The organism is Candidatus Methanoperedens sp., assembly GCA_012026795.1.
GTDB lineage: Archaea > Halobacteriota > Methanosarcinia > Methanosarcinales > Methanoperedenaceae > Methanoperedens.
Genome location: VEPM01000006.1, coordinates 115,344 through 173,014, shown reverse-complemented (window position 1 = coordinate 173,014; position 57,671 = coordinate 115,344). Strand labels below are relative to the sequence as shown.

General features: G+C 40.8%; 58 protein-coding genes and 1 pseudogene (2 of these 59 cut by a window edge). 35 read left to right on the top strand and 24 right to left on the bottom strand.

Annotated elements, in window-relative coordinates; genetic code table 11:
- Positions 1 to 881, bottom strand: partial view of a TldD/PmbA family protein gene (locus FIB07_02715; GenBank protein ID NJD51759.1) — the 5' portion only. 433 nt of this gene lie to the left of the window's left edge; only the first 881 of its 1,314 coding nucleotides appear in the window; the start codon lies at positions 879 to 881; the stop codon falls past the left edge of the window.
- Between the two features lie 118 nt (positions 882 to 999).
- On the opposite strand from FIB07_02715, the gene FIB07_02710 reads away from it, so the two are divergent.
- From FIB07_02710 to FIB07_02680, 7 genes are all read left to right on the top strand, one after another.
- The gene (locus FIB07_02710; GenBank protein ID NJD51758.1) at positions 1,000 to 1,704 is read left to right on the top strand and encodes a phosphoribosyltransferase; all 705 of its coding nucleotides are present in this window, start codon (positions 1,000 to 1,002) and stop codon (positions 1,702 to 1,704) included.
- Between the two features lie 5 nt (positions 1,705 to 1,709).
- A complete protein-coding gene (mtnP, locus tag FIB07_02705; GenBank protein NJD51757.1) occupies positions 1,710 to 2,561 on the top strand; it encodes an S-methyl-5'-thioadenosine phosphorylase in 852 nt (283 codons plus the stop codon).
- Positions 2,558 to 3,073, top strand: a complete 516-nt coding sequence (locus FIB07_02700) for a hypothetical protein (GenBank protein ID NJD51756.1) — start codon at positions 2,558 to 2,560, stop codon at positions 3,071 to 3,073. The genes mtnP and FIB07_02700 overlap by 4 nt, the downstream gene beginning before the upstream one ends.
- Positions 3,070 to 3,678, top strand: coding sequence for a 6-phospho-3-hexuloisomerase (gene hxlB, locus FIB07_02695; protein ID NJD51755.1), 609 nt, complete (start codon positions 3,070 to 3,072; stop codon positions 3,676 to 3,678). The genes FIB07_02700 and hxlB overlap by 4 nt, the downstream gene beginning before the upstream one ends.
- A gap of 1 nt (position 3,679) precedes the next feature.
- Positions 3,680 to 4,789: a pyridoxal phosphate-dependent aminotransferase gene (locus FIB07_02690; protein NJD51754.1), complete on the top strand. Its 1,110-nt coding sequence runs from the start codon at positions 3,680 to 3,682 to the stop codon at positions 4,787 to 4,789.
- A gap of 288 nt (positions 4,790 to 5,077) precedes the next feature.
- Entirely contained in the window at positions 5,078 to 5,431 is a 354-nt protein-coding gene (locus tag FIB07_02685; protein NJD51753.1) for a hypothetical protein, read from the top strand.
- Positions 5,432 to 5,441: 10 nt separating this feature from the next.
- Complete coding sequence (locus FIB07_02680; GenBank protein NJD51752.1) at positions 5,442 to 5,897, top strand: hypothetical protein; 456 nt, start codon at positions 5,442 to 5,444, stop codon at positions 5,895 to 5,897.
- 577 nt (positions 5,898 to 6,474) lie between these two features.
- Here FIB07_02680 and FIB07_02675 read toward each other — a convergent pair.
- A complete protein-coding gene (locus FIB07_02675; GenBank protein NJD51751.1) occupies positions 6,475 to 7,632 on the bottom strand; it encodes an ATP-binding protein in 1,158 nt (385 codons plus the stop codon).
- Between the two features lie 795 nt (positions 7,633 to 8,427).
- Between FIB07_02675 and FIB07_02670 the strand changes: the two genes are divergently transcribed.
- Positions 8,428 to 8,961, top strand: a complete 534-nt coding sequence (locus FIB07_02670; protein NJD51750.1) for a MogA/MoaB family molybdenum cofactor biosynthesis protein — start codon at positions 8,428 to 8,430, stop codon at positions 8,959 to 8,961.
- Positions 8,962 to 10,332, top strand: coding sequence for an MFS transporter (locus FIB07_02665; GenBank protein ID NJD51749.1), 1,371 nt, complete (start codon positions 8,962 to 8,964; stop codon positions 10,330 to 10,332).
- Positions 10,333 to 10,352: 20 nt separating this feature from the next.
- On the opposite strand, the gene FIB07_02660 is transcribed toward FIB07_02665, so the two are convergent.
- Positions 10,353 to 10,541: a hypothetical protein gene (locus tag FIB07_02660; GenBank protein ID NJD51748.1), complete on the bottom strand. Its 189-nt coding sequence runs from the start codon at positions 10,539 to 10,541 to the stop codon at positions 10,353 to 10,355.
- A 328-nt stretch (positions 10,542 to 10,869) separates the two neighbouring features.
- Between FIB07_02660 and FIB07_02655 the strand changes: the two genes are divergently transcribed.
- Together FIB07_02655 and FIB07_02650 are read left to right on the top strand one after the other, a co-directional pair.
- Positions 10,870 to 11,910 (top strand): hypothetical protein, encoded by a 1,041-nt coding sequence (locus FIB07_02655; GenBank protein ID NJD51747.1) that lies wholly within the window; start codon positions 10,870 to 10,872, stop codon positions 11,908 to 11,910.
- An 86-nt stretch (positions 11,911 to 11,996) separates the two neighbouring features.
- Complete coding sequence (locus FIB07_02650) at positions 11,997 to 12,335, top strand: hypothetical protein (protein ID NJD51746.1); 339 nt, start codon at positions 11,997 to 11,999, stop codon at positions 12,333 to 12,335.
- Between the two features lie 3 nt (positions 12,336 to 12,338).
- Here FIB07_02650 and FIB07_02645 read toward each other — a convergent pair whose 3' ends face one another.
- Positions 12,339 to 12,956: an MBL fold metallo-hydrolase gene (locus FIB07_02645; protein NJD51745.1), complete on the bottom strand. Its 618-nt coding sequence runs from the start codon at positions 12,954 to 12,956 to the stop codon at positions 12,339 to 12,341.
- On the opposite strand from FIB07_02645, the gene FIB07_02640 reads away from it, so the two are divergent.
- Positions 12,837 to 13,388: a YkgJ family cysteine cluster protein gene (locus tag FIB07_02640; protein ID NJD51744.1), complete on the top strand. Its 552-nt coding sequence runs from the start codon at positions 12,837 to 12,839 to the stop codon at positions 13,386 to 13,388. The two genes, FIB07_02645 and FIB07_02640, sit on opposite strands and share 120 nt — an antisense overlap.
- Before the next feature lie 81 nt (positions 13,389 to 13,469).
- Complete coding sequence (locus FIB07_02635; GenBank protein ID NJD51743.1) at positions 13,470 to 14,669, top strand: FprA family A-type flavoprotein; 1,200 nt, start codon at positions 13,470 to 13,472, stop codon at positions 14,667 to 14,669.
- Positions 14,670 to 14,917: 248 nt separating this feature from the next.
- On the opposite strand, the gene FIB07_02630 is transcribed toward FIB07_02635, so the two are convergent.
- On the bottom strand, positions 14,918 to 15,766 hold the full coding sequence (locus FIB07_02630) for a DUF1638 domain-containing protein (protein ID NJD51742.1): 849 nt from the start codon (positions 15,764 to 15,766) through the stop codon (positions 14,918 to 14,920).
- 24 nt (positions 15,767 to 15,790) lie between these two features.
- On the bottom strand, positions 15,791 to 16,261 hold the full coding sequence (locus FIB07_02625) for a hypothetical protein (protein ID NJD51741.1): 471 nt from the start codon (positions 16,259 to 16,261) through the stop codon (positions 15,791 to 15,793).
- Positions 16,262 to 16,625: 364 nt separating this feature from the next.
- Between FIB07_02625 and FIB07_02620 the strand changes: the two genes are divergently transcribed.
- Complete coding sequence (locus FIB07_02620; protein NJD51740.1) at positions 16,626 to 17,018, top strand: hypothetical protein; 393 nt, start codon at positions 16,626 to 16,628, stop codon at positions 17,016 to 17,018.
- 53 nt (positions 17,019 to 17,071) lie between these two features.
- Here the strand turns inward: FIB07_02620 and FIB07_02615 are convergent, their stop codons facing one another.
- The 3 genes from FIB07_02615 to FIB07_02605 all read right to left on the bottom strand — a co-directional run bounded on the left by FIB07_02615 (position 17,072) and on the right by FIB07_02605 (position 19,635).
- Complete coding sequence (locus FIB07_02615) at positions 17,072 to 17,287, bottom strand: hypothetical protein (GenBank protein ID NJD51739.1); 216 nt, start codon at positions 17,285 to 17,287, stop codon at positions 17,072 to 17,074.
- A 167-nt stretch (positions 17,288 to 17,454) separates the two neighbouring features.
- A complete protein-coding gene (locus tag FIB07_02610; protein ID NJD51738.1) occupies positions 17,455 to 18,120 on the bottom strand; it encodes a hypothetical protein in 666 nt (221 codons plus the stop codon).
- A gap of 48 nt (positions 18,121 to 18,168) precedes the next feature.
- The gene (locus FIB07_02605) at positions 18,169 to 19,635 is read right to left on the bottom strand and encodes a phenylalanine--tRNA ligase subunit alpha (protein NJD51737.1); all 1,467 of its coding nucleotides are present in this window, start codon (positions 19,633 to 19,635) and stop codon (positions 18,169 to 18,171) included.
- A gap of 151 nt (positions 19,636 to 19,786) precedes the next feature.
- On the opposite strand from FIB07_02605, the gene FIB07_02600 reads away from it, so the two are divergent.
- From FIB07_02600 to uppS, 4 genes are all read left to right on the top strand, one after another.
- A complete protein-coding gene (locus FIB07_02600) occupies positions 19,787 to 20,434 on the top strand; it encodes a hypothetical protein (protein NJD51736.1) in 648 nt (215 codons plus the stop codon).
- Between the two features lie 2 nt (positions 20,435 to 20,436).
- On the top strand, positions 20,437 to 20,805 hold the full coding sequence (locus FIB07_02595; protein NJD51735.1) for a hypothetical protein: 369 nt from the start codon (positions 20,437 to 20,439) through the stop codon (positions 20,803 to 20,805).
- 39 nt (positions 20,806 to 20,844) lie between these two features.
- Positions 20,845 to 24,015: an ATP-dependent DNA helicase gene (locus FIB07_02590; protein ID NJD51734.1), complete on the top strand. Its 3,171-nt coding sequence runs from the start codon at positions 20,845 to 20,847 to the stop codon at positions 24,013 to 24,015.
- A 134-nt stretch (positions 24,016 to 24,149) separates the two neighbouring features.
- The gene (gene uppS / locus FIB07_02585; protein ID NJD51733.1) at positions 24,150 to 25,001 is read left to right on the top strand and encodes a di-trans,poly-cis-decaprenylcistransferase; all 852 of its coding nucleotides are present in this window, start codon (positions 24,150 to 24,152) and stop codon (positions 24,999 to 25,001) included.
- Positions 25,002 to 25,013: 12 nt separating this feature from the next.
- On the opposite strand, the gene FIB07_02580 is transcribed toward uppS, so the two are convergent.
- On the bottom strand, positions 25,014 to 25,667 hold the full coding sequence (locus FIB07_02580; GenBank protein ID NJD51732.1) for an undecaprenyl diphosphate synthase family protein: 654 nt from the start codon (positions 25,665 to 25,667) through the stop codon (positions 25,014 to 25,016).
- A 60-nt stretch (positions 25,668 to 25,727) separates the two neighbouring features.
- Between FIB07_02580 and FIB07_02575 the strand changes: the two genes are divergently transcribed.
- A complete protein-coding gene (locus FIB07_02575) occupies positions 25,728 to 27,107 on the top strand; it encodes a TIGR00297 family protein (protein NJD51731.1) in 1,380 nt (459 codons plus the stop codon).
- Positions 27,108 to 27,116: 9 nt separating this feature from the next.
- Here FIB07_02575 and FIB07_02570 read toward each other — a convergent pair whose 3' ends face one another.
- On the bottom strand, positions 27,117 to 29,483 hold the full coding sequence (locus tag FIB07_02570) for a U32 family peptidase (GenBank protein ID NJD51730.1): 2,367 nt from the start codon (positions 29,481 to 29,483) through the stop codon (positions 27,117 to 27,119).
- 123 nt (positions 29,484 to 29,606) lie between these two features.
- On the opposite strand from FIB07_02570, the gene FIB07_02565 reads away from it, so the two are divergent.
- Positions 29,607 to 29,927 carry a hypothetical protein gene (locus FIB07_02565; protein NJD51729.1) on the top strand — a complete coding sequence of 107 codons (321 nt, stop codon included), beginning with the start codon at positions 29,607 to 29,609 and terminating at the stop codon, positions 29,925 to 29,927.
- Here FIB07_02565 and FIB07_02560 read toward each other — a convergent pair.
- Positions 29,924 to 30,211 (bottom strand): hypothetical protein, encoded by a 288-nt coding sequence (locus FIB07_02560; GenBank protein NJD51728.1) that lies wholly within the window; start codon positions 30,209 to 30,211, stop codon positions 29,924 to 29,926. The two genes, FIB07_02565 and FIB07_02560, sit on opposite strands and share 4 nt — an antisense overlap.
- 266 nt (positions 30,212 to 30,477) lie before the next feature.
- Between FIB07_02560 and FIB07_02555 the strand changes: the two genes are divergently transcribed.
- The gene (locus FIB07_02555; GenBank protein NJD51727.1) at positions 30,478 to 31,302 is read left to right on the top strand and encodes a Ku protein; all 825 of its coding nucleotides are present in this window, start codon (positions 30,478 to 30,480) and stop codon (positions 31,300 to 31,302) included.
- 286 nt (positions 31,303 to 31,588) lie between these two features.
- Positions 31,589 to 31,873 (top strand): PadR family transcriptional regulator, encoded by a 285-nt coding sequence (locus tag FIB07_02550; GenBank protein NJD51726.1) that lies wholly within the window; start codon positions 31,589 to 31,591, stop codon positions 31,871 to 31,873.
- Between the two features lie 71 nt (positions 31,874 to 31,944).
- Here the strand turns inward: FIB07_02550 and FIB07_02545 are convergent, their stop codons facing one another.
- Positions 31,945 to 33,534, bottom strand: coding sequence for an FMN-binding glutamate synthase family protein (locus tag FIB07_02545; protein NJD51725.1), 1,590 nt, complete (start codon positions 33,532 to 33,534; stop codon positions 31,945 to 31,947).
- Positions 33,535 to 33,788: 254 nt separating this feature from the next.
- On the opposite strand from FIB07_02545, the gene FIB07_02540 reads away from it, so the two are divergent.
- Positions 33,789 to 34,091 carry a carboxymuconolactone decarboxylase family protein gene (locus FIB07_02540; protein NJD51724.1) on the top strand — a complete coding sequence of 101 codons (303 nt, stop codon included), beginning with the start codon at positions 33,789 to 33,791 and terminating at the stop codon, positions 34,089 to 34,091.
- Positions 34,092 to 34,517: 426 nt separating this feature from the next.
- Here the strand turns inward: FIB07_02540 and FIB07_02535 are convergent.
- Positions 34,518 to 34,722: pseudogene (locus FIB07_02535) on the bottom strand (nucleotidyltransferase).
- 215 nt (positions 34,723 to 34,937) lie between these two features.
- On the opposite strand from FIB07_02535, the gene FIB07_02530 reads away from it, so the two are divergent.
- The 4 genes from FIB07_02530 (at position 34,938) to FIB07_02515 (ending at position 39,888) form a co-directional block, all read left to right on the top strand.
- On the top strand, positions 34,938 to 36,287 hold the full coding sequence (locus FIB07_02530; protein ID NJD51723.1) for a glutamate-5-semialdehyde dehydrogenase: 1,350 nt from the start codon (positions 34,938 to 34,940) through the stop codon (positions 36,285 to 36,287).
- Positions 36,288 to 36,292: 5 nt separating this feature from the next.
- Positions 36,293 to 37,432, top strand: coding sequence for a glutamate 5-kinase (gene proB, locus FIB07_02525; GenBank protein ID NJD51722.1), 1,140 nt, complete (start codon positions 36,293 to 36,295; stop codon positions 37,430 to 37,432).
- 209 nt (positions 37,433 to 37,641) lie between these two features.
- Complete coding sequence (locus tag FIB07_02520) at positions 37,642 to 39,075, top strand: HAMP domain-containing protein (GenBank protein ID NJD51721.1); 1,434 nt, start codon at positions 37,642 to 37,644, stop codon at positions 39,073 to 39,075.
- Between the two features lie 6 nt (positions 39,076 to 39,081).
- Positions 39,082 to 39,888 carry a response regulator gene (locus FIB07_02515; protein ID NJD51720.1) on the top strand — a complete coding sequence of 269 codons (807 nt, stop codon included), beginning with the start codon at positions 39,082 to 39,084 and terminating at the stop codon, positions 39,886 to 39,888.
- A gap of 15 nt (positions 39,889 to 39,903) precedes the next feature.
- Here the strand turns inward: FIB07_02515 and FIB07_02510 are convergent, their stop codons facing one another.
- The 5 genes from FIB07_02510 to cdhA form a co-directional block, all read right to left on the bottom strand.
- Complete coding sequence (locus FIB07_02510) at positions 39,904 to 40,653, bottom strand: ATP-binding protein (GenBank protein NJD51719.1); 750 nt, start codon at positions 40,651 to 40,653, stop codon at positions 39,904 to 39,906.
- 38 nt (positions 40,654 to 40,691) lie between these two features.
- Complete coding sequence (locus tag FIB07_02505; GenBank protein NJD51718.1) at positions 40,692 to 40,904, bottom strand: DUF2283 domain-containing protein; 213 nt, start codon at positions 40,902 to 40,904, stop codon at positions 40,692 to 40,694.
- A gap of 207 nt (positions 40,905 to 41,111) precedes the next feature.
- On the bottom strand, positions 41,112 to 42,530 hold the full coding sequence (gene cdhC, locus FIB07_02500) for a CO dehydrogenase/CO-methylating acetyl-CoA synthase complex subunit beta (GenBank protein ID NJD51717.1): 1,419 nt from the start codon (positions 42,528 to 42,530) through the stop codon (positions 41,112 to 41,114).
- Positions 42,531 to 42,570: 40 nt separating this feature from the next.
- Positions 42,571 to 43,122, bottom strand: a complete 552-nt coding sequence (gene cdhB, locus FIB07_02495) for a CO dehydrogenase/acetyl-CoA synthase complex subunit epsilon (protein NJD51716.1) — start codon at positions 43,120 to 43,122, stop codon at positions 42,571 to 42,573.
- Positions 43,119 to 45,491 carry a CO dehydrogenase/acetyl-CoA synthase complex subunit epsilon gene (gene cdhA, locus FIB07_02490; GenBank protein NJD51715.1) on the bottom strand — a complete coding sequence of 791 codons (2,373 nt, stop codon included), beginning with the start codon at positions 45,489 to 45,491 and terminating at the stop codon, positions 43,119 to 43,121. Before cdhA ends, cdhB begins: the two co-directional genes overlap by 4 nt.
- Positions 45,492 to 45,725: 234 nt before the next feature.
- Here cdhA and FIB07_02485 point away from each other — a divergent pair, with 234 nt between their 5' ends.
- Positions 45,726 to 46,325: a methyltransferase gene (locus FIB07_02485; protein ID NJD51714.1), complete on the top strand. Its 600-nt coding sequence runs from the start codon at positions 45,726 to 45,728 to the stop codon at positions 46,323 to 46,325.
- A gap of 46 nt (positions 46,326 to 46,371) precedes the next feature.
- Here FIB07_02485 and FIB07_02480 read toward each other — a convergent pair whose 3' ends face one another.
- Positions 46,372 to 46,653 (bottom strand): DUF1699 family protein, encoded by a 282-nt coding sequence (locus FIB07_02480; GenBank protein ID NJD51713.1) that lies wholly within the window; start codon positions 46,651 to 46,653, stop codon positions 46,372 to 46,374.
- A gap of 111 nt (positions 46,654 to 46,764) precedes the next feature.
- Entirely contained in the window at positions 46,765 to 47,415 is a 651-nt protein-coding gene (locus tag FIB07_02475) for a PHP domain-containing protein (GenBank protein ID NJD51712.1), read from the bottom strand.
- A 232-nt stretch (positions 47,416 to 47,647) separates the two neighbouring features.
- Here FIB07_02475 and FIB07_02470 point away from each other — a divergent pair, with 232 nt between their 5' ends.
- Positions 47,648 to 49,837 carry a copper amine oxidase gene (locus FIB07_02470; GenBank protein NJD51711.1) on the top strand — a complete coding sequence of 730 codons (2,190 nt, stop codon included), beginning with the start codon at positions 47,648 to 47,650 and terminating at the stop codon, positions 49,835 to 49,837.
- Between the two features lie 134 nt (positions 49,838 to 49,971).
- On the opposite strand, the gene FIB07_02465 is transcribed toward FIB07_02470, so the two are convergent.
- Positions 49,972 to 51,246, bottom strand: a complete 1,275-nt coding sequence (locus tag FIB07_02465) for a hydroxymethylglutaryl-CoA reductase, degradative (GenBank protein ID NJD51710.1) — start codon at positions 51,244 to 51,246, stop codon at positions 49,972 to 49,974.
- 118 nt (positions 51,247 to 51,364) lie between these two features.
- Here FIB07_02465 and FIB07_02460 point away from each other — a divergent pair, with 118 nt between their 5' ends.
- The 5 genes from FIB07_02460 to larE all read left to right on the top strand — a co-directional run bounded on the left by FIB07_02460 (position 51,365) and on the right by larE (position 54,803).
- Positions 51,365 to 51,517 carry a 50S ribosomal protein L39e gene (locus tag FIB07_02460; GenBank protein NJD51709.1) on the top strand — a complete coding sequence of 51 codons (153 nt, stop codon included), beginning with the start codon at positions 51,365 to 51,367 and terminating at the stop codon, positions 51,515 to 51,517.
- A gap of 10 nt (positions 51,518 to 51,527) precedes the next feature.
- On the top strand, positions 51,528 to 51,791 hold the full coding sequence (locus tag FIB07_02455; GenBank protein ID NJD51708.1) for a 50S ribosomal protein L31e: 264 nt from the start codon (positions 51,528 to 51,530) through the stop codon (positions 51,789 to 51,791).
- Positions 51,792 to 51,809: 18 nt separating this feature from the next.
- Positions 51,810 to 52,469, top strand: coding sequence for a translation initiation factor IF-6 (locus FIB07_02450; protein ID NJD51707.1), 660 nt, complete (start codon positions 51,810 to 51,812; stop codon positions 52,467 to 52,469).
- A gap of 225 nt (positions 52,470 to 52,694) precedes the next feature.
- On the top strand, positions 52,695 to 53,687 hold the full coding sequence (locus FIB07_02445) for a phosphoribosylformylglycinamidine cyclo-ligase (protein NJD51706.1): 993 nt from the start codon (positions 52,695 to 52,697) through the stop codon (positions 53,685 to 53,687).
- Between the two features lie 318 nt (positions 53,688 to 54,005).
- Positions 54,006 to 54,803 carry an ATP-dependent sacrificial sulfur transferase LarE gene (gene larE, locus FIB07_02440; GenBank protein ID NJD51705.1) on the top strand — a complete coding sequence of 266 codons (798 nt, stop codon included), beginning with the start codon at positions 54,006 to 54,008 and terminating at the stop codon, positions 54,801 to 54,803.
- 57 nt (positions 54,804 to 54,860) lie between these two features.
- Here the strand turns inward: larE and FIB07_02435 are convergent, their stop codons facing one another.
- Positions 54,861 to 55,106: a hypothetical protein gene (locus FIB07_02435; protein ID NJD51704.1), complete on the bottom strand. Its 246-nt coding sequence runs from the start codon at positions 55,104 to 55,106 to the stop codon at positions 54,861 to 54,863.
- Positions 55,107 to 55,134: 28 nt separating this feature from the next.
- Positions 55,135 to 56,379: a hypothetical protein gene (locus FIB07_02430; GenBank protein NJD51703.1), complete on the bottom strand. Its 1,245-nt coding sequence runs from the start codon at positions 56,377 to 56,379 to the stop codon at positions 55,135 to 55,137.
- Between the two features lie 581 nt (positions 56,380 to 56,960).
- Between FIB07_02430 and hisD the strand changes: the two genes are divergently transcribed.
- Positions 56,961 to 57,671, top strand: the 5' portion of a protein-coding gene (gene hisD, locus FIB07_02425) for a histidinol dehydrogenase (GenBank protein ID NJD51702.1). The gene runs 549 nt beyond the window's last position; the window shows 711 of its 1,260 coding nt (coding positions 1-711); its start codon is at positions 56,961 to 56,963; its stop codon lies off the right edge, out of view.

Sequence of the window (57,671 nt, the reverse complement as noted above, 5' to 3'; positions counted from 1 at the left end):
GTTACCCGGGATGGCGTCCCTTCTTCATCGCATGAAGATGTACCAAGACCACCGGAAAAAATCCCGTCATCGCTAATAGATAGTTGATCCGAAGCGATCAAAGTATCCATTTTCCCTCTCAAGGATGACCTGCCTTTCTGGACATTATCCGCATTTACCGAGGTCACGATCGTATTTTCAAGGAGGTCTGCAATAGCCATGGGTTCCAGAAGTACAGTGCAATCCCGCGTCCTGGTGCTTATTCCATTTTGTGATCGCAAAGCAAGGGAAGAGGCTCGTTCCCCGATTTTGTAGAAATCCATATCCAGTTTTCTCGACATGTCAAACTCGGAAGCGGTGGAAAGAGGCGAATCCCTGGTAATTACATCGATTGAAGCCTGTAAGATCGTATCTTCTTCCTGTGTCTCAACGCCGTTTGAGTTCAAGATGAGCTTTGTTGAATTCCCGCATGCAAAATGTCCTGAAGTAGGCACAATAGTCTGGATGGATTTTGCGCCGTTTATCAGTTCAGTAGCAAAATCAATGCAGGACTCGATCCGGATATCTGCAATCTTCTTATCAAAAATGCCCTTAACTTTAGGGAGTTTCTTTTTTCCGGGAAGTCCTGACCATTCAGGGTCTCTGCCTCTTACACGCGCTGATTTTACAGAAAGTTCGGAAGCTTCTTTAATTCGCAAAACATCGTTAGTACTTGAAAAGCCTACGGCCCCTTTCACGATCGCCCTTATCCCGATGCCTGAAATAAGACTTTCTTTTGCAAGATCAATTACGTCCCTGTGAATGTCTATCGAAATAGACCTGCCTTTTATGCAATAAACCTCAACTTCATCCGCTCCTTCTTTTTGTGCAAACTCAAGAGCATTATATGCATTATCAAAAATATCATTCATGGGAATCATTAATTTAAACTTAAAGCAAGTTAAAGCTTTGCAAAGAACAATAGGAATCTTCCAAAAAATATATAGCCCTGTAATACATTTCCGTTACGGTGGTGACCCAATGGTACTTCCTGATAAATTCAAATGTGTAATAACGAACTGGGACTATATTTACGACCTTTGCAGGCATGTTTCAAATGATGTGAAAAAATCGGGATATAAACCCGATACGATAATTGCACTGGCCCGCGGTGGATGGTTTGCCGGAAGAGTGCTTTGTGATTTTCTGGGGCTTAACGACCTGACAAGCCTTAAGATCGAGCATTATGTAGGTACTGCAAACGCCGGAGCCGATCCTCGTATTAAGTATCCGCTTGCAGATAATGCAGTTGCCGGGAAAAGAGTTCTGATCGTGGATGATATTACCGATACTGGCAAAAGTATCGTACACTCAAAAGAATATGTAAGCAAACATAATCCAAAAGAGGTCAGGACCGCAGTACTCCAGTACCTGTACACATCGGAGATAAAACCCGATTACTGCGGCGAAGTTGTTCAGGAATGGGGCTGGATCGTATATCCCTGGAATTTTATTGAGGACATGATAGATATCATCTCCCGCCTCATGGCCAAAGAAAAGAAAAACGAATGGAATGTTGAAAAAATAAGGACAGGACTTTTGAAATATCACAATATCGATCCCATAAGCTTTGAGATAGCGCAGCCCGACCGAATGGAAGAGATACTTGATGAAATGGTAAGAAGAGGGATAATAAAAACTAAAAACGTTCAAGGGAAAAAATCATGGACTTACGAAGGAGCGTGAAATAAATGCTGGCAGATATTGCAGTAATCGGAGGAACCGGTGTTTACGATACGGAAATGCTGGATAATGTGCGGGAGGTTGAAATCGATACCCCTTTCGGGAAACCATCGGATGCTATTACAATTGGGTCTTTTGGTGAAATTAATGTGGCATTCCTGCCAAGACATGGGAAAGGGCACAGGATCTCACCCAGTAAATTGAATTCCAGGGCAAATATCCTTGCACTTAAGAAACTTGGCGTAAAGAGGATAATCTCAGCATCAGCAGTGGGAAGCCTGAAGCTTGAACATAAGCCGCTTGATATCGTAATACCTGACCAGATATTTGACAGGACACGTTTGAGAGACAGTACTTTTTTTGAAGAGGGAATAGTTGCGCATGTCGGTTTTGCCGATCCTTTCTGTCCTGAGATGTCTTCTGTGATTGCCGACATTACACGGGATCTCGGGTACTCAATACACGAAAAAGGAACGTATGTCTGTATGGAAGGGCCGCAATTTTCAACACGCGCTGAATCAAAAGTTTATCAAAGCCTGGGATTTGATATTATCGGCATGACTGCGCTTCCTGAAGCAAAACTTGCAAGGGAAGCAGAGATCTGTTACAGCATGATCGCAACTGTTACTGATTATGATGTGTGGCATGAAACTGATGTCAATATTGAAACAGTAATTTCCAATGCAATTAAGAATGAGGAAGCAGTCAGGAAAATTATTAAAGAAGCTATTCCAGGGATCTCTCTTGAGAGAAATTGCGTGTGCTCAAATGCATTAGCAGGAGCAATTGTCACTTCCCCGGACAAGATACCGGTTGAAACAAAGCGCAAATTAAATGATATAATTAGCAAATATTCATGATTTCAAAAAAAGAGGTAATGGATAAATCAGTATTTTATAAAGACGGGCAGGAAGTAAATATAGTTGAACTCGGGCGAGATGATATTACTATTTCCCTTACAATAGGCAAGATCATATTATGGTTTGGCAGGCAGGCGAGTGAATCCTTAATACGTGATGTTATATTTGGAATATCCAATATTGATTCATCGGTTGCTCTTGAACAGGAAATAATATGTGATTTCAAGAATATCGGTAAATATGAGAATATGGGATATGTTTTGTCATCATACGCAAAAACTAAAGAAGGTTATAGGGTCATTTTTAATATACCCTTTTCCAGAAAGATAGCTTTAGCCCATTTCGTCAGGTCAGTCGTTAACCAGCTGTGTGAAAAAGACATAAGGAAAACACTTCACTGGGATGGAAGTCCTGAGAAGATCATCTTTACCTGTAATAAATTAAAAAACCTTGATGGGTTGAAGGTAAAAAGAATCGAATATAAAGATAAAGAGGAATCAGTATTAAAATGAAATCAGAACAGAAAGAATGTGAGGCAACTATTGTATCGATGAACCTTATTGCCGATCATATAAAAAAGATTGCATCAAAACTTGATACGGGCTCTGTGACATCACTTGTAAATGGGATAATGGATTCTAAAAGAATATTCCTGATGGGAGCCGGAAGATCCGGGCTTGCAGCGCGGGCTTTTGCGATGAGGCTTATGCATCTTGGATTTAATGTTTACTTCGTGGGTGAAACAACAACCCCTGCCGTGCAGCCGGATGATCTTGTTATTGCAGTCTCAGGTTCAGGTGAGACCCCTTCTATTGCAAATCTCGGAGGAATAGCTAAGAAAATCGGATCAAAACTTGCTGTTATTACATCAAACAAGGATTCTACCCTGGGTGGCATTTCAGATATTGTTGTTATTATTCCGGGACGACCCAAGGAAGATGTTGTTTATGAGGACTATCACGAGCGAAGGATGATAGGCTATCCCCAGTTAGCGCCCCTTGGAACAATATTTGAGATATCTGCGCTTGTTTTCCTTGATGCTGTGATCTCAGAGCTTATGGTCAGGACAGGTGCAAGTGAGGCAGAGTTGAAGAAGAGACATACGGTTTTTGAGTGAAATGATGTTCTCACAACGCGTAAAAAGCATTGATATATCAGGCATCCGCAAGATGTTTGAAGGCGCGGGACCGAATTCGGTCAACCTGGGGCTTGGCCAGCCGGATTTTGATACGCCGCAGCACATCAAGGAGGCGGCTATCGAAGCTATTAATAAAGGCCTGACCGGCTACACAATGAATCTTGGGTTTCCTGAATTGCGGTCAGCCCTGTGCCGTAAGTTTGAATCCGAAAATCATTTTACGGTATCACCTGATGAAGTCATTGTTACATCCGGTGCTTCTGAGGCGCTGCATCTTGCATTGCAGGCATTGGTGGATAAAGGGGATGAAGTTCTTATCCCGGACCCGGGATTCTTATCATATTCTGCCCTGACAAGGATGGCAGGAGCAAAAGTCGTGGGTGTCCCGCTCGGGGAAAAATTGACCATGACACCGGAAGCGGTAAATGAATTAATTACACCGGGGACCCGTGCGCTTATTGTTAATTCACCCTCAAATCCAACAGGCACGGTGCAGACCAGAGAAGAAATAAAGGGCATCTCAGAGATTGCAGAGGAAAAAGATATCACAATAATTTCAGACGAAGTGTATGAGCATTTCATTTATGAAGGCGAGCACGTCAGCCCCGCGCAATTCACTGATAATGTAATAACAATAAACGCAGTCTCAAAGACATATGCCATGACCGGCTGGCGTATTGGTTATGCAGCAGCCAAGAAGGAATATGTGGAGCAGATGCTTAAAGTCCACCAGTACATCCAGGCATGTGCGAATTCGATAGCCCAGAAAGCTGCGCAGGCTGCCATTGAAGGGCCGCAGGATTGCGTAGCAGTAATGCGTGAAAGTTTCATGAAACGAAGGGATATTATTATGGAAGGATTGGAATCGATGGATATTAAATGCGTTAAGCCGGAAGGAGCATTCTATGCATTCCCTGAAGTTGAAGATGAAGATGCACCGCAGAAATTGCTGAAAAATGGCGTTATTGTTGTTCCCGGTTCTGCGTTTGGGGAGAATGGGAAGGGGCATATAAGGATTTCGTATGCGACCTCGGAGGAAAATTTGAGGCGGGCGCTGATAGTGATGGAGAAGGTGCTGGGCGGTTGCTAAAACGCGTTGTTAAAAAATATTGAATAATAACAAGGCCTAGTGCGGTCTTTTTATAAAAGTGAAATATGATGGGATAATTTAATGGATGGGCTCGACTATCCTGTAGATTCTGTTAAGTTAAGAAGTATGGCTCAAATTAATAAAATATATACTATTTTTATATATTAACGAATTTTGATATGTGTTGTGATCAACCGAGGTTTGACAGGTCTATGAATAGATATCTATTTATTATGATTAGTATCGTAAGGTATTAACTTTAAAAAGGATGAGTATAAAATGACGGAATTGAGAATAGAAGAGCCACAGAAACAGGGACAGAAACAGGAGATTTTAATACAGGAAGCTCCAACGCAAATAGAGCCAGTACAAGATTATGTTGAAGAAAAAGACCTTGCAGAAACACTTGAGCAAATAACACCATTTGTTCAAGCCATATCTCCTCTGATTATTGAATACTATAAACTGAAGTCCCCTCAAGTTAAACGATACCAGTACATCAATTTTATAATCATGCTGGCTATTTTAGGATCGGTTTCAACCCTAGCGTATCATAAAATAATCGATAGTGCGGCTGCTACAGGTCTTATTGGTGCTGTAGTTGGTTATGTTTTTGGAGGTCTATATCAACAGAGTAAATGATTGGTCACTTATGGAAAATAAAGAAAATAAGCAACAAAATTTAGATATAATTTTGCGTATGTATGAAAAGCAGCTTGATCGCTGGAATCGTCGCAGAGATGATGAATGGAAGATTACAATCACTTTTTGGACAGGTGCTTTCGTTTCTACTGGATTTCTCGCAAACAAATTGAAATTGGAAGTATGGCATCTCAGTCTTTATATTATTATCTGGATAATTTATATTTTCTGGCTAAGAGGTGTTTGGGCGGCTAACGCCAAAGACAAAATATGGGCTTCTGTTTATAAAAGCCGAATTGACATCGCAATTAAAATCGAACCAACGGATTCCATGAAAAAATTTAAAGAGCCTAATCCATTAGATTTTTTAAAGGACTGGAGCATGAGGTTTCAAGCGATATTTACTTTTGCATTATTGCTTTTGTGTTGGTATACACTATATATACTTCCAGTTAAGCAGGGTTGATTGTAAGAGAAAATATCCTAGATTCCCGAAAAATTTGGCACTATGTTCTAATTTTCGGGTAGTGTACTAATTTTCGTGACATGATATCTTATGTGTCTTTTTCAGACAGGATCAACAGGATTTACAGGATTAGCCATAAAAATCGTATCCTGTCGATCCTGTTAATCCTGTCAAATCGCACCGAGTTCAATTAATACAGACAAGTCATAATTTGTAGGGCACTACTAATTTTCGTAATACGTAGCCCACTATGGAAAAATCTAATAGTGCCTAATTAGGCGTTATAGTCAGATCTAATTTCCCTATGCTGCAATTAAGAAAATGATCTGATGCCCAAAAAATAGGGAATTTAGGAATATACTATTTGAGCAGTATCAGCGTTTCATGATTTCATCAAGATCCTCATCTATTATTTCAGATATACTCACTCTTTTTGCTTCGGTGGGTTATACATGCCGAGTGATTGGCTTGCAGGCGGAGCAGAGCCAGCCGCCAAGATTAATGGAAAAAACCATATCTTTCTCTTCCTGCCCTTCTCGGCAGAGAGTGCAAATGTAAATTGTTTCTGGGTCTGAAATCATTGTTTTTTGAATTTAATTTCACCTTTTTCTTCAGAAAAATAACGAGATTGCCACATTCCGTAATAGTTATTAAATTCATCCATTATAATTTGTCCAATCTTTAGGTAATCTTCGCTTAATCTCCATGAGTCCCATTCTCTTTCAATGAAAATATCTTCTGCCAAACAAACATTACCTTTCCTATCACCATAATTACGAAATATATATGAATTATTGGTATTTTTAATCTTAAGAATTATCTTGACTTTGCCTATAAAATTTAAGGTTGAGTAAACTAAATTGGAAAATTGAATAGTCCGTAATACATCAACAGATAAACCATACTCCCATAACTCTTTTGATATTTTATCACCGTCATTATAGTCTTTCATATAATGAATTAGACCATTTCTGTGAATTTCTACAGTCATATCCCTATGTTCTTCACTCCATTTTATTCCATATCTTGATGGTGAAGCAAATCCAGATAAGTAAAGATCATCCTTTTCCGGATCAAATTTAGTTGAATTAACATTGAAATTTAATTTTTGCATACTATCTATTATCTTTTCATCCACTTTCAAAGGAGTTATGATAATATGAGCATCTATTAACTTAGCAAGGTCAATTGATATTAAGCCTCGATTAAATAAAATCGTATCTTCAACGTATTTTGCGAGCCGCCCCACACCAAAAAATCTTTGTTGATATAGTGCTTCTATCTCATGTTCATCCATTTCTTTTGCCTCAAAATTATACCTTTTAAAGAATTTATTAACCTTGTTGTTATAATATGGTTTGTTTTGCCCTTCTGGAATGCTGATTATTAATATTATTTTTTCCGAATTTGGAATATCTATTTTTTTCATTTGAACATTAATTCGAGGTCTAATATTGCCTATTATAATCTGCTCTAACGTTTCCAAATTAATATTTTTTTCAATGCCCAATATTTCTTTTGGATAGCCACCACTCCCAATTTCTTCAATCCCATATATCAAAAAGCCTCCATTTGAGTTTGAAAAAGAAGTTACTTCTTTCAATAAATTTTTACCCTCATCTTTTAGATTATAATCTCTTTTATAATCTAATATTACAGATTCAGCGATTTCATTTGTCCTTAGTTTATCAATATCGGAATAGTCAACTTTTGATAATGCCTTATTAAATAACATGAGAACAAATTAAATTTATTATATATAAAAATTTCTAAAAGAAACTGTTAAATGGTTAAAACCATTATTTCAAGTGTATTGCACTTGCCGACCCCTCGGCTTGCAGGCTGAACAAAGCCATCCATAGAGAATTGGTGAGAAAACCATATCTTTTTCTGCTTGATGTTCTCCGCAGACGATGGATGTATGGATTGTCTCAAGATAGACCATTATCTCACTTTTTTAAGTAAGTAATATAACAGAATGTATTTATTCATTTTCTGCCATACCACTGAATTTAAACATAGCCCGAAGTCCTCTCAATGGAAGCACAAGAAGGGTAATATTAAAGATGTATATGCATAGGACTATGGAATAACCAATAACTAAAGCAGGAGAAAAAACAGGTTTGGGAAGACTGATGAAAAGATTAAATCAGCAAGTGTTGTCAGAAAATATGCAATTATTATTATATTTAGATAATGTATAATTCGTTTAAGCCCCTGATGTCTGGCAAGCTCTTCCCATTCTGCCAAGAGCTAAAATTTAAGGGGTGTAGGGAGATTCAAGATAATTGGGCAATTTGATGATGAACGTCTGTTAATAATCAAATTGTGAAATATGTATGAATTTAAACAAAGTATTTCTATTAAACATATAATTATACAATCAATTTTAAATATTTAGTCATTTTCATAAACGAAAAGAATAAAAACTATAAAGCCTTCATTTAGGATAAGAAACGGGGTTAAAATATATTAATTGTAAAGATTCTGAGCCGTAGCCTTATATATCCATATAAATATATGAACCCCCATGGATACCTCGCTGCTTCATAAGGAAAACGCGCCGGAAATTTATAAATGTGCAATATTGACCATAAGTACATCCAGGTACGAAAAATATGGGAAAACAGATCGCCCTGAGCGCGCAGAGGACGTATCCGGAAAACTTATCTGGGGAATGCTGCAGGTCAAGGGCAGTATGATAGTGAATTATGAATTGATCCCGGATAATCTGGAAATGATAAGGGATGCTTTCAAGAAAAACTTATATTCAGACGCCGATGTGATAATATCAAGCGGCGGCACAGGTCTTTCCCGGACTGATGTGACCATTGAAGCGGTGACCCCGTTCATCGAGAAAGAAATGCCTGGTTTTGGGGAGTTATTCAGGCTCAAAAGCATAGAACAGGTAGGTAATTCCATAATGCTTACAAGGGCGATCGCAGGCGTTGCCCGCGGAAAGGTCATATTTTGCCTTCCGGGGTCGCCGAATGCTGTAAAACTTGCACTTGAACTCATCCTGCCTGAAATGGGACACATCCTGAAACATATAAAGGGACAATAAATGGAATATAAGTGGAAAGCAATGGGTGTGGTCTGGATAGGCATCTTTATGGCTACTCTTGATGGTAGCATAGTGAATGTCGCTCTTCCCACACTTACAGATTACTTTAAAACAGATATAACAACGATCGAATGGGTAGTGATGGCTTATCTCCTGACCATAACAAGCCTTCTTCTTAGCCTTGGCAGGATTTCAGACATGGTGGGAAGGAAAATCATTTTTGCAGGGGGACTGGCCCTGTTCACGATCGGCTCAGGTCTTTGCGCCATATCCACAACAGAAGGGCAGCTCATATTTTTCAGGATAATCCAGGGTGTCGGAGCAGCATTGTTGATGGCGACAGGTGTTGCAATAGTAACTCATGCATTTCCTCCGCGTGAAAGGGGAAAAGCAATGGGATTAATCGGGACTGTTGTATCAATTGGTTCAATGGCAGGCCCTGTAACGGGTGGTTTCCTGATCCAGAATGTTGGATGGCAATCGATTTTTTTAATAAATTTACCTATCGGGATAATCGGGACTGTGTTGGCTTTAAAAATTCTTCAAAAAGATGAGACTATTAATAAAGACCAGACATTTGATATTCCCGGCGGAATTACACTATTTATCAGTTTGATATCATTACTCCTTGCTTTAAGCGAAGGCCAGGAAAAAGGCTGGGGGTCAGGTCTCATTATATCCTTATTTATATCATCCATTGTATTTTTCATAATATTTGTCAGGATTGAAACCAGAGCAAAACAGCCAGTACTTGATATCGGGCATTTCAAGAACAGGCAATTTGCAGCTGCAAACATCAGCGCCCTCATAAGCTTCATGGCAATGTTCAGTGTCATACTGTTGATGCCGTTTTATTTACAGGATGAACTTGGATATTCAACAGAGAAAATGGGATTTATTTTCATGGCAGTTCCGCTTGTAATGTCTGTTGTCTCGCCTCTATCAGGCTGGCTATCTGACCGGACAAATTCGTATATCCTGAGTTCACTGGGCATCGGTATCGCAGCAGTATCGATCCTTTCAATGGGTTACTTAACACTGGATTCAAGTTTCACCGATGTAGCTCTTCGCCTTTCATTCCTTGGTCTTGGCATGGGGCTTTTCCAGCCCCCGAACAATAGCATAATAATGGGTTCGCTTCCAAAAGAACAGTTAGGCATTGCAGCAGGGGTAATGGGAACAATGAGAAATATGGGTATGGTCATTGGCGTGGCTGTTTCAGGAGCAGTATTCTCAAACAGGTTTGTCTTTTATGGGAACAATGAGAGTTCATTCTTACCTGCTTTCAGGGATGCATATATTGTTTCTGCCATTATTTGCGGGGTTGCGGTGCTTGTCTCACTTGTACGCAGCAAATCGAAAACCGGATAACGAAAACCTGGTAACTATAATTACCTGGCAGATCTGTGTTTTTGTGATTTGAGAATTAACACATATACACAGACCATCAGTCCGCCGAGTGCAATTAATATAAGCAGTATCGTTGAAGAGTATTCATAGAAATAAATCGCAATACTTGTTCCTATTACCATGGCTATTGGCAGTAAAAAACTAAGAATTGTTACGCTTTTTGATACCATATTCAGTCTCTATTATAATTGTAATTGTTTCTCAATGATAAAACAAACGTTGTGAAAAATAGTGTGATAGTATTTTTTCAATCATCCTATTAATAACTACCGTTTTAAAATATTATATAGTTATATTGGCTAATTTTTCAAATAAAACAAAAATATAAGAAATTAAGCAATTACAAGTCGTAGTATTTATTTTTATTGTATTTATGGTAAAACTTTATTTTAAAATGAGATATATATTCTTCACAAAAAAAACTATTCACACATTTTTCACAACTCCGTTTATATTCAGGTGAACCATTTATTGGTTTAGCGCTATCAGGACGTTTTTATGTCAGTAAGAAAAAATATCTCATTAGAAAAAGGGCATTTAAGAAAACTGGAGCCACTTGTCCTTAAACATAAAGGGAATTTTAGCGCTGCGATGCGTGAAATAATAGATCTTATCGACACGATGACAAGGGATCCTGAAGCCATTAATAACCTCATAGATGGATTGAAAACAGATTACAATTTGACTGAAAATGTCATTTTCTGGCTGATCAAACAGGCACGGGGAAGGATTATCGATCCGGAGCATCTTAACAGTATTATTGATCCTGTAAAGATAGTGATGCTCTCTGACCTTGAAAAGTATATGGGTGAAATGACAAACGGAGCAAGCTGGCAGACAAATATCAGAATAGAAGACTATGACGACAATGTAAATCCATCATACCTGACACTCACACTTTCAGGAAATAGTAATTATAAACTTGAATTTCTCGGGGGTTTGATCTCATCATTCTTAGTATCGCATAAGAAACAGGAGATCGTTTCTTTAAAGAAGATGTCCAATAAGATTACTGTCAGTTTCAGAAAGCAAATTAATGCAAATATTGCAAAACAATCTCTTATTAATTATTTTGGGGATATGGAAGATATCTCATCAGAAATAACAAAAAAGCTGGATTTCTGGAAATGCATTGTAAATCTTTACAAACAGACTAATTACAATATGGTCACAATTCCCAGGAATTACTATCAGGAATTATTGATCGGAAAAGAGGCACCGAGTTATCTCACTGCACCCATCGAAGCTATCCATAAAATCCCTATAAGGGATATTCCCCTTGATGTCCTGATCCCGACTATGAAATCAGTATATGAATACATGGGAATAGTTGAGCGGATCGATGTCAATGAAAACACATTGTATATTTATCACGGGAATACAGATAAACGCGCAATAAGTGCAATTGAAAAAATCCTCCTGAATGTCCTGAATTCACATGGCACCAGGTATGAATCGCGGTGTTCGGAAAACCTGATCGTGATGAGTCCAGTTTTAAATAATGCTCAATTAATCGTTGCCGGGGAAACACAACATTGATCAAGCAATTCATGCAAATCATTTAAATAGAAATAAGTAAATTAAACTTTGCTTCTTAGAAGAATTAGAAGCAGAAGGGTACGAAAATGGCAAATATGAGCGAAGATGCGTTATTTAAAGCGCTATTAAAAAATAAACCACCACAGCAGCCGCCGAAACCTCCGGTTGCGCAAAGTATTCCAAGAAGAGAGGTACCAGGACCATCTGCCGCAGCGCAGCCTGTAGAAAGATACCAGCACGAAGAACCTCAGGTCGAAAAGATAACACCTGTTGTCAAGCCAGTCAATCTGGAGCCTGTTGTCGATTCGATCAATCGCCTTAATTCGAGCGTAAATATGATTTACGGGCTGGTGAAAAATATCATTGCACCAGTGTTGATATTGACATTGGTCATCACAATTGCTATATTTGTCAAAAGTAGATGATATTCAATATTGTGATGCCATCAACAATGATAATTTGATCTGTTCATTTGCATTGTTCATTACGGTTTCTCCATGACCCGGGTACATGATATTAACATCAAGGAGTGTCAGCTTTCTTATTGATCCTATCAGCTGGGAAGAATTCCCGCCATAAAGGTCGGTGCGCCCGAAACTTCCATCCTGGAAAACGGTGTCACCGGAAAAAAGGATTTTGGATACAGGATCATAAAGACAGATCCCTCCGGGAGTATGGCCTGGCGTATGGATTATTTCAAGCTCCCCGAATTTCTCACCCCCGGAAAGAAGGATATCAGGCACGACAGTGGGAGATTTTTTACCGAATAAACGTGAAGCGCTCGCATCCGAATTTCCAAGAAGCGGTGCATCATTTTTGTGAATTGCTATTTTAGCGCCCGTTGCTCTGGCAACACCCGATGCCCCTCCCGAATGGTCATAATGGCAATGTGTAAGGAAAATAATTTCCAGGTCATCGAGGGCTGTATGTTTCTCAAGTTGAGAAATGATTTCGCTGCTGTCCATCCCCACGTCTATGAGTATTGTTCCATTTACGAGGTATGCATTGGCATCATAGGGAGAATTATTTATTTTAATGACTTGCATAATAGCAATATTATGCAAATTTCATTTAAGGCTTGCGATATTGGACGCTGTAAATCACTTTGCTGTCATAACTGCGCTGTCCTGACAAAAGCCGAAGTTTCCGAATTGATCACAAATGCCAGAAAGGGATATTCCATTGAACTTGAACCCAAAAAATTTTTCAGGGAGGTAAAAGGGGAACATGGTATATATTATGCTATTAAAATGATAAAAGGACGGTGCATCTTTTTAAATAAGGAGAACCGCTGTCGTATTTATTTATGCCGTCCCGAATTATGTAAATTATATCCTGTTATCGATGTCGATAAGGTGGATGAACGATGCCCGATGGCAAAAGTCCTGCCTGCTGAGGCGATTATTGGCTTGAAACGGAGATATGCAGAAGAGATCGATGAAGATATAAAAGCTGAGCAGACGTTCCTGTTTATTTGATTTTCATATTTAACACCGACACCAAAAACTATTACTTCTAAGATAAAGAAGTATAATTCGAGATTTAATGGGAATGATCAAATGACAAGAATCGAATTAGCAAAAGGAGTTTACTGGGTTGGCGTTATTGACTGGAATCTCCGGGATTTCCATGGATATACAACCCCACGCGGAGGAACCTACAACGCATACCTTATAGTTGATGACAAAATTGCGCTTGTAGATACTGTAAAACACGGTTTTGCAGGTGAGATGCTTGAAAGGATAAAGGAAATCATTAACCCTGTAAAGATCGGTTATGTAATTTCAAACCATGTGGAAATGGATCATTCCGGCTCCCTTCCCGATATTATGGGAATTATCCCGGATGCGGAAGTGATTTGCACCGAAAAAGGGAAAGAAGGACTGATCAGGCATTTCAGGGGCAACTGGAATTTCAGGACGGTCAAAACAGGGGATGAGTTAAAACTTGGCAATAAAACTCTTTCATTTATTACAGCGCCAATGCTTCACTGGCCTGACAATATGTTCACATATCTCAAGGAGGATAAAATCCTCCTCTCCAATGATGGTTTCGGCCAGCATCTTGCCTCATCGTTCAGGTTTGATGAGGATGTTTGCAGTCTTACAGGATATGATTGCGATACTGTAATGGATGAGGCTGCAAAATATTATGCCAATATCCTCATGCCATTTGGCGGAGTTATCCTTAAGAAAATCGAGGAGGTCCGGAAACTCGGGATTGAAATAAAGATGATCGCACCTTCGCATGGTATGATATGGACAGACCCCGGACAGATCATCAATGCTTATCTTAAATGGGCAAAAGGCGAGTCAAAAAAGAAGGTACTGGTCATTTACGATACTATGTGGAACAGCACGGAAACAATGGCAAATAACATCTTAAGAGGGGTTTCGGATTCAGGGGTTGAAGTATCTTTGTTTCACCTGCGAAAGACCGAATGGAGCGAAATAGTAAAGGAGGTCCTCGAATCAAAGGCCATTCTCATCGGCTCACCCACTTTGAATAACGGCATGTTCCCCACTGTAGGTGGATTTTTAACATACCTCATGGGACTGCGCCCCATGAACAAGCTCTGGGCGACTTTCGGCTCATACGGCTGGGCCGGAGGTGGAGTCAGGGCCGTCAACGAGAAACTAAAATCGGGTGGGTACGAACCTGTCGAATCACTGGAAGTGAATTTCAGGCCGGATGGGCATGACCTTGAAAAGTGCTATGCTATGGGGCAGAGGATTGCTTCTATGGTAAAAGCAAGTTAACGCAACTGCATAAGCTGGGGTCTTAAGAAATGAAGCTTGTAGCGGAGGCATTTCTCAAAATTATCCTCTGTGAAATCGCATGGCTCAAGGTCACAGGCCGTGCATTTTTCACCTGAGAAGAAATTACATTTTTCATTTGGCATAATATGTATCTGGGATATATGATATTGGGATTAGTATTATTCGTTTCGGTTACAGTCACTCAGCGTTAAATATTGTCAGGCTTTCGGAAATGAATATACTCCCTGTCAGGGAAACTTCTTAGCGTTCTGATAACTTTGCTCAGCTATCTTTATACTGCCCTGAACTTCTATAATCTTCAAATTAAAAGACCGCGCGAAATCCCTGATATTTTCGTCAAATTCCGGCTCATACGGAAGTCCGGTATTGATTTTCGCAGCTCTCCTGTATCTCTTCATATACATTTTACCAAGCCCGGAAACCTCTGAGATCATTTCCTTCGGAATCTCCATCTGTCCTGAAGCCCACATCGGGGTAAGGTAAAACGTACCTTCACCCTCACTGTTAACCATTGCCCTCGCATAGGCATCATTTCCACCAAGCGCAGCGCTGATGCAGTCTTCTACGATCTCCCCTTTGTTATCTTTCAGAAAATAAAGCTGGCATCCGAGATTTTCAAAATCTTTTTCAATGTTTATAAGCGAATGTCCGCATGTGCCATAAAAAATAAGAATCCTGTCTGAAAAACAGGACATTTCCCTGATATTCCTGTACACTTCCGCTTTTAATAATTCAATATCCATATGCAATCCCATCTTAAGCATATTGGTAACTACTGTCACTTTCGTTTTATTCCTGTTTTCCAGTTTGCGGCGGATTCTTTCAATGAAGCGAAAGCTACAGAAGGGTTTTATGATTGTCTGAAGGAGCTGGTTTTGTTCGCCTTTCAGTATTTCCGGAACCCTATCAAGTGCGATAAGCGCGGGAAGGCATCCCCGGGATTTTAATTTCCTTTGAAGCCCAAAATGTTTATCGTTGTCTACCAGTATCAACTGAGTAAGCTCGCTATCCTCCGAAAGTACGTATGCGAGCTCATCTTCAAGCATATCGCATGCAATTATGCTAAGTACCGGCATTTAACCTCTGTTAAAATTTTCCTGTTATCGTAAATGAGAGAGATTACCTTTGTTGTTATATATAGAGGATTTCCTCTTAAAATAAAACCATATAAATGCAAGTATAGATATTACTACGATAAAACCTGCTACAATTGGATAGCTCTTTTCATCCAGGGTTATAGAGAAACTCTCATTGTTGAATGGATAGAATAGCATGATTCCATCGGCTGCTGTATATCTCATTACATTAGTCTCGATATTTAGAGCCGTGGTCTGATTCGATACGACATTACTTGCCAGTTTTTGGAATGTATGATTTGAGTTATTGAACAGGAAAATATCCAGAGCAGAGTGTGACCAGAAACCTATTAGTAAAGTAGTGAGATAAGTCCGATATTGAATTGCAAACACCAATGCCAGCATGAGCAAGATCAGTGGCGAATGTAATCCGCTGCGATGATGCCAGAGTGTATCAAGGTCAGGAAATAAAGTGGCAACCACTAAAATTGACATCTTTTTCCTGGTAATATCTTTCAATAGAATCGTACTAAGTGAAAAACTAAATAGCAAATGTGAAATCCAATCCATATTTTTGGTATTTCAGGAATGGAAATTCATGTTCTTATAGTTATAGTATCTTATAAATTTGAACTGTGAAAATGTTTCTCGTGTTTTTATTTATCGGAGCAGGATTGGAATTATTCAACATAGCAACACGACCAAAATCTTTAAATTAAAGTATATATAATTTATATAATGTCTTTGTTTATTTTAAATAGATTTTCTAAAGACCAGGACGTGGGAATGTGGAAATAGAGATACGAAGGATTTTTCTGGCCACAGATAAGGTGTCTATACTAATACAAGCAGGTAGAACATGTACCTGAAAGGAAAAATAATTGAGTTATTTAATTCGAGGAAAACAATCAAGTATCTTTCCTATTGGTTTGCATTCACCCTAACGCTTGATGTCATAACCACAGCTTTTGAACTCACTTTCATAAGAGGAACCCGTGAAAAAAACCCAATAGCCTATTACTTAATCCAGAATTTTGAAATCGTTCCCGGACTAATGATCTCAGTCCTGATTGAATTGATTTTTTGGGTATTATTATATATTGGTTTAAAGACACACTTACTAATAATATCAATAAAAATTGAGAACAAGCTGGATATACCAAATACTTCCGGGATCATCGTTCTACTAATTGCATTTGTATTTCATATCAAAGGAGTAGTAAACAATCTGAAGGTACTTTTTGCCTCATAGTGACTGTTTACCATTCTTTTTGACTGCCATGACTAAGTGATCTATAAAGCAGCTCACTCTATCTCCCGGATACTGACAACACCATGCTTAAAGACAACTATTTTCTTCGGCTTTTTTGATTTTATATCCTTCGTTTCTACCAGGATAAGTTCGTACCTGCTATATTCAGTCAATATGCCGGTTATTGTTTTTCCGCTAAATGTTTCACAAGCAACTATTTTATTGATTAAATCAGACAAATATTCTGATTGCTGTAATTTTTCATTCATAATTATCCTCCCTTTTAAGTCATACTCATATCCCTTATTCAGCATTAAACTATATCATCTAACCCGTAAAGTTAGCTGGATGTGCTTCGGAGCAGGTCTTAAAGCTGACTGGAGATACGAACAGTTTGTCATTCCAATAAACCATCCGGAGTTAAAGAAGATAAATTTTAATTTATTTTATTTGTTGTCCATTCCAATAATTTATCGATCAGGTCCGGTTCCGAAATGAACATATTAGTGCCATGTGAATTTCCCTGTATGACCTTTAATTCTTTATCTCCCGGAAAAATCTCAGATAATTCCCTGCTGCCTTGTATTGCCTTTGTATCTCCAGCACTGGCCAGGATATAGACCGGGCCGGAATAGTGGGGAGCAAGTTGGGCTGCCTGTATTCCCCTGTAATTGAGGCCGGGTGATAACAGGATAAGGAGCAAAACATCTTTATCGATGGATGCCTGCCACAGGGCAAGGTTTGCGCCAATGCTTGCTCCCGCGATTGCCATCCTGGATATGTCCACACCCTTGCCTTTCAGGAATTCCTTAGCAGCAGCAATGTCCTTCATGGATTCCCTGTGTTCCTCATCTTTGAATTCCTTATAGTCTAATTTCATTCCATTCTTATCTGTACTCCTGCCATGCCCGCGCAGATCGATCGCAAGGGCAGCAAAACCTTTTTCCTGAAGACGGGTTGCAAATCCGTTCCAGCTTTCTTTAGTGGAAGGCATCATATGCAATAATAGGAAAACCGGCGCATGTTCTTTTTCTGGTTTGAAATAGTTGCCTGAAATTTTCACTCCGTCTTCTGTAATAAATGTGATTTCTTCCATTCTCATCACTCCAATGTATAAGATAAACAATTCAATTTATATGTTTATCCTTTATTAAGAGTATGAAGTAACCGTACTCTTCCGCAGCCAGTCGATATCGCTCTGGTACAACTCCCTTAGATCCTTCAATCCCAGGCGCAGCATCGCAACGCGACTCACACCAAGGCCCCATGCAAGCACGGGTTGTTTGATACCAAGCGGCAGCGTGACCTCTTTCCTGAATACTCCTGCGCCTCCGAGTTCCACCCACTTTCCCCTGCTTTCGATATATACTTCAGGCTCAACGCTTGGTTCTGTGTATGGGAAATATCCGGGCCTGAAACGGACTTCGTCAAAGCCCATCCTGTGATAGAACTCTGTCAGGCAGCCAAGGAGGTTCTTGAAGCTCACTCCTTTATCCATGACAACACCCTCAAGCTGCTCAAATTCAGGCGTATGCGTAGGGTCAATGGCCTCCCGCCTGTATGCCCTGTCTATACAGAAAGCTTTTACAGCAGAGTCAGGATGGTCTGCAAGATATTTTATAGTGACTGCTGTTGTGTGAGTGCGAAGCACCTGTTTTCTTGCAACATCTTCGCTCCATTTGCCCCCCCATCCGCGTGATATGCTGCCGCCTTTTTCATGCATTTCCTTAACTGGTTCAATATATTCTTCGGGAAGGTCGCATTCGGTAGCAAGATGGAATGTATCCTGCATCTCCCGCGCAGGATGCTCTTGGGGCTGGAAGAGTGCATCGAAATTCCAGAATGAGCTCTGGACAATGTCCCCTTTTATTTCTGTAAATCCCATCTCAAGGAAAATCTGGCGCATCTCGTTTATAAGGCGCTGGTATGGATGGATTTTTGCGCCGTATATCGGTTTTATCGGGGTATGAATATCATAAGGACGGATTCTGGCATTCTTCCATGAACCGCCTGCGATTATTGTGGGTGTAAGCTGTACAATTTCCTCTTCGATGGCCAGACCTTTTGCTACAAGAGCTTTTCCGGCTGGAGTGATTATTATGATCCTGCTTTTTTTCTCTGTTTTTTCAACAAGATTACGTTTGATCAGGTCCTTCACCGCCTCCCCGATGTCTGAAAGCGGGCCTTTTTTTAGCTTTGTGAGGATATTTTCATCTTCGCCCACTTCGGCTTTCGCTACAGGAATGATCCTGTCGCCTTCAATTTTTACCCAGTTTTTCTTCCGTAGCCAGCCAAGGGCGATCCCGACCATCTGCGGCGGGAATTTCTTTTTTAATTCGGAAAGCGAAAGCGGCTCCTTTAGTGAATTCATGACCTGGCGCTCAGGAAGTGAAATTTGTGCATACTGTTCCCCTTCTTTTGTAAGGTTGTATGTTGTCGTGACCGTTTCTTTTATCTCGCAAAGACTTTTTTCAGCAAGCATGAATGCTGATTGCATGGAAGCTTCAATGCTTAATCCCGAGGCGGCAGCAAGGTCTTCAGGTGAAAATCTGTCTTTTTTGGATAGTGACAGTAAAACACGCTTTTCATTATTTGTGAGATTGATTGTGAGGGTCATGATATGGCATCAGAATGGACAGCAGGATATTTAATCATTTTTGATAGGTTTTTGGGTTGTATTTGTAAATAACAACTATTATGGTTGTTATTTATTAATACAACCAAATCAATTGTTTTTATATATAAAAAAAACATATAGTATTTTACTTATGCCTAAGAAACTTTATGTTATATCAGGCGATGTGGTCTCTTCCCGCCGTATAAAAAATAAGGAGTTATTCCAGGAACGGCTGGAGAAAATATGTGACAGTATAAACATGGACTACTCAGCCAGCCTCTATGCTGAATTTAAGATATTAAAAGGCATAGACGAAATAGAAGGAGTCCTGCTAAATATATCGAAAATTTATAAAATAATCACTTCGATATTGGAGCAACTATATCCGTATTCGATGAGGTTTGCGTTTGCATTTGATTCTATAGATACTGCTATAGAGACACATGATGCGTCAAGAATGGATGGACCTGCTTTTCATAAAGTATCAGATCTTATTAAAAACCTGAAAGAATCAAAGCTTACCTTCGCAATGTCAACTGGCAATGATATAACAGATAACCTGATAAGTGGACAGATCAATTCAATTATTTTATTAAAGAAAAACTGGTCAGCAAATCAGCACTTGATAGTAAGAAAATATAAGGAAACAAATAATCAATACGAGGTGGCAAAAGAGCTTGGGATAACACAGCAGGCGGTATCGAAAGCCCTCACACGTTCTATGTGGAAAGAGATACGGTATATAGAAGAAGAATTAAATAAAGTGCTTGAAAGTATGGATAGAACTATCGGAAGATAAATATGATTTTCAGGGAATTGAACTATATAGATGGATTTATCCTGTTGGGCAGCTATATCATATTACTGGGTACAAGCGGAATTTTGGTGAATTATATAATATCGAAAATTTCATCTGAGCCTGTCACCAACAAGATAAGTAAGGAAATTCGCGACACAGGATTTGTTATTGGAAAATGCGAAAACCTGCTTATCCTCACTTTTATGATCCTTGAGGCTTATACTGCCCTTGCTCTGGTATTTGCCGCTAAAGCCATTGTCAGGCGGGAAGATATGAGTAAAAACACTTTATTTTTTCTTGCGGGAACCATGATTAACGTGACCTATTCAATAATGATCGGATTGATACTGAAAATCTTAATAGGGAATTAATAACAAGCTATTTTTAATCCAAACCCATATTGTAAAAAAATGGTTCAATTAGAATGGGCTTATGATAAAAATCTAATATTGAGAAATGTCAATGATTTCACAAAAGAAGAAAAAATAGAACTGGAACCATTCATTTGCAGACTTTGCTATGAAGAAAATAATGAACAAAAAGAAGTTATAGCAAAAAAAGGAGAAATAAGAAAGCATCATTTTGCTCTAAAAAACCATTGTCACTCTCCAGAAACAATAGCTCATTCAAATGCTAAAGATGAAGTTTATCGCCTTTTAAACGATCATTTGGAAAAAAATGAATCATTCTATATCGGCGTAAATATTGATTCCCATTCTAATTCACAAGAAAAGGAACCAAGAATTCAACGAATTAACTTTCTAAAAAATATAAACAATATCAAACGTGAAAAAGGTTTAGAAAATGGAAGAAGACCTGATATTAGCTTATTGAACAAAGAGGGTAAAGTTATACGGGCAATAGAAATTGTTGTCTCAAATCCACCTGATGATTTTAAAATAAAAGATTTGACAGAAGCGGGTATTGAATTAATAATACTTAAAATTGAACCGCCAGATTGGATTGAATCAAAATTGCATCTTGAAAATGAAATTAAATTCATCATTAAAAAAAACGAAATTTATAATCCTTTCATACCTATCTGCATAGAACAGAATGGCGATGGGCAATTTTGTATTGATGATGAAGAAAAGCGCCTGCTTTGCTTCTTAAGAAAAGAAATTAAGGATAAAATATTGGATTTTGAAAAATGCCCAATATATTTAAAACATGATTATCCTCGATGTTCACATATTCTGCCTTCCGGGAAAAAGTGTAATCGATTGCTTCTGAAATCAGAACAGGAAAATTGCGGTCATTGCGCACAAATGAAAAAAGGGAAAATCATAAAAGAAAAACAAATCGAAAAACCAATAATAACCGATTCCGGATTCACTCCGGCCAATAAAATTAATAAACCTGCACCTGTTGAAAATGAAAAAAGAATAAAAATTACCGATCTCAACCTGCCAGCCCAAATAAAACAATTTTACATGGATTCAGGGATCCAATCCCTCTACCCGCCACAGTCAGCAGCGATTGATGCAGGTCTCCTCGAAGGCAAAAACATCGTAGCCGCTATCCCCACAGCTTCAGGTAAAACCCTGCTTGCGGAATTTGTCATGCTGCAATCGGTATTGAATGAAACTAAAAAAGGAAAAGCCCTCTATATAGTGCCTCTTCGCGCTCTTGCAAGTGAAAAGTATGAGCGTTTCCGCAGTTTCGAGAGCATAAAGAAAAGCGACGGGCGCGGAGTTTCAACTGGCATTGCCACAGGTGATTTTGATTCCAATGATGAGTGGCTGGGTAATTTTGATATTATTGTTGCTACATCCGAAAAAGTGGATTCACTGCTTCGTAACAGGTCTCACTGGATCAGTGAAATTACAGTAGTGATCGCAGATGAGGTGCATCTTATCGACTCGCCCGACCGCGGGCCGACACTTGAGATAGTACTCGCGAAATTGATGAAACAAAAACCGCAGATAATAGCGCTTTCGGCAACTATAGGGAATGCCAGGGAAGTTGCAAAATGGCTTTCTGCCGGACTTGTTTTAAGTGAATGGCGTCCGATCGTATTAAAAGAAGGAGTCTTTTTCGGGAATGCCATTAATTTCGGGGACAGGAGCCAGCGCGAGGTCAGGGAATTCCACAGGGACAGCGCCATATCACTCGCTGCCGATACTATAAAAGAAGGGGGACAATGCCTTGTTTTTGAAAGCAGCAGGAAGAACACTGAAGGTATGGCAGGGCGAGTGGGTATATCAATATCTGAACTTCTTGATAATGATACCAGGGAAAAACTAAAAGTTCTCGCGGCAGAAGTTCATGAAACAAGTGAAGTGGATACTGCAAAAAAACTTGCGATGTGTGTTGCGAACGGCAGTGCATTCCATCATGCAGGTCTTATCTCAGAGCAGCGAAAGCTCGTCGAAGCAGGATTCCGTAATGGAATTATAAAAGTGATAGCAGCGACACCCACACTTGCAGCAGGGCTGAATCTTCCTGCGCGGCGGGTGATAATCAAAGGTTACAGGCGTTATGATATGAATTTTGGCCAGGTTCCCATACCCGTTCTTGAATACAAGCAGATGGCAGGAAGAGCAGGAAGGCCGAGGCTTGACCCTTATGGTGAATCTGTCCTTGTTGCAAAAACATATGATGAGCTTGGTGAACTCATGAAGCAATATGTTCTTGCAGGTGCTGAGAATATATGGTCGAAGCTCGGTTCTGAAAATGCATTACGCACACATATCCTTTCTTTGATCGTTACAGGATTTGCAAAAGATATGGTTGAATTGCTGGAGTTCATGCGTGCTACTTTTTATTCAACCCAGCAGGAACCGTGGAGTCTCAAAGTTGTGATTGACAATATAATACGTTTCCTTGTTGAAAAGAAGATGATCGTCCAGAAAGACGGGCTTTTTGCCACCCGCCTTGGAGAAATGGTCTCACGCCTGTATATCGATCCGCTTTCAGCTTCATTGATGATCGAAGGGATGGAAAAGATAGACGAAAAAGGCATACAATTTACAGAAATGACGCTTCTGCATCTTATTGCCTCGACACCCGATATGCGCCAGCTTTATCTGCGCTCAAATGATTACAACTGGCTAAGCGATTTTATCATGAACCACCATACCGAATTCGTACATATCCCGCCCCAGTTCAAAGTTGATTATGAATGGTTCCTCTCACAGGTAAAAACAGCATGCGTGATGCTTGACTGGATAAATGAGATAAAAGAAGAAGACATCGTGAAAAAATTCGGGATCGGAGAAGGGGATATCAGGGCGCTTTCAGAAACAACGCTCTGGCTTGTCCATTCAATGGCTGAACTTGGAACGTTCCTCAAACATTCATCAGCAGGTAAAGCAAGGGAACTTGAAAGACGGGTCGAGTATGGGGCAAGTCTGCAGCTTCTTGATCTTATCCAGATCCGGGGCATCGGGCGGGTACGCGCACGCAAATTATTCGATGCAGGGATAAGGGATATGGAGATGCTGCGGGTGCAGGAGCCAGGTAAAGTTGCAAAGATCATAGGCACAAAAGTCGCGATTAAAGTTTTGAAGCAGATAGGTTCCACTCCCCCACCGGAAGAAAAATTGGAAGAACAACGCAAACTTCATGACTTTGGGTAAATTTAAATAGTTCTCATACTGTAAGAGAATCCAGTGATAAATTGAATTTAACGGGATTATTGTATAGTGGTTATGAGGTATTACTTGCAAGGGAAATAAAGGACAAGCCTGTCCCGGAGCATGTTGCTATTATAATGGACGGCAACAGGAGGTTTGCAAGAACTCGCGGATTGGCACAATATTATGGCCATTTCAAGGGAGCAGATACTACGGAAAAAGTCCTTGACTGGAGTTTTGACCTCGGAATTAAGCAGCTTACTGTCTATGCTTTCTCAACAGAGAATTTCGACAGGGATGAGGCTGAGAAAAACAGGCTTTTTGAACTTATCGGGATCAAGTTCGATAAAATATGCACGGATGAGCGTACACATAAACGCCGGATGAGGGTAAGGGTCCTGGGTAATATAGACCTGCTTCCGCCAGCATTAAAATCATCTGCAAAACATGCTGAGGAAATAACACGGGATTATAATGGCTTATATCTGAATGTGGCTCTTGCTTATGGGGGGCGGCAGGAACTTGTGGATGCGGCACGAAAAATGGCCTGTAAAGTCAAAAATGGAGAACTATCTATAAAAGATATTAATGAAGAAACGATTTCCAATCATTTATATCCTTCAAGCGGTTCTGTTCCGTATGTGGATCTTATAATCAGGACAGGCGGGGATGAAAGAATTTCCAATTTCCTTCCATGGCAGGCAAATGGCAATGAATGCGCAGCATACTTTTGTGCTCCTTTCTGGCCAGAGTTTCGAAGGATCGACCTTCTCCGGGCCATTCGCACGTTCCAGACACGGGAGCATGAAAGACAGAAGAACACAATTATGCGTGTTGTAAAACTTTTAAGCTATTACGGTATGGTGGAAGCAGAAGATGTCATTCGGATATCGAGGAGATCCATATCGATACCGAAAGAAGAGGTTATAAAGATACTCCATGAACTTGCACTCCGTAATGTAGTATTAAATAGCATGATCAAGTGGTAATTTTTTAATCGATCATTTCCCGAATCTTCTTTTCCGCTTCTGGAAATCCCTCAGCACTCTCAGGAAGTCAACCTTCCTGAAATCCAGCCAGTTGACGTCTGTAAAATAAAGTTCAGAATAAACAGACTGCCAGATAAGAAAATCAGTCAATCTTTTACCTCCTGCCCGGATAACAATATCAGGCTCAGATTTAAACAATAAATGGGATTCGATAACATCTTCATTTATATCATCAGGAGATAAGTTCCCCTTTTTTACCTGTAACATGACTTCCTTCAATGCCTTTGTCAGTTCATATTTTCCGCTGTAACCAAGTGATATATCAATAACCATATCTTTTGTTTTGTGTTTACTTATTTCTTTGTCTCCTCTTTTTATGATATTAATATTTGGTGTGATATTTTTAAGTGCAGGCGGAATTTCTGTTGATAGTTTATTGCAGATTTTATTGCTGATGTGGGTGTCCACTTCGATTATATTAATATAAACAGTAACGATTTTTACTCCGGTCTCTTTGCACCAGCACGCAAATGAGTTTAATTTCAGGTAATCTGCATCTGCAAAAAGATCAGTTTCAAACAGTGCAAGAACAATATGATCCGGTATATTCATTTCTTTTATCTTTGTCTTAAGATTCAATTCATATAATTTTGAGATAAATCCCATCGCCCCTTTAATGGAGTATAAGGATAAAGTATTTGCCTGTAAATACCATTTCTGTGACAAATGATGCCAACAAAGGAATATGAGAAACAAATCAATTATATTCTTCTTGGATTGCTGGTTCTGTTTTTTCCGTTTTTCAATGAAAATATTTTCCTGTTAGCCCTTTTGTTTTTTATTGCAGCGATCATTCTTTCATTTGTCCCTGCCAACTCATCATTTTTCCGGTTCTTTGCAAGAGAATCAGACTTAAAAGCGGGGAAGCTTATCAATATGATACAGCTATTCCTGACGACGGGAATTCTCCTGGCGATCAGCCTTTTGATCGGGGTAGACACTGCAGGAGTAAATAAATTCCCATTATTTATTATCGGGGCTGCTTTTGTTATTACAACATTTGGTGACGGCGTTGCGGATATCATACATGTTATTGACAAAGAAAAAAAACAAATCGTGAATAATAAGCAAATCAGGATTAAAATTTATTCTGCAAAATCAAGTATCATTTTCCTGATTTCAGGGAGTATATTTGCTTTATTTATAGGAGGATGGATATCCGGTTTCACTTTATATGTTCCGGTCGGAATGCTGATATTTCTTTCTGTAATCGGAGCTCTTACCGGCGCCCTTCTTGAATCCATGACAAAGGATGAAGATAATATTATAATCCCTTTTGGCTCAGCCATGGTAATGTGGCTTTTTTATATGTTCGGATATAATGTAGATGCTTCTTATCTTATGAAGGTGCTTGTATTTTCGTTCTTTCTCGGTTATCTTTCCTACAGGGCGCATGTTGCTGACGTGTCTGCCATGCTTTCTGCAACACTGCTTGGGGTAGTGATAATAATATCAAGCGGTGTTAACTGGTTTTTTATGCTTCTTGCTTTTTTCCTGCTTGGCAGCGTGTTTACCCGCTATAAATATAATTTTAAATTGGCCAGGGGAATTGCTGAAGGAAAAGGAGGAATCAGAGGATATAAGAATGTGTTTTCCAACTCACTGGCAGGTCTTACGCTTGCCATAGCGTATGGGATCTTTCCCTGGCATGGGCAGGTTTTGCTGGCAGCCTATCTGGGGTCAGTGGCAACAGCATGCGGTGATACCCTGGCAAGTGAGATAGGTGAAACCTATATAGGAGAGCCAAGGATGATCACAACATTCAAAAAAGTAAAGCCTGGAACTGATGGTGCTGTCTCGATCCTGGGTGAGACGGCGGCATTTTTAGGATCATTAGCAATCGCCCTTCTGGCTTTTATTCTGGTATCAATAGACCTTTCCCTTGTAATTATCGTGACAGCAGGAGGATTTATAGGTACGAACATTGATAGCCTGCTTGGCGCAACGCTTCAGCAAAAAGGTTATCTTACAAACAATGGGGTAAATCTTGTTGCAACTATTTCGGGAGCGATTGTTTCAGGTCTGCTTTATTCTGGGCTGTCATAAAATCATAAATTATAAAACCCCCCTGAAGTAATGACCCGTGGTATGCTCACCCTGACAGCGTTTTTCATTCTGTCGTCCGCAAACAGCATCATCGATCGCTTCCCTGTATTCTTTCGTGATTTTTCCTGTCGTCTCTGCATCATAAGTTCCTGCTTCTATCCTGAGGCAGCTAACACCTGCTTTTATTATATCGGGAACATATCCAAGCAAACACAACTCGCGGGAATTCATAATATTAGTGCGCTTGTGCGTGTCCGTTATGACCGGGAATTTAAAGCCTTTTTCATCTTTCAGGAAAATATCTCCTGTCTTTCCTCCTGGAAAAAGACTTCCTGTGAGGTCATGCTCTGATACCATTAGCGGAAAAAAACCATGCACGATGCATTCCGCTGGCCCTGATTGCGCAAGCTCTCTTATTTCATTCAATGTAAGTTCCGGCGATAGTGTCACTCTCTGGCTGAAATTCAAGAAATAATCTAAAGCCTGCCTGTTAAAAATGTTAAGTGGATAATCGATAACAATTGGCTTATTGGCAAAATTTGTTCGAAGATGCTGCAGGACACCCAGATTCGCAACAAGAAAACCATCTGCTATTTCAACCGGGTCTTTGATATCCGGATTTGATTGGGTATCAAGAATATCAAGTTCTTTTAAATCTTTTACAATTCGTGGGGTGCTGATGATATATTTAACACCTTTTGTATGCGCATATTGAATTGCCTCATAGTATTTCTCTTTAGCAAAAGATTCGTTACCTATGTAAATAACATCAGCGCCGCCATCAACAGCAGCTTCAAGACAATCAACAGAACTCATATTGACTGCTAATCTAGGTTTAATCTCAAACTTTCGTTGTTCAAAAGATATTTTCAGTTCACCGCATTCCTTTTTCCATTTCCGGGCGCGGATTTTCGTAAGCTCCTCAATCGCAGATCTTCGGATGGAGTTCAATTCAGAGATGGGTATGAAAATATTCTTATCAAGCTCAAAATCCACTTCTTTTGCTTCAAAAATAGTATTGCCAAGCTTTATTAGCTGTTCAGCGATCGAACTTTTGGAAACTGGTGTTGTTTTTGCAGGATTTACTATATTTCCATTCATGGAAACTTTATTTTCGCCATCATCGATCAGGAGTCCGGGCAGCTCACCGATTTTTGCTTTAAAAGACATTTTTATCGGGATTTTCCTGGCATTCCTTTCCAGTGATGCCATAAGCTTGCTATCAAAAGTCTTGTAGACAACTTCATTCTCTGTAACTTCAATATCAAGAGGTATCTTTACAGTAGAACCCGTGGCGGCTTCTGTGGCAATTTTGTTGCCAATATAGATATTCCTGACCGTAATTCCTGTTTCCCAGTTCCCTATGCCTATACCATCCCCGATCCTTAACGGTGCCCTGATGTCTATTGAGACCAATTTTGTACGTGCATCATAATCAACGGTTTTTCCAAGCATCGTTCCGCGATTATGCGGGTATTTCCTGCTCATTAACTTACCTGCGGGATTCCCGAAAAAGTAACCCGTTGTAAATTCCCTGTTGAACAATTGAAGAAGGGTGTGTTTTTCATCTTTTGTTACCCGGAAATCCGCGGGTGCGGCAGGGTACCTGTCGATAAGTTTTCGATAAACCCGAACTACTCCTGCAACATATTCCGGGCGCTTCATCCGTCCTTCTATCTTGAATGAATCGATACCGGCATCCATCAATGCGCCGATATGCTCGCTCATGTTAAGGTCTCTGGGACTTAGGAGATAACCTTCGACTTCACCGATCCTGTATTTTTTCCTGCATGGCTGGGCGCAATATCCGCGGTTCCCGCTTCGCCCCCCTATCATGCTGCTCAATAAGCACTGGCCTGAATAAGAAAAACACAAGGCGCCATGGATAAAGGTTTCAATTTCGATCGATGATTGCGATTTGATACGGGAAATCTCATCAAGTGACATTTCGCGCGCAAGAACAATGCGCTTGACGCCCATTTCCTGGAGGAACTTCGCTCCTTCAATATTGTGGATCGTCATCTGGGTGCTGGCATGAACCGGAAGAGCAGGAAGCTGCTCCCGAAGCAGGCGCAGGATTCCAATATCCTGGACTATGACCGCATCAGCGCCCGCGTTACAAAGAAAATGCAGATATTCACCTGCTTTTTCAAGTTCCGTATCCTTTACCAGCGTATTAACGGTCACATATGCCCTGACTCCACGGATATGTGCATAATCAATAGCCCATTCGAGTTCCTCATTCGTGAAATTGTATGCAAACTGCCGCGCGCTAAAAAGCGTTCCGCCAAAATACACAGCATCAGCTCCGTTCCCGATAGCTGCGATTAGCGCTTCTTTGCTGCCGACCGGAGCCAGTAATTCAGGTTTGTGCATATAATGTGGTAATATAATGTGCAAAGTTTAAAAAGTGATTGAGCTTGAAATTATCGAGAAACCTATAAACAAATATATATATCTGCAAAAGAATATCCAGTATATAAAAACAGAGGTGGATGAATGGACACTAAGGATATCTCACTTGCAGTGATAATGACACTGTCTTCAGTTGTATTGACTATTAAATGGTTGACACGTCTTGGCAATCCTGCCGACCCTGTGATAATACTGGCAGCAGTTCTTTTAATTGGTTCTCTTGCAGCAATGATATTGCTGCTTGATGGAAGATTAAGAAATATTGAAGAAGGTATTGATGCAAAGGAACGCTCATTAAGGATAAATATCCAGGGTGTTGAAGATCATCTTGATAAGAAGATGGATGCTTTTGTCCAGAAAACAGAGGATAAGATCGGTGAATTCTCAAAGAGGATATATCGCTAAAAAGCATCCCTGACCATTAAAAATATTTTTTCAAGGAAGATCCGGGCCTCATCTGTGTTCCGGATTCTCCTGATATCTACCCGCCCGCTTTTATATAACATCACGCTTTTTCCTTCTAGTTCAAAACGGGCAACGCCAAGGTTTAACGAGCATTTTAACTCATTAGCCCCGATTTCACGCAAGATATCGCATAATTTTTCCATGACGAATTGTTTTCCGAAATTACATTCCGCAATATATCGGGTGGGATCTTCAACACAGGGGCGTGAAAGCCGGATTTCCATAAAGGATGTTTATAGTGAGAATAATATAAGAATCCTGCCATGCAGATAAAATAACTATTATTACTTATCTAAACATGTTATTATATTGGTCGCTGGCTATGCAGCAATACTGATAAAACTATGGCGGAAGAACTAACGAAAGTATCATTCACAAATTAAGAAAGGATTAAGACCTGAGGAGTTCAACATATTTACTATATTAAAAAGAAAGAACGATCCCTGGGAGGGGTTACTGGAAAATAAACAGGCACTGGAAGTGGGATAATATGGAAAATGATGAAGACTCAATTAAAGTGGGGAATGATGAAGAAACAACTAAACCTCCTGGCAGGCCCGTCTGGAGCGGCAGTATCACAATAGGGCTTGTCAATATACCGGTCAAGGTCCATACAATGATCCTTGATAAAGCATTTTCATTCAGGCTTTTGCATAAAGAAGACGGACAGCCCTTAAAATATGAGCGGGTCTGCACAAGGGATAATAAAGCGGTTGATTGGAAAAATACGGCAAAAGGATATGAAATACGAAAGAATGAGTTTATAGTTCTCAAAAAAGAGGAACTGGAAGCCATAAAACCCGAATCGGACCAGAAGATCAAGCTTGATAAATTTATCAGTTTACTCTCAATTGATCCTGTATATTTTGAAAAGTCGTACATCCTTGCACCTGATAATGACCTTGATGCCTACAGCCTGCTGATGACAGCGATCCGGCAGGAGGGTAAGGCAGGGATGGGAACGATCACTATGAGAACAAAAGAATATCCGGTTGTTGTGTATGAATACAAGGGGGTTTTAATCCTGACAACCCTGCGTTATGCTGATGAGGTTGTTAATCCGGGCGATATAGAAGACTTTTCAAAACTCAAAAAACCCTCACAAAAAGAGATAGAACTGGCAACAAAGATCATTCAAGGGTTATCCGGGGAATTTAATATAACCGAATACAGGGATAGTTACAGGGAAAGAATAGAACAACTCATAGAAACGAAGATGAAGGGAGGGGTTGTTGTTGCCCGGGTTCCAAAGAAAGAGGAAGTCAAAGAATTGATGGTAGCACTTCAAGAGACGATAAAAAAGCTGGGCAAATGATGAACAAAAGATGCTGCATCAGCAGCACCCTTTGAAATCTTTGCACAGTTTGGCGCATTCTTCTGTACATTTTACATTGAATCCGTCGTCTGTACATTCAATGGTTGCAACCTCTTTTCCGTCGCTTGTTATTTTGAATTCCCTTGTTTTCATTTCTTTTCACCTCCTCCGTAATTATCGGATATACGATAATAAGACATTAAAGTATTTAATTGTATCGGTTATCCGATATAAACCAACATTCTTATACATTGTACCCAATATAATATTCATGGATTGCTGTGATATGAAAGGCTTTTTGTCCTACCTGATATTGTGGATATTAAGCAAGAAGAAAATGAATGGGGCCGAGATATCAAGGGAACTGGAAATAAGAAGAGGCACAAAACCGAGCCCTGGCACACTATATCCGGCGTTAAAAGAGCTTAAGGACAGGGGCCTGATAGAATCTGATGAGAGTAAATACTATTCTTTAACTGATACAGGAAAAAAAGAATTGAGTTCTGCCTGTAATTTCTTCTGCAGGGCATTTTATGATATGAAAGAAATGATTAACTGCTGCGAGCGATAGTCGTTTTATCAGATGGTTTATACAAAATATTGACAGCAGATAGATTAAATCCATCTGCCATTACTTTCTCTTTATTCGTCCAGAATTGCTTCTGCCGTTTCCCGGTATGCATTCATCACATATGGAATGCCGGAAACTTTTGATGCATCTTCTGTCAGTGCCATTATATCCTGGCGCCCGATGGTTGAAATATTGAACCTGCGTGAGCCTGCCATCAGTTGCTGCAAGCCTGTCCTGAATTTCTGGGCATAAGTGTAGATACCAATTGCGCCGAGTGGAAGGTTCTTTATGTCGTCACCGAAGCGGTCTGCGAGTTCCTCATAGCAAACGAAGATTTCTTCAGGCCTGCTTCCGAATTCGGAAACGGTCTTGGGGAGATCGCCATTTTTAATCCACTGTCCGATATTCTTGCCTACGAATCCGGGGATCATGAGTGCTCTTCCCATACATACTGCCTTGAAGTGTGGTGCGCCCATTGCCAGTGCCTTGTAAACGCCGTCTTCGCTTGAGAAGCCGCCTGCCATTGCAAGGTCGGGTACTCTTAAGCCTTTCTTGCTCATCTTTTCTGCGAACTCATAGATAAGGGACTGGAGATAGAATGTCGGGATACCCCATTCTTCCATCATGGGCCACGGGCTCATGCCTGTTCCGCCAGGTGCGCCGTCAATTGTGAGCAGGTCGATCTTTGCTTCTGAGCAGTATTTAATTGCCATTGCAGCCTCGACCATGGAATAAGCGCCGGTCTTGAGTGTGACTCTCTTGAAACCAAGGTCATGCAGGCGGTCTACTTCATCAAAGAATCCTTCTTTTGTGACAAATCCAAGCCTTGAATGTCTCTCGAATTCTTTTATTGCCCCGTCCTTATATGCAGCCTTTATTGCATGGTCTTCCGGGTCGGGAGTGACGATATATCCGCGCTTCTTAAGTTCAAGTGCGCGCTCGATACTATTGACTTTTATCTCTCCGCCAATGCATTTTGCGCCCTGTCCCCATTTTAACTCAATGGTATCAAGGTCATGTTTTGATGATACATATTCGGCAACACCAAGTCTTGTATCTTCAACATTCATCTGGACAAGGATCTCGCCAAAGCCTTCATTATATTTATTATAAGTTGTAATTCTTCTGTCCATCTCAGGTGAATTCTTGATCTTATTGTGGCTGTCAAGAATAAGTCCGGGATCGATACCGCATACGTTCTCACCGCATACAAGAGTGATTCCTGAGATTGCTGCGCCAGCTGCAAAGTGTTCCCAGTTCTTGCGTGCGATCTCTGTTGAGCCAAGCGCTCCTGTGAAGATCGGGAGTTTCATCCTTACTTTTTTATCCCAGCCATATTCGGTCTCGGTATTAACAATCGGGAATCTGGCGGTATCCGGGTTTGCATCTTCGCCTTCCGGAAGTCCCCATGCGCCCACTGCATAGCCCTGTATATTAAGATGTGAGTAATCTACCGGGTAGTTTTTGTCTGCGCCTGCTGTTATTGTCCCGAAAGGACCGGGATATATGACTTCTCTGCCTCTGAATGAGGATTTGAAGATTTCGCAATTCCCGCGGCATCCGTCAAGACACCGTGTGCATATCCCTGACATAGGGGATACGCTCTTTGAGCGATTATAGGTCTGCGTCGCTTCATTCGCATTTGGTTGTCTAAGATTCATGTTTTTTTCTCCAAGTTGGTTTTCATAAAACTCTATCAAAAAGAGTTCTTCCACACATTGTAAACATTGGGTAAGCGTTCTCTCAAAAAACGCCCGGAAGCGGAAGGGTGTTTCCTCTATTTAAATATTGCGGGATTATCCTGGAGATTTTTTTTATGGTTTATTCAAAATAATGTAAAAACATATAAAATACGATGAATGCAGATATGGTATATTTAATTATAACCTGATTCCATTTAAATTGGAGTGATACTATGACCGAACACCCCTTAAAAATTTATGAAAAATTAGACCCGGAACTTCTAAAAGCAGTTACAAATTCCAGTGAATTCGTTTTTGCCGATGGCGCATTACCCAGGAAATTCAAGTTACTGATAGGTATGGCCTTTGATGCATCCTACGGAACTGTCCAGGGCGTAAAATCGCTTGCCCAGCAGGCAATGGAAGCCGGGGCCACAAAAGAAGAGATCACAGAAGCATTAAGAGTTGCGCAATACCTGAGCGGTGTAGGCTGCGTTTACACAGCGGCACAGGCACTGAAGGAGTTATCTGGCTGAAAGTTTTTTTATTAATTTTCCATAGTGGTCACTGAAGAATAACATTTGTTATGGATAATGAGTAAATGGAACCACAGATAAACGCAGATAAACACAGATTTATTACTACGCTCTCTGAAAATCATATTGATATCTCGGTTACAACTTAAATTATTATATGAAATATATAAATTGTTGCGCGCCCAAAATCATGACGCTTATCTGTGTTCATCTGTGTTCATCTGTGGTTAATATGCCAGATGAAACAAAAGCATCAAAAATCAGCGCGCTCGAAAGAAAACTAACTTGTATTATTCTGATTGATCGCAAATGCGGATTGATTTCAAACGTTCTGAAAAATCTCTTATCATACAGATTTCATCTGTGGTTTTTTCAAAATATTGTAATCTTTTTTGTGTAACTCTATATATTCCATTATTGACGTCAAATCATTTTGAGTTCGTTTTCCATGTGGACAAGATCGAATAAGGTATGCCGAGCATCTTCATTGAAGGTTACAAGAACATCAATATCGCTGTCCGGGCGAAAATCCTCAGAGCACTGAACCAAAAAGGGAGAACTCACGTATCTTCCACTTTTTGCAGAATTCAATTATATTGGTTTTTGGTAAGTCTATGTATTGTTTGCCCATTGATGCACCTTATGTTATCATTTATCGATGAGTTCTTTTTCTGCTTCGGGATTTTGGCTTTTAATTGTTTATAATTATACTACACTTACAATATTAATTAAATCATCGATATGTAAATGTGATGCATTGTTACTTCAAAAAACAAAAGACCATATCTATAAAAACTAAAATGATGTAAAAGAATCCCAAATAAAAAATGCAGGTCTTTATCGATCATGTCCAACGATATTATAACCAGAGTAACCCTCGCAAAAAGCGCCTCGATCCCCTTAGCCAGCGTTTCCGGCGCCGTAAAGAACAGTGCACTTGCTGCAATGGCACAGGCGCTTGATTCAAACAGGGAAAAAATAATCTCAGCCAACACAAAAGACATCTCGGCGGCAGAAAAACTCGCCGACGCAGGCAAGCTCTCAAGATCACTTGTCAAACGGCTGAAAGTCGATGATACAAAAATAGATGAAATGATAGCAGGCGTAAGGGACGTCATGAAATTTGACGACCCTGTAGGGAAAACTCTCTCTGCGCTTGAGCTTGACAGCGGCCTTGAACTGTATCAGGTAAGCTGCCCCATCGGATTGATCGGGGTCATATTTGAATCCCGTCCTGATGTCGTTCCCCAGATAATGTCCCTGTGCTTAAAGAGCGGGAATGCCACAATATTCAAGGGCGGCAGCGAAGCAGGTAATTCCAACAGGGCGATATTTGACGTGCTTGTCAGGGCCATCGAGAGCACGGAATGCATGCCGCATGGGGCTTTTGCTCTTATGGAAACAAGGGAAGAAGTAAACGAAATGCTAAAACTTGATGATTATATAAATCTCATCATTCCACGCGGGTCAAACGAGTTCGTAAAGTACATACAGGATAACACGCGAATCCCTGTGCTTGGACACTCTTCAGGCATCTGCCATGTATATGTGGACAAAGAGGCTGACATGAAAAAGGCTCTTGATGTTTGTTATGATTCCAAGGTCCAGTATCCTGCTGTCTGCAATGCGATGGAGACATTACTTATTCACAGGGATATTACAGGAACATTTCTTCCGAATATGGGAAAGAAATACGATGCAGCAGGGGTAGAACTCAGATGCGATGAGCGATCATTCAACATTCTTCAAAATATGGGGTTCCTGAAAGCCATAATTCATGCAACGGAGGAGGATTGGAAAACTGAATACAATGACCTGATACTGTCAATAAAAATAGTGGATTCGACAGAAGAAGCCATCGATCACATCAACAAATACGGATCACATCATACTGATGCTGTCATTACTGAAAACAATGCCACAGCCAGCAGGTTCATAGACCTTGTGGACTCGTCGAGCGTGATGTGGAATGCCTCAACCCGGTTTGCAGATGGGTTCCGTTATGGGAAAGGAGCAGAAGTTGGCATTAGCACCAACAAGATACACGCGCGCGGGCCTGTCGGCATGGAGGGGCTGCTTATTTATAAGTATGCGCTTCTTGGCAATGGGCATAAGGTTGCGGATTATGTTGGAAAGAACGCCAGGAAATATACACATAAGAAACTAAAGGCGCAACTTTCCGGGAAAATAGGATAAGGAATATGGACTCAATTAAAAACATTGACCGCAAAGACCTTTTTAAAGACCTGAAAAAAATAGTCCTGAAAATCGGTACAACCTCTTTATCAAACGAGGACGGGAGCTTTAACCGCAGGCTGACCGAAGATATCGCAAACCAGGTGGCACATCTTCGAAAACTCGGAAAGACCGTCATAATCGTAAGTTCAGGCGCTATCGGCATCGGTGTAATCCAGTTAAAAATGCAAACGCGTCCCCGTGAAATTCCGCTTCGCCAGGCCGCAGCAGCCGTTGGGCAGAATATACTTATGCAGGAATGGATGACTGCATTCAACAAACATGACCTTAAAGTTGCACAGATATTGCTTACATACGAAGCCTTCTCAAACAGGATGACATACCTGAATCTCAGGAACAGCATCTCGGCGCTCCTTGATGCTGGCGTGGTTCCGATCATCAATGAAAACGACCCGATCTGTGTGCATGAGATAGAGGCGACCTTTGGTGATAATGACAAGCTTTCGGCAATGGTTGCAAGCAAGGTCGAGGCTGAACTCCTTGTCCTTTTATCTGACATCGATGGATTGTATGATAAGAACCCAAAGAAGAACGGAAATGCCAAGCTCATAAACTTTGTGGAGAAGATCACGCCCGAAATCGAAAGTTACGGTGGAAGCCCCACAAGCACAAAAGGTGTGGGCGGGATGAGGACGAAAATCGAGGCTGCCAAAATAACCTCTATGGCCGGCTGCCACATGGTGATCGCCAACAGCGCCATCGATGATGTGGTGATAAAAGTCATAAGCGGGAATAATATCGGTACCCTGTTCCTTGCAAGGAACGGGAAATCCAGGAACAGGACACGCTGGATAATCCTTTCAAAAACATCGGGTAAACTCATCGTTGATAAAGGCGCAAAGGATGCGGTTAAAAATGGTATGGGGCTTTTGCCTTCGGGTATTGTCGGGGTCGAGGGGATGTTTGACCGCGGGGATATTATCGAGATTGAAAGCGAGGGTAAAGTGTTTGCCAAAGGGATCACGGATTATACATCGTCTGAGCTTCTCATGATCAAAGGCAAACATTCGGATATGATCGAGAAGATACTCGGAGTTAAGAATTATGATGAAGTCGTGAGGAAAAGCAATATCGGGTTATTGTGATTTTTTCATATATGCGGCTCCTCCGAAACTCAAAATGTCCGCCTCGTAATATCAAAAAAAGGATTAATAAAAAAAGCATTGCAAAAAAGGTGCTATAAATATTTTAAAAATTTTAGTAATGATTAGTTTTATATATTACCTCATGAGTATTATTATTATAATTCTAATGTGTTCATTTATTATTTATTAAATATGCATAAAAAGGAAATATGAAAATAGTTTATAAGCTTACTCTGGGATTTGTGTTGATTTCACTATTAGTGGGATTTATAGCGTATATCGGATATATAGGAGCAATTTCTGCAAAAATGCAATATGATCAAATTACGTACGAAACCTTACCTATCATTGATGACCTTTATAATATAAAATTATCCATTCTAAGTATAGTTGATCATACAAATGAGATACTCTTTACCTCATTAAACGACCCGGATAAACCGGGTAAAGAAACTAGAGAGATTGCACATGCAATAGAAGCATATAACAGAACATTTGAACATTACGAATTTCTGACAAATAAGTATTCTCCAGAAGAAGAAGAAATTGTCAAAAAAATAAAAACCAATGGTGAGGATATCAAGAGATTAAGTTCTGAATTGATTTTTTTAAAAGATCAAGGCAATAATGAACTAAAAATCAGTGAAAAACAAAGGGAACTAAACCAGGTCGAAATAGAGTTTCTGAAAAATATAGATTATGGATTAAAACACGAACAGAATGAGCTTAATGAAAGAACTAATAATACTAATAATTTAATTCAAAAAATCGTATTTCAAATAATAGTGTTTGGTTTTATTTCATTTGTTCTGGCAATATCAATTGGTTTATTTATATCAAATCGTTTATCTTTTCCAATTGTAAAATTGAAAAATGCCAGTAACGAAATCGGCAAGGGAAATCTGGAGACTATAATAGATATCAATACTAAAGATGAAATTGAAGAGTTAGGTCATGCGTTTAATAAAATGACACACGATTTGAAAATGTCCCTTCATGAACAAAAAATTGCTAATGAACAAATTCAGAAATCCCTCCAGGAAAAAGAGGTCCTTCTTCGGGAAATCCATCATCGTGTAAAAAATAATATGCAAATAATTTCCAGTCTTCTCCTGCTTTCATCTCAAAATATCGAGGATAAAAAATTCATTGAGATATTGGCTGATAGTCAAAGCAGAATAAATTCGATGGCGCTTATACATGAAAAACTCTACCAATCGGAAAACCTTGGGCAAATTAATTTCAATGAATATATTAACGATATGGCTTCAAACCTCCTCAACTCTTATGGTAAAGGTAATGTTAAATTAGAACAGGACGTTGAAAATTGTCCAATAAATATTGATTCCGGAGTAACATGCGGATTGATAATCAATGAGCTTATCACAAATTCCTTAAAATATGCATTTCCGGACGGAAGAAAAGGAATAATAAAAATTGTATTTAAAAGTATAGGTTCCAATAGATTCCAGCTTTCAATAAAAGATGATGGAATAGGTATTCCAAAAGACCTGGATATTCGAAAAACAAAATCATTGGGTTTGCACCTGGTGACAGCTCTTGCTGAAAACCAGCTTCAAGGTGAGCTCATTCTAAATAGGGACAGGGGAACAGAATTCCAAATTAATTTTAAAGGTGTATAAATGACAATAGATAAACAGATACTGGTTGTTGAAGATGAAATAATTATTGGAATGGATATACAAAGGAGATTGAAAAATTTAGGATATAGTGTCCCTGTTGTAGTATCTTCTGGAGAAGAAGCTATAATAAAAGTAAGAGAAAATAATCCCGATCTTGTTTTAATGGATATAAATCTGTTTGGTAAAATGGATGGGATTGAAGCCGCATCGAAAATACATTCTTTTTCCGATATTCCAGTAATATATCTCACTGCATATGCAGATGAGAAAACTCTCGAGAGGGCAAAAATCACCGAGCCTTATGCATACATAATAAAACCATTTAAAGATAGGGAATTACAGATAAATCTTGAAATTGCTTTCTATAAAAACAGAATGGAAAGAATTTTGAAAGAGAGTTATGAAAATTTAAGAAAGAGTAAACAATGGCTCGCTGCTGCTATTGACAGTATCGGGGATGCGGTCATCGCGACAGATGAAAAAGGAATAGTTAAATTAATAAACCCGATAGCACAAATGATGACTGGCTGGAAGGAAGAAGATGCTCTGGGAAAAGACCTGATTACTGTTTTTAATATTGTAACCGAAGGAACAGATAAACTGGTAGAAGACCCTGTTAAAAAGGTGATCCGGGAAGGGATATTCTACGGTCTTGCAGATAATACAATATTGGTGACAAAGACCGAAAGTAAAATTCCTGTTGATATCATTGGCTCACCGATCAAAGATGAGGAAAATATTATAGGGGTTGTTTTGGTTTTCTATGATATCCTTGAGCGTAAAAAGATTGAGAATGGACTTAAAAGAGCCTGATAGAAGAATGAATTCTTAGAATCCCATCTTCTTTGCAATTTCTGCTGTTGCTATTATCGCCCTGGAATCCTCCGGCAATCCGGCAAGCGGCCTTCCCTCAAGATCAAATTTCGCAAGCACCTCATCAAAAGGCACAATTCCTATAAGATCCATCTTTAATTCACGCGCATATTCCTCTATCTGCGCCTGGTTTTGCGGTGTAACCTTATTCGCGATCACATGCATTTGTTTAACCTTCAGGTCAAGTGATTTTGCAAGCTCCCGTATACGCTGTGCGGTCTGGAGGCCGCGGCGTGAGCCATCAGTGACTACAAGAAGTTCATCAACATCGCGGATGATCCTGCGGGAGAGGTGCTCAAGCCCTGCCGCAGTATCGATAATCGTGACATCATAATTCTTAAGGATCTTATCCATTATACCGCGAAGAAGATTATTTGCAAAGCAGTAACAACCTGAACCCTCAGGCCGCCCCATAACAAGAAGGTCGTAACGCGGCATCTCGCAGAGGACCTCATAAACCTTTGATTCAAGCAGGCTCTCCTTATTTGTATCAGGAGGCAGCTTATCCCGCTCCTGAAGCATGAATTCGCGCATATCGCCGATGGTTTTTTCAACTTTTACACCCAGCACATCGGGCAGGTTTGAGTCAGGGTCTGCATCTATTGCAAGAAGGGTCTTGTTCTTTTTTGATATATGCCTGATCAGCATTCCTGCTACGGCTGTTTTGCCGGTGCCGCCTTTTCCTGTTATTGCTATAATTTTCATGTGTTTGATAATTACATGTTGAAACTTAAAATAAATCATCAAGCTGCTTTTACCATCATGCCAATAGTAATATCTTCTATGCTTTTCTTGGGCATTCTTTTCGATGCATCTAGGATTTCTATGGAAATAACTTTCCCATCTTTTGTATAATCTACAATAATTCCATCTGCTATTTCTTTGCTTATATTATATTTTCCAGACTGAAATTTTATATTCATAGCATCTGCATCAGGGTCATATGTTATTTTCATTCTTATTCCTCGTATCTTTCTGGATGTGTATAATAAGCAGTTACAATTACCAAAATATCGTTTTCTGATTTATAAACAGTTCTTAGTAGCTTATCTTTAATAAGTTTATGGACGATTTAACATCACCTTTACTATCGAGAACAGCTTCAGGATTCGTAAGTGATACCGCAAAGAACGAAAAGGGCGCTAAGATCAGTTAGCGCGGCTTCATTTCTCTGTTTTCTTGAACACAATGCGATCAATAGATATCCTGGCATTTTTGAAACTCAGCTTCACTCCTCCGTCCCCGCCGCCAAATTGCATCGGCATCAAGGGCATCCCGGCAGGCATGGAAGGCATAGACATAGGCATTGACCATCCGCCGGGCACTGCCTGGGTCTCGGATGTTGCTTCTGCTTCAGGGGCAGCAGCCTCTGTTTTCCAGCGCTCCATTATCGGGTGCTGGCTTTTCTCAAGGAACTCTTTTAAGGTCTTAAGATCATTAGCATTTTCTTCAGTTGGTAATTTATCAACAAGTTCGGGAGGAATATCTGCTTTTATCTTCTCTTTCAGGTTCTTTGGCATCCATACGACCCGCTTCCATCCGCCATCAGGCTGAATGAATTTTGGCGAGCGGAAATAATTCACGCCAACCCCGAGGAAACCTATGATCTGTTTACCGCCGCCTGTCTGTCCAGCCATTGTTGAGAAAGCAAGGCCGTTAGGGGCAATGCCTGTGAAATCCCTGTCAACCCATCCTATTCCATCCACTTCAGGAATATAAAATCCTACTACTTCAAAGCATCCGCAGCTTGTATGCGGGTATTCGAAGAAAGAATGTATCTTGATGCGCGAATATTCACCGCCCGATAGCGCTACAGCCTTCTCGTTCACGCCTGAATATTCCCCACCTATCGCGTCGATCACTTCGCCTTTTGGAATAGCGAACTGAGGTCCTTCGGGATCAACCTTTGCTGCGGCGCGGCCGTCAAACCAGTTGATAGCCCCGCACAGGGATATCCTGTCAGGTGTAACAACGCATGCATTTGTCGGGGCAAAACTCTGGCATAATGTGCAGCCATAGAACACATCCACGTCCTCGTCATGAAGGCCGCGGGTCCTTGCATCTCTTGCCTCATATATCTTTATTGCTTCTTCTCTTCGTTTATCTACTTCACCAGGATCGGTTATATATGTTGCATCGATCTTCTCAATAAAAGATAATTCATTCTTAAAAAGCATCATTGTGGCTTTAGCTATCTGCTCGAAAGATGTAAGACCCTTCTTAATAGCATCCTTGTTTATCCTCACCCACACATCATACCGCTGGTTAAGATGCATATAACCCTGTATATAATTCTGGAAATCGTGGTTCCGCCTCTCCACGATCGCTTCAAGGTCAGGTTCCACAAGTTTTCCTGCAACCCGGTATATCATCGCATAAGGATGGCGCGAGCCTTCCTCCATCTGGGAGAGGTCAGGACCAATAAGAGTAAATTTTCCGTCCTCTACCTCGTCTACTCCTGCTGCCCTTACAAGCTCAAACCCACGCGATTTGGGACCTGCGAGTTCAACAAACATATCATCTTTCCGTACACGTTCACCCTCAAACATAGGTGAGATTTCAAAGGGAAATTCGTTTGCCATAATTATCGTCCTTTTTCTGTTAATTTTATTATTTAATATATTATTTTGGTAACTGGGCTATAACTTCATCAAGTGCTGCAATGAACACGTCCTGCTTGAGATTACCGAATGACATATCCGCATTCGGATGATAGTATTTATCTATGGAAATTACTTTAATATTTGAGAAATTCTTAAGAGCAGATATGGCCTGGGATGCGTAATAGTAGGTTATTCCGAAAAATACAACAAGGTCATACCCTCCTTTTCCATCAAATCCCGGCCACCGGGGGTCGCAAAGATATGATGCAAGCGCATGCATATTCATATAATGCGCATTAAGTCCCTTATCAGCGAGATATTTATAAGAGTCACCGACAGAAGCTATTTGTATCCCGGCTTTTCCCATTGTGACGACCCGCGCTAATACTTCTTCAGAATCGATCTTTGAACCCACGATCAACAGAGGGCGTTTTGCCTTTGCAAGCATTTTTCCGGGAACTGCCGGCATCACTGCGCGAGCCATTTCGGGTCCGGGAATATTGCCTGTCTGGTAAGGCACAGCCTGGCGGGTGGTGTCGATTACCTTTTCTTCCTGTTTCTTTGCGTTCATTTTTTGACCTCCTTGCACAGGCGGGGAACATTAGTGGGCTGGAATGAAACATCAACTTTCCTGAGCGGCCCTTCAAGTATTTTCTTTTTCTCCCAATCGATCTTCCATCCCTTTTCTTCCAGCAGTTTCATAAGTTGCTCCCTTTTAGCTACCGGAAGGTCCGCTTCATTTCGCACATAAATATGCCAGTCATCCGGCATCTTTTTCAGGTATTTTTCGCTCAATTCAATATAATGGGTGAGTTTTATTGCACGTCCAAGACTGTTATCGCTTGGCCTGAAACATAGTTTGGCAAGAAGCGGCATGAGTTCATCCTTTGTCTCTGCCGTTATCATGAGATGTTCGGGTGCAGGCTCGACATTGATGACTGAACCGTCTCTTCCATCAAGAACATTCCAGGTCTCTTTCCTGTAAGGTTTGCCGATAAAAGCTCTCCTGTATTTGGTTCCGTGAGGCCCTACAACCACGGGGATACCAAGCCTGTTGCAGCCGGTTCCGATAGCGAATGCTTTCTGGGAATAAGCCCCCCAGGCTATCCCAACGGCTCCAACCCTGTTCAGGACGTAATCCGCAATTTCTTCCCAGTTGCCTTTTGTTTTTCTTCCTGCAAATATCGAAGCCACTTTTATTGTTGTGGCAGCTATGTGGGCATTTGAAACGCACGAACCCGTGTTAAGAAGGTTGCCTTTGACGAATCTTCCGGGATAGCGCTCATAAAGGGTCTTCCCTTCTTTATCTTTGAACATTCCCACATCCATGGCAGAGCAGCCCGAAGTAATTATAATATAACTGCGCTGTATCATCTCTTCAACAATATCATAAACATCCTTCGTGCCGTCCGGGTAATTGCCGCATCCTACAAAAGCAAGCACTCCCGGCGTTGTTCCAAGGACAAGATTGCGCCCCTCCTCACGGATCTCAGGGTCGCCGATCTGTCCTCTCCCGATCCGCATTTTACCTTTTTCTTCTCTTATCACACGCTGTGAAGCTTTCTCGATCACATTCAATACAGGTATGTCAGAAGGGCAGCTGTAATCACATCGTCCGCATCCAACGCATCTGTCATGGAGTATCTCAAAAAGCGAAAGGTCGCCTTTTACCGCAGCCGCCATGGCATCCGAAATCGGGAGGCTCTCCGGGCAGTCGCGTGTGCACTGGAGACATTTTGTACATTTTGCAACAAGTTTCTTGAATTCCTCATCATCCGGAAGCGCAGTTAATCCTTTGGCTTTCCTTATCGGCCCCATCTTCATAGCAAGTTTCGGGACAAGTTCCCCGATCTTTTCAAAATCGAGAAGCACTGCGCCTGGCTGCTTTCCACTCACAAGGTCATCGATGATCGCATCCACGCTGTCATTTGACCTGTCCGGTAATCCGTAAGTGATTTTTTCATTCGTGGCAATGACAGGAATATGAAGTTTTTGTGCTTCCTTTAATACATCTGCCCTGACACATTGTTCGTCAGTGACCAGGACATCGGGTATTCCTGACCTGATATATTTAAGTTCCTTGCTCATGGAACCGATGATCTTTGCAGTTTTGTTATAACGCGTCATGTCGTGGGCTGTGCAGCACAATCCTGCGATCTCTATTTTATCGAATTGCCCGTTCCTGTCCATATTATCAAGAATGTACGCAGGCGCCGCAATATTATGCCCCACACATATAACTACGGGTTTTTTGGGATCAAGTATTCCCATTCCGATATCGGCCATCGGGGCTTTTTCATCTGATTTTGGGAATCCGAGGCATGAAATCTGGATGATATCTGCGACTTCCATACCAAGAAGATCAAGCATTCCTGCATGAAGGGCCTTGGACTCAAAGTCCCGCGCTGCCCCTTCCTGGCCTGTATTTGTAGTAGCAATGAGCTGTGTTAGCTGCTCTTCCACATAATCAAGGACAGGACGGAAATCACCGATTGTTTTTGGTTGTATTCCCATTATTGTTTCAGTAAGAGGTGCCTGCAGGTTACTTGGCCCGACATCAATTTTAAAATCTTCCCCGTACTTCTTTATGAGATAGTTCAGGAGATGTCTCCCATGGGCTGAGTGGCATGCAGCACCCATAATACTTGTCATCAGCGCCTGCCGCGCCGACTGTCCCTCCAGGTCTATCCCGCACGCTCCCTCCTTATTCCCTGTAAGATCACATTTACCGTATGTGCAGAAATCACATGTATCGCCTGTCGGTGTATAAACCGGGTTATACCGGTCAATAACACGATAATCCCAGTCCCGAAGACCAATGATTTCTGGTCTGGGCGTGGGCCCTTGCGCAATTTGTTCTTCTTCTGCGCCCACTTTACCTATGTTTATCTGGACATTCTCCAATCCTTCTATTACAAAACTTCCTTTCTTTAGGGTCATTTATTTTCTCCGCTGATTACAAATATTTGAATGATTTTTTCTCCTATCCTCACTACCTCAGATGCTATTATAATTTACCAATGCTCTTTGAATCCTTCTATTTTTTTTTAATTGATTATATCATAATTCGCATCGCTATATTTATATTTTATCATCATCATCCATTATATTTTTTTAAATATTTGGTAAAAACCATTAATATTATCATATAAAAAAACAATCAGAACCCGGTCAATGAATATTTACTATAAAAATACAATTATCAAAGCAAATCACCACGTTTATGAACCTGCAGAAGATTCTTTTCTGCTGGCAGAGGCAGCTCTGGATGAGATAAAAGGTTCGGAGCGGATTTTGGAAGTGGGCTGCGGAAGCGGTATAATCTCAGCTGTTATTAAGAAAAATACAAATGCAAGGATCACAGGTATCGATATAAATCCTTATGCGGCAGCATGCACAAGAGACAACGGAGTTGAAGCAATAAGGGGTGATTTATTGAACTGTATCAGGGGGAAATTTGACATAATAATATTCAATCCGCCTTATCTTCCTACTAATGAATCTGAAAGGACGAACGACTGGATAAATATTGCACTGGACGGGGGATACGATGGCAGGCAAATAATTAACCGGTTCATTGAGGATGCTGTACATCATCTTGAAGACAATGGGCGGATAATTATTCTTCTTTCCTCATTCACGGGAATAGGAGAAGTAAAATCAAAGATGAAAGAACTGGGTTATGATATAAAAGAAAAGAACACAGAGAGAATTAGTTTTGAGATACTTCTGGTCATAGTAGCAACAAAAAGGGATGAAAAAACCATTTTTTGACCATAGTTGACACTATATCATAAAATGAGTCCCTTCATTTCCTGATTTAAACTTCTATCTCTGCAAACCTGTCAATGTCTGTCCTGTGACCCCAGATATCCCCTGTTAACAATTTTATATTTTTCATTTTTAAAAGCGTTTTTGTAGTATTAGATATTGTTTTCTGGTAAGATGACGGCAACTGTATTCTTTTTAACTTTTCCGCTTTGTTTACCAGTTCGAATATGTTTTTTTCAGATGGCCTGAAACAGAAATGTACATTTTCTTCTTTCCCTTCAATATCTTTGAGGTCTTCTTCGGAGCCAATTATTCTGAAAACTACTTTCATAAGATAATTATTAGTGATTCATACTATTTATATTTTTTACTTTCTTTTATCTTTTTAAGTACCTCTTGCAACGGTAAATCCTGATTTGCTTTTGGTAGCTTTTGCATACTATCAAATAATTGTTTTCATGCGCCTGAAAAACCTGCGCATTATCTGGAATATAATTACATATAAAGGTACGATCCTCCCTCCCGGACGGGTTCTGCCTTCCCTGATGGCTTTCAATACTGATTCCATAAAAGGTTCTGCATCTATTTCCGTAAATCCGATCCCGATCGTTGCAAGCATGTGTGAATCACTTCCTCCCACTTGCGGTTTTCCTAACTCCAATGCCATTTTTTCCGCTTTTTTGTTCTCCCTGAATATGCATCTTGAATTGAATGTCTCAATTGCATCAACATCAAGCCCTTTCACATTACCCAGGCTCCTGGTCTTAAAAGGATGCGCTGCTATTATAACGCCTCCGAGTTGTCTTGCAATACTGATCGTCTCCTGAGGGGAAAGATCCGGGGGAATGCTCCCCCTTGCCCCCAGTACGATAAGATGACCCTGCGTGGTTGATACTTCTATGCCAGGAATAACCATCAATGGAAGATTCAAATCCTTTGCACGCTTGCGGGCAAGAAAATTCCCGGTTATAGTATTGTGGTCGCATATTGCGATCCCGTCCAGATCCTTTTCCACAGCCCTTCTCAGGATATCATCGATAGTCAATCCGCTGTCTGAGGAATGATTTGAATGGATATGCAGGTCAAAACGCATATTCCTTGTATTTCTTAAGATATACAAAAAAATACCTGTGCTATGAATTGCTGCATATACCTGACAATTCATCTCCTAAGAGATAGCAAGAAACTCATATTATAATGATTATTATCATATACCCCATGATTTCCACTGGAAAATATCAGTAAATCTATAACTCCAATTCAATTCGAAGTCAAAGATATATTTATCATCAGGCGGTATGATATTATCAAGCAGGTGATAGCAAATGAACAAAAAAGTAGTAATTCTGATATTATTAATGACAAGCATTGCGATTTTTAGCGGGTGCGTCTGGCAGGACATGAAAACAATAGATGAGGAAAATAATACCGGGAACATTACAATCTCCACGATTCCCGGGTCAACTCAGGAATTGAAGAAATTCTCATCAGCATACGAATTGCGGGAATATCTGAAAGCAAGTTCGCAAAGTACAGGTGCATCCGGTGGTTTCTGGATGGGAAGGGATCTTGCAATTGCAGAATCAGGAATGGGAAGGGCAACGGCCGTGCCAGCGGCAGCTGTTCCTAACGGAGAAACAAAGAGCATTCAAGCCCCTTCCGGGGACACAGCAACGGCTTATTCAAAAACAAATATCCAGGTTGAGGGCGTGGATGAGGCTGATTTTGTGAAGAACGATGGAAAATATATCTATGTTATTGCCCAGAACAGGCTTGTTATCCTGGATGCATTTCCTGCATCTGAATCAAAAATCCTTTCCTCCACATTGATCGAGGGAAGGCCAAAGGATATATTCGTGAATGGCGACAGGCTCTTAATTTTCATAGAAGATACTGATACTGTCTACGGTATTCCGGAATATGATTATATGCCAAGGCCAAGAGACACTATGAAAACAGTAGCCCTGGTATATGATATCTCAAACAGGAAAAATCCCGGTGAAGTGGCGAATTACAGTGTCAGTGGCAGTTATTTCCAGTCAAGGATGATAGGGGATAATGTATATTTCATCGCAAAGGATCAGGTTTATTATTACAATGATTTCGTGGATATGCCTGTCATAAGAAAAGGGTCAGCCAGGATCATGGCCCCTGATGTGTATTACTTTGATAATCCGGAACAGAATTACGTTTTCCATACGATCGCTTCTATCAATATTAAAAAAACAGACAGCATCAATGCGAAGACATTCATGATGGGTTATTCTGACAATTTGTATGTTTCCCGGAATAATATATACATCACTTACAGGAAAAATATGCCCGTATTGTATTACGAATCGCAGCGTGAGGAACGGTTCTATGAGGTGGTTTTGCCGCTACTTCCACAGGATGCCCGCAATAAGATAAATGAGATAAAGAACAGTAACCTTGGCCAGCATGAGAAATGGGATAAAATATCATCCATTCTTGAAGATACTTTCAACAGGATGACGGAAAAAGAAAAACAACAATACCAGGAAGATGTCCGGAAAGCAGTTGAAGAATATGAAATAAAACTCGCACAGGAAAGGGAAAAGACGGTCATCCAGAAAATAGGTATTGAAAATGGCGCTATCGAATATAAGACTAAAGGCGAAGTGCCGGGAAGCCTTCTGAACCAGTTCTCCATGGATGAATCCGGGGATTATTTCAGGGTTGCCACCACTTCGCAGTTCTGGACACAGAACAGCAACACCCAGTACAATAACGTATATGTCCTTGATAGCGATCTTAAAATTGCGGGGAAACTTGAAAAAATAGCTCAGGATGAAAGAATATACTCCACACGATTCATCGGGGACAGGCTATACATGGTGACATTCAAGAGAATGGACCCGTTGTTCGTGATAGACCTCAAAGACCCCGGTAAACCGCAAGTGCTTGGCCAGCTCAAGATTCCAGGATTCTCAGATTACCTGCACCCGTATGATGAAAACCATATAATCGGGGTTGGTAAAGAAACCGCCGAGAATGAGTGGGGCGGCGTGTCGATAAAAGGTGTGAAAGTGTCGCTCTTTGATGTATCTGATGTCAATAATCCAAAACAGATAGATACTTATGAAATCGGAAAAGCCGGAACGGATTCCGAGGCACTTCGTGACCATAAGGCATTCCTCTTTGATAAGAAGAAGAATCTGCTTGTGATTCCAATCAGGGAGGTCACGGAGAAAGGGCAATTTGACAGCAGGTATGGCTATTCCAGGGAAAAAGTATGGCAGGGCGCTTATGTATTCGATTTGACCCCAAACGGCTTCAAGCTCAAGGGCAAGATATCGCACTTCGATGATTTCGAGGAGCAATATTATTACTGGAATTCACCAGGCGCAGTTCGCAGGTCATTATTCATGGATGATGTGCTCTACACGATATCCGCAAGAAAGGTTATGATGAATGATCTTAAGGATATCAGCGGGATAAACAGCATCGATCTGCCGTTCTCGAAGAACCTGTACAATGAGTATGGGTGGAACTGATATTTGGAGTGCAATTGAAACTGCAAAGGAGATACTGAAAATAGATTCAAAGACAGCTAAATGGGTTGCATCTAATGCGCTTGCCGAATTAACAAATGAGAAGGTACAGAAGAGATTGCGTGGATAAAAGCCTATTATTTCCTTTTTTCCATCATCTCATCCAGCAGTTCCTTTGCCCTATCAGCCCTTACCTTCTTTTCCCTGACCATAATATCGGCTATTTGATCCACCAGGTCACCGGTTGCACCTGCCTGGATCGCCACATTCCTTGAGTGAAGCCCCATATGACCCCTCTGGATACCTTCTGTAGCAAGCGCACGCATTGCTGCGAAATTCTGGGCAAGACCGAGAGCCGCAAATACCTCTCCCATTTCTGTAGCTGACTTTACTCCAAGGATCTTTACAGCTGCGCGCGCTATCGGGTTTGTCTTTGTTGCTCCGCCCACAAGACCTACGGCCATTGGCATTTCTATTGTTGCGACAAGATCGCCATTTGCATTTTTCTCATAGCACGAGAGAGGACGGTAAACTCCGCTTCGCGATGCGTAAACATGCGCTCCGGCTTCTATTGCCCTTGTATCATTGCCTGTAGCAAGCACCGCTGCTGAGACCCCGTTCATGATACCTTTGTTATGGGTCGCTGCCCTGTACGGGTCGCCTGCAGCAAAATGATATGCTGCAAGGATACCGTCTACAACTTCTTCTCCACCTATTGCCTCTTTCGGGAAAACCGCTTTTGCCCTCATCAAACGTTTATCTGCAAAATTTGAAATAATCCTCAGGTACACGCGCCCTCCCGTGAGTTCCTCAATATAAGGCGCCACAGTTTCGGCCATCGTATTCACGGCATTTGCACCCATGGCATCCCTGCAATCCACCACAAGGTGCGTTATGAGCATTTTCCCGGAAGGCGTGTCAATCACCCTGACTTCCACATCCTTTGCGCCTCCGCCGAATTTAACAAGTATCGGGTCAACATCATTTGCGCGCCTGATTATTTCATCTTTTTTCTCAAGGATATTCAGTCTTGCGCCGTTCGGGTCTTTTATCCCGACAGCCTGTATCTGCCCCATCATAACAGGACCTGTGCTGCTCGTTGTGAATCCCCCGCCTTCCCGCGCCATCTTCGCCGCATTGCTCGCTGCGGCTATGACTGAAGGTTCTTCAATAGCCATAGGAATAAGATAATCCCTGCCATTAATCCGGAAATTCACAGCAATACCCATCGGTACTTCCATAACCCCAATGAGGTTTTCCACCATCCGGTCAGCGGCATCAAGTGAAAGCGCGCCAGTTGCGCCTATGCATGATGCTTCTTCTTCAGAGAGACCTGAAAATTCGGACACTATTTTGAGCCTTTCTTCCGGGCTCTGCTTATAAAAACCTGATATCTTTGATGTTTTTGCCATTTATATTACCCGCAAGAGGATTTTAGATGGCAGGAGGGTATAAATAAGTATCCAAAAGCTTTATCAATGTATCAAGACGTACAGGGTATTCCAATTCCAGATTATCCGGTGAATTCTTATGACTCAAAGGACAAAAGCAAAGAAGAAAAGACTGGCAAAACACCAGAATCAGAACCAGCGCCTCCCGGCATGGGTTATTGTAAAGACCAAGAGAAATGTAATGACCCACCCGAAGAGACGCAACTGGAGAAGAAGCACACTTAAGGTTTAAAGTGATTATTATGGCAGATATTGAAAGAATTTATACTATTCCCCTTTCGGATGCAAGGAAAGTTCCGCGCTGGAAAAGAGCAGAATGCGCAGTCAGGAAAGTAAGAGCATATCTTGGGAAACACCTGAAGACAGAACTTGACGAGGTCAAGATCGACAAGACCATCAACGAGAAACTCTGGGAGAGAGGCTCAATGAAACCGCCATTGAAATTAAGAGTAAGGGCGGTCAAGTTCGAAGCCGGTGGCGTTCAGGCTGAACTCGCCCCGGAATAAATTTTTTTTGGGGCCTAGTTGAAACGTAAATTGAATATTTCAGGCAGCCCCGTACTGGGCGTTTTTGCAACGTGTACGGATGAATTTGTTTTTGTACCTTATGATGCATCTGATGAAATCATAGGGGAACTGGAAGAATCACTTGGTGTTACAGCATGCCGTACTGCTGTAAGCGGAAGTTCCATCATAGGTTCATTGATGCGGGGAAACAATAGCGGGATGATGGTAGCAGGTTTTGTCCTGGAAAAAGAGATCAGGGCTATAAGGAAACATATCAAAGCAGCAAGGTTAACCGAAGAACACAACGCAGCAGGAAACCTTATTTTAGCCAATGATACGGCTGCCCTTGTTCATCCTGACCTTTCTGAAAAGTCCATCAAAATAATCCAGAGAACTCTCGAGGTTGAAGTCCGGAGAGGCACTCTTGGCGGTTTAAAGACCGTTGGAATGGCAGGTATAGCCACAAACAAAGGTGTACTTGTTCATCCTAAATCAAGTCCTGCCGAAATATCGGTAATTGAAGAACTGTTCAAACTACCAGTCAATATAGGAACGGTTAATTTTGGTTCTCCCCTGGTTGGTTCAGGTATTCTTGCCAATTGTAAAGGCTATGTGGTCGGCGAAGAAACCACCAGCCCTGAGATAAGCAGGATAGAAGATACACTGGGGTTCCAGTAGATTTTTGCGATAAATTGAGCTGAACAGGTTCGTAGATGAACCATAATGTCGTAGGACTGAGGCTAAGTTATGGATTAATAATTAACAACAACCAAAATATTTATATAGTATTGTGCTCATCATAAGTATGAGCAGGCATATTTTTTATGTCACTCCCACACACACCTATCCAACGCCTGCTCGCAATCATAAAATCTTTATGCAATCACTCTTATTAAAGCCCGTATGGCGTTAACTTATGCAAAAGCAGGCGTTGATATCGATACGGAAAACCGGGCAATAGCTGCCCTTGCAAAACATCTTACTTATAAACGCAAAGGTCGTGGCGCCCCGATAACAGATGTTGGCCATTATGCGGGTCTTATTGATTTTGGGGAATATGCTCTTGCACTGACTACAGACGGTGTGGGTTCAAAGGTGCTGATCGCAAATGAAATGAAAAGATGGAACACAATCGGGATTGACTGCATCGCCATGAATGTGAACGACCTCCTGGCCATGGGGATAGAGCCTCTTGCATTTGTGGACTATATCGCCATACATGAGCCCAATAATGAAATCATGGGACAAATCGGGGAAGGACTTGCAAAAGGCGCCGAGATATCAAGGATGACCATCGTAGGAGGGGAAACTGCGACCCTGCCGGATATTATTAATGGCTTTGACCTGGCAGGAACATGCCTGGGGATGGTCCAAAAAGACAGAGTGATCACAGGAGAGAGGATCGAAACAGGTGATGCCATTGTCGGGATACCATCAAATGGTGTTCACAGTAATGGATATTCCCTCGTACGAAGGATCATAAAAGATGCGGGTCATTCATATCATGATCCGTTTCCATACAATGAAGAGAACACCATAGGGGATGAATTACTGGTGCCTACCAGGATCTATATGGAAATACTGGATGCGGCAAAAAAGTTCGATATTCATGGGCTTGCCCATATTACCGGAAGCGGGCTTATGAAACTTCACCGCATCACAAAATATGGATTTGACATCAATGATCCACTGGAACCCCAGCCGATATTCAGGTTCCTGCAGGAAGAAGGAGAAGTGGAAGACCTTGAAATGTATAAAACATTCAATATGGGTATGGGTTTTGTTGTTGTAATTCCCGGAAAAGATGCAAAAAATGTGGCAAAGATGTCGGGTGGAAAAGTAGTAGGGGAAATTGTGGATGAAGGGATATATGTGAAAGGGTTGGAAATTAAATGAAATGTCAATCATATTTCGTGACCGTCATATAATCATTTTTCATTTTTATTATTATTTTAACCCCTTTATTTCTCATGGAAAATTAAATAATGATAAACATTATTATGATGGAAAAATTGTGCATGAAATTAGCCACTCACTATCGATTCAGAATCTAACATGAATGATAGATATTGATAGTAGCACATTAATGTCATTCTTTCGAAATATGTTTACTGTTTTACCTGCATTTCATATGGAAAACATTCTAATCAGTAGTTACATATTTTCAATAGTTTCATAGAAACGCTTACATCTTTTCGGATTGTTGTTATCACAATGTCAATTGATGAAAAAGTACAGTCTATTCTGGCGGATATTGCAGAAAAAGGCAGCGTTCTTATTGCATTTTCAGGCGGCGTGGATAGCTCCGTCCTTGCAGCACTGGCATTCAGGGCACTTGGAGAAAAAGCAATTGCTGTCACAGCAGATTCACAGACACTTGCCCCAGGTGAGCTTGATCACGCAAAAGCAGTAGCAAGAGAGATCGGGATTTCACATAAGATTATATGCTACGATGAACTTGGCGAGCCCGGATTTGCAGAAAATCCCGTGGATAGATGTTATCACTGCAAAAAGGGACTTATAAGGGAGCTAAAAAAAATAGCAGCAGAGCATGATATAAAAACTATTATAGAAGGAACAAATATTTCTGACCTGAAAAACCACAGGCCAGGCCACAGGGCTGTCATTGAAGAGGAGATCTGTAATCCTTTTGTGGAATTTAAGGTCACAAAGGAAGAGATCAGGGAGATTGCCCGGAAACTTGGTTTATCTGTGGCAGATAAGCCTTCGATGGCATGCCTTTCTTCCCGCTTCCCCTATGGACAGATGATCACGGCTGATGCTTTAAGGCGCGTAGGAGCTGCCGAAAATTATCTTCGTGACCGCGGATTCAATGTGGTACGTGTGCGCGACCATGCCGGATTAGCCCGCGTCGAGATCGCGCCGGAGGAGATGGCGCGCCTGGTGGAAATGCGCGATGCGGTTTCTATTGAGTTTAAAAGGCTTGGATTTTCTTATGTTACGCTTGATCTCATGTGTTTCAGGAGCGGAAGCATGGATGAGGTATTGTGATATGATTTGCGGTTATTTTTGAACTTCACTAACAGTTTAAGGATATCTCCGTAAAAATTATTTTTTCATGACAGGTTTTTTTCCTTTCTCTGAATCCCATTCCTTTAAACAGCATAATACGATCGCTATTCCCATCAATATGAGGAACCCCCCGTCAAATATAGTTGATACCTGGATGAAATTACCGCCGCCGAGGTCCATTGTGATTGATTGCACAAAGACCAGCAAAAAGAATCCTACCATAATTGTTAAAATGCCTGTTCCAAAGAAAATCTCCCTGTCTTTCATGATAATTGCATCCATTTCATATTTTTCAGAGATGTTTAAAAATTTATTTTAATTGATAAATTATGACATCCTTGTTTTCGAATATCTTATCAAAATAATTTAGTCGTGCACTTGAATTGAATTTATATCCCATCGTAGATTTTACGACTGTTTCAGGGTACTCAGGGGTATTAAGATTGACATCCCGGGTCATGGGAGTGATATTAGCTCCAAGCATCATCACCGGTATCAAGTAATTCATACTTTGTCTGGATATATACACTATATTTGCACCATATTTCCCGGCAATTCCCTTCGCAACCTCCTCAGAATCAGTGGCGAAAAACCTAGAGACATCCGCTACTTTCTCATCCTGCTCAAATTTGTCATATAAGGACGCAGGCCTTGCTATTGTAGTCCTTATAGCCTCTGATGCGTAACTGATGACAGGCTCTTTTCCCGCAGCTTTGATCTCCAGTCCATAATCCCACCATGCAAGAACCTTACCGGTTTCTTTATTCTGTAAAAATTGGATCGCTTTATAAGTATCCTCTGAGATATGATGTCCTGTAGTATCCCCGACCGAATCAAGGAAATAAGGATGTTGCGCATCATAATATGATGCTGAACCCTCCTGGACCCTGTATAGCTTATATGCCCCATTTTCCCCGAAATCTTCTGCCAGCATGGCATCTTTTTGTTTACCCAGATAAAGATAATATACGCCAAGAGATGCAAATATGATAATAAGAATCAATGAAGTTGCTTTGAGGAATCCTGGATTTTTTTCCTCTGCGGGTTTGTTAAGTAAAGTCAGGATACTTGGTGTTCCGATGATAAGTGTAAAAAGTATGAGTGTCACAAACCCAAAAGCATAGCCCATATATGGCTTATCGAATACAGAATATGTATATTCAATTGAAACCAGGGACTGGCTCAGGTACAGGGAAAAACCAATTAACAGGGTAATATTCACAAGCGCCAGTATCCTGTGAATATTGGCAGATTTTATGAAATTAAAAAAGATCATCAGGGATGACACGCCTATTATTAGTAGTATCCCGGATGAAATTGTGTTTATTTCCATGAACCACCACGGGAAAATCATTGGTTTTGCCAGGACGCTGAGCGCGGTTATTACCAGCCATGCTCCAAACACAAGATGCACAAAACTGAGAGCTTCCCTTAATCCCATGCCTTTTATTTTATCTATGAGCTTTCCTTCATACGATACCATATCTGTCTCCTCATTACTGTTTAATGATGCTGCACAGGGGCACCAGCCCGTTGCTTTTCTTATCATTTCCATGACGTTTAAAGGTAGAAACACATGTCAATATATGCAGGTTGACTATATAAAAATAATGGTTAAATTGCTGTGTTGAATACTTGAAATTATTTCGCCCCGAATCCGCCGCGAATAAATCTCAGGAGATCTTCTTCATCGTCATTTTCCTGATAGTTGTATGTTTCTTCTTCATCCATTTTAAATTTCCAACCCCAAAAGATTATCTTCAACAGTAAAAGCACCCCTGCCACAGTCCATACATGAAACCATCGCAATTCCCTGAATGAAATCTGCGCTAGTTAACGGTATTGACTGTTTACAATTAGGGCATACATATTGTTTATCGATCATAACTACTCACATCTCATTGTTTTATTCATAATTCTGCGATAACGTGACATAGTGCCACATTAATAATATGGTATCAACCTGTAATTGCTTCCCGTTTTTCAATTGCAGGAAAATAACAGGAATATCATAATGAGCATGATGATATAAAAAGTTATCGCTGTTCAAGTACGTTCAGAAAACAGACTGAATATATTGCTACCTGATGACTTCACACAAACATTTATCTCTCCACACCCTGAAATCAGTATGAAATGTTACTAAATTCCATTAGTATGCTCACAGGCATCGAAATTGAGAGACTTCTAAAGCGCCAGGGCGAGTTACAGGAAGTAATGCCTTCTGTAACATCCATTCTGAACGATATAAAAGTGAACGGTGATCCTGCCCTGTTAAAATATACGGTGCAATTTGATAAAGCAGCCTTAAAAAATATCGAAGTTTCCCATAAGGAAATACATGAAGCAGTTTATTCACTTGACAAAAAGCTCCTGATACATCTTAAAAAGGCTGCATCAAACATCCGTGCATTCCATGAGGCCCAGGTCACAAAGGATTGGATAAAGGAATTTGCACCGGGGATCAGGCTGGGACAACGTATTTCACCTCTTGGGTCAGTAGGCGCTTATGTCCCGGGAGGAAGGGCATCTTACCCAAGTACTGCGCTTATGACAGTTATCCCTGCAAAAGTCGCAGGCGTAAGGCAGGTTATTATATGCACGCCCCCGAACACGGATGGAACAGTGAACCCGCTGACACTGGCAGCCGCACATATCGCAGGCGCAGACCGTGTTTTCCGCGCAGGAGGCGTACAGGCAATTGCTGCTATGGCTTACGGGACAAAGACCATTCCGAAAGTAGATAAAATAGTCGGGCCTGGCAATGTATATGTCACAGCTGCCAAAATGGCCTGCGGAACTGCTATTGATTTTCCTGCAGGCCCAAGTGAAGTGCTGATAATTGCA

What these genes read in the sequence shown, in the direction of transcription:
- FIB07_02480 (NJD51713.1), bottom strand. Translation starts at nt 46,653, where the DNA reads ATGAAAGTAGTTTTCAGAATAATTGGCTCCGAAGAAGACCTCAAAGAT.
- proB (NJD51722.1), top strand. Translation starts at nt 36,293, where the DNA reads ATGGACTCAATTAAAAACATTGACCGCAAAGACCTTTTTAAAGACCTG.
- FIB07_02445 (NJD51706.1), top strand. Translation starts at nt 52,695, where the DNA reads ATGGCGTTAACTTATGCAAAAGCAGGCGTTGATATCGATACGGAAAAC.
- hxlB (NJD51755.1), top strand. Translation starts at nt 3,070, where the DNA reads ATGAAATCAGAACAGAAAGAATGTGAGGCAACTATTGTATCGATGAAC.
- FIB07_02545 (NJD51725.1), bottom strand. Translation starts at nt 33,534, where the DNA reads ATGAATCTTAGACAACCAAATGCGAATGAAGCGACGCAGACCTATAAT.
- FIB07_02655 (NJD51747.1), top strand. Translation starts at nt 10,870, where the DNA reads ATGTCAGTAAGAAAAAATATCTCATTAGAAAAAGGGCATTTAAGAAAA.
- FIB07_02595 (NJD51735.1), top strand. Translation starts at nt 20,437, where the DNA reads ATGATTTTCAGGGAATTGAACTATATAGATGGATTTATCCTGTTGGGC.
- mtnP (NJD51757.1), top strand. Translation starts at nt 1,710, where the DNA reads ATGCTGGCAGATATTGCAGTAATCGGAGGAACCGGTGTTTACGATACG.
- FIB07_02575 (NJD51731.1), top strand. Translation starts at nt 25,728, where the DNA reads ATGATGCCAACAAAGGAATATGAGAAACAAATCAATTATATTCTTCTT.
- FIB07_02520 (NJD51721.1), top strand. Translation starts at nt 37,642, where the DNA reads ATGAAAATAGTTTATAAGCTTACTCTGGGATTTGTGTTGATTTCACTA.
- cdhA (NJD51715.1), bottom strand. Translation starts at nt 45,491, where the DNA reads ATGACCCTAAAGAAAGGAAGTTTTGTAATAGAAGGATTGGAGAATGTC.
- FIB07_02665 (NJD51749.1), top strand. Translation starts at nt 8,962, where the DNA reads ATGGAATATAAGTGGAAAGCAATGGGTGTGGTCTGGATAGGCATCTTT.
- FIB07_02660 (NJD51748.1), bottom strand. Translation starts at nt 10,541, where the DNA reads ATGGTATCAAAAAGCGTAACAATTCTTAGTTTTTTACTGCCAATAGCC.
- FIB07_02510 (NJD51719.1), bottom strand. Translation starts at nt 40,653, where the DNA reads ATGAAAATTATAGCAATAACAGGAAAAGGCGGCACCGGCAAAACAGCC.
- FIB07_02590 (NJD51734.1), top strand. Translation starts at nt 20,845, where the DNA reads ATGGTTCAATTAGAATGGGCTTATGATAAAAATCTAATATTGAGAAAT.
- FIB07_02675 (NJD51751.1), bottom strand. Translation starts at nt 7,632, where the DNA reads ATGTTATTTAATAAGGCATTATCAAAAGTTGACTATTCCGATATTGAT.
- FIB07_02475 (NJD51712.1), bottom strand. Translation starts at nt 47,415, where the DNA reads ATGCGTTTTGACCTGCATATCCATTCAAATCATTCCTCAGACAGCGGA.
- FIB07_02580 (NJD51732.1), bottom strand. Translation starts at nt 25,667, where the DNA reads ATGGGATTTATCTCAAAATTATATGAATTGAATCTTAAGACAAAGATA.
- FIB07_02670 (NJD51750.1), top strand. Translation starts at nt 8,428, where the DNA reads ATGGATACCTCGCTGCTTCATAAGGAAAACGCGCCGGAAATTTATAAA.
- FIB07_02435 (NJD51704.1), bottom strand. Translation starts at nt 55,106, where the DNA reads ATGGATGCAATTATCATGAAAGACAGGGAGATTTTCTTTGGAACAGGC.
- FIB07_02465 (NJD51710.1), bottom strand. Translation starts at nt 51,246, where the DNA reads ATGGCAAAAACATCAAAGATATCAGGTTTTTATAAGCAGAGCCCGGAA.
- FIB07_02540 (NJD51724.1), top strand. Translation starts at nt 33,789, where the DNA reads ATGACCGAACACCCCTTAAAAATTTATGAAAAATTAGACCCGGAACTT.
- uppS (NJD51733.1), top strand. Translation starts at nt 24,150, where the DNA reads ATGGACGGCAACAGGAGGTTTGCAAGAACTCGCGGATTGGCACAATAT.
- FIB07_02635 (NJD51743.1), top strand. Translation starts at nt 13,470, where the DNA reads ATGACAAGAATCGAATTAGCAAAAGGAGTTTACTGGGTTGGCGTTATT.
- FIB07_02455 (NJD51708.1), top strand. Translation starts at nt 51,528, where the DNA reads ATGGCAGATATTGAAAGAATTTATACTATTCCCCTTTCGGATGCAAGG.
- FIB07_02620 (NJD51740.1), top strand. Translation starts at nt 16,626, where the DNA reads ATGTACCTGAAAGGAAAAATAATTGAGTTATTTAATTCGAGGAAAACA.
- FIB07_02615 (NJD51739.1), bottom strand. Translation starts at nt 17,287, where the DNA reads ATGAATGAAAAATTACAGCAATCAGAATATTTGTCTGATTTAATCAAT.
- FIB07_02470 (NJD51711.1), top strand. Translation starts at nt 47,648, where the DNA reads ATGAACAAAAAAGTAGTAATTCTGATATTATTAATGACAAGCATTGCG.
- FIB07_02645 (NJD51745.1), bottom strand. Translation starts at nt 12,956, where the DNA reads ATGCAAGTCATTAAAATAAATAATTCTCCCTATGATGCCAATGCATAC.
- FIB07_02650 (NJD51746.1), top strand. Translation starts at nt 11,997, where the DNA reads ATGGCAAATATGAGCGAAGATGCGTTATTTAAAGCGCTATTAAAAAAT.
- FIB07_02700 (NJD51756.1), top strand. Translation starts at nt 2,558, where the DNA reads ATGATTTCAAAAAAAGAGGTAATGGATAAATCAGTATTTTATAAAGAC.
- FIB07_02530 (NJD51723.1), top strand. Translation starts at nt 34,938, where the DNA reads ATGTCCAACGATATTATAACCAGAGTAACCCTCGCAAAAAGCGCCTCG.
- FIB07_02630 (NJD51742.1), bottom strand. Translation starts at nt 15,766, where the DNA reads ATGCCGGTACTTAGCATAATTGCATGCGATATGCTTGAAGATGAGCTC.
- cdhB (NJD51716.1), bottom strand. Translation starts at nt 43,122, where the DNA reads ATGAACGCAAAGAAACAGGAAGAAAAGGTAATCGACACCACCCGCCAG.
- FIB07_02570 (NJD51730.1), bottom strand. Translation starts at nt 29,483, where the DNA reads ATGCACAAACCTGAATTACTGGCTCCGGTCGGCAGCAAAGAAGCGCTA.
- FIB07_02640 (NJD51744.1), top strand. Translation starts at nt 12,837, where the DNA reads ATGTTTCTCAAGTTGAGAAATGATTTCGCTGCTGTCCATCCCCACGTC.
- FIB07_02710 (NJD51758.1), top strand. Translation starts at nt 1,000, where the DNA reads ATGGTACTTCCTGATAAATTCAAATGTGTAATAACGAACTGGGACTAT.
- FIB07_02550 (NJD51726.1), top strand. Translation starts at nt 31,589, where the DNA reads ATGAAAGGCTTTTTGTCCTACCTGATATTGTGGATATTAAGCAAGAAG.
- FIB07_02565 (NJD51729.1), top strand. Translation starts at nt 29,607, where the DNA reads ATGGACACTAAGGATATCTCACTTGCAGTGATAATGACACTGTCTTCA.
- FIB07_02600 (NJD51736.1), top strand. Translation starts at nt 19,787, where the DNA reads ATGCCTAAGAAACTTTATGTTATATCAGGCGATGTGGTCTCTTCCCGC.
- cdhC (NJD51717.1), bottom strand. Translation starts at nt 42,530, where the DNA reads ATGGCAAACGAATTTCCCTTTGAAATCTCACCTATGTTTGAGGGTGAA.
- FIB07_02690 (NJD51754.1), top strand. Translation starts at nt 3,680, where the DNA reads ATGATGTTCTCACAACGCGTAAAAAGCATTGATATATCAGGCATCCGC.
- FIB07_02460 (NJD51709.1), top strand. Translation starts at nt 51,365, where the DNA reads ATGACTCAAAGGACAAAAGCAAAGAAGAAAAGACTGGCAAAACACCAG.
- FIB07_02560 (NJD51728.1), bottom strand. Translation starts at nt 30,211, where the DNA reads ATGGAAATCCGGCTTTCACGCCCCTGTGTTGAAGATCCCACCCGATAT.
- FIB07_02555 (NJD51727.1), top strand. Translation starts at nt 30,478, where the DNA reads ATGGAAAATGATGAAGACTCAATTAAAGTGGGGAATGATGAAGAAACA.
- FIB07_02505 (NJD51718.1), bottom strand. Translation starts at nt 40,904, where the DNA reads ATGAAAATAACATATGACCCTGATGCAGATGCTATGAATATAAAATTT.
- FIB07_02605 (NJD51737.1), bottom strand. Translation starts at nt 19,635, where the DNA reads ATGACCCTCACAATCAATCTCACAAATAATGAAAAGCGTGTTTTACTG.
- FIB07_02625 (NJD51741.1), bottom strand. Translation starts at nt 16,261, where the DNA reads ATGTCAATTTTAGTGGTTGCCACTTTATTTCCTGACCTTGATACACTC.
- FIB07_02430 (NJD51703.1), bottom strand. Translation starts at nt 56,379, where the DNA reads ATGGAAATGATAAGAAAAGCAACGGGCTGGTGCCCCTGTGCAGCATCA.
- larE (NJD51705.1), top strand. Translation starts at nt 54,006, where the DNA reads ATGTCAATTGATGAAAAAGTACAGTCTATTCTGGCGGATATTGCAGAA.
- FIB07_02680 (NJD51752.1), top strand. Translation starts at nt 5,442, where the DNA reads ATGGAAAATAAAGAAAATAAGCAACAAAATTTAGATATAATTTTGCGT.
- FIB07_02485 (NJD51714.1), top strand. Translation starts at nt 45,726, where the DNA reads ATGAATATTTACTATAAAAATACAATTATCAAAGCAAATCACCACGTT.
- FIB07_02610 (NJD51738.1), bottom strand. Translation starts at nt 18,120, where the DNA reads ATGAGAATGGAAGAAATCACATTTATTACAGAAGACGGAGTGAAAATT.